This is a genomic window from Pseudomonas sp. Ag1, assembly GCF_000278565.1.
GTDB lineage: Bacteria > Pseudomonadota > Gammaproteobacteria > Pseudomonadales > Pseudomonadaceae > Aquipseudomonas.
In genome coordinates this window covers 115,343-159,797 of record NZ_AKVH01000100.1, presented here as the reverse complement: position 1 = coordinate 159,797, position 44,455 = coordinate 115,343, and the positions used below count along the sequence as shown (strand labels likewise).

Genomic DNA, 44,455 nt, shown 5'->3' with positions numbered 1-44,455 from the left:
TGATCRATCACCGAACAGGTCGCCGTCTGCCGCCTCGCCCTTGGGCTCGGTGGTGAACTGGTCCATGTACTGGATCGCGTAGCTGGTGCCGCACAGTTGCCCGGCCATGTTGTGCAGGGTGCCGGTCTTGCCCATGCGCCCGGAACGTTTGGTCTCGAATTCACGCTGCGGGATGCCGGCAAATTCAGGCATCGCCCGCACTTTCGCGCCGACGATTTTGGCGGTGCGCTGGGCGCCGTATGGCGTCCAGTGTTGGTCGCCGCGGAAGTAGAAATCGTGGGCCGGCAATTCATCCGGCAGTTGCTCGTTGGTCAGCGGCGACAGGTCCGGTACGACGTAGCCCATCTTGGCGAAGCGCCCGAGCATGGTCTTGTAATTGCCCAGGGCCTTGTCGAAATCGAACCTGGCTTTCTCTTCAGGGTTGAGCTTGTTGCGGTTCACCAAGCCACGGGTCGGCTGGTAGACCACCACCAGTTCCACGCCCTTGCTCTTGAACGCATCGTGCAGCTGCTGCATGCGTTTGTAGCCGGCGGGGCTGGTGTCGAATTCGGTGCGCAGGTCTTCCTGGGTCCGGAACAGCCAGTCGCCCTGGGCTTGCACCAGGGTGGTGAAGTTCTGCTGGTAGCGCGTGGTGTAGTTCTTCGCGTCGTGGGCGGCCGGGCACAGGCTGCAGCACGGTTCGGCGGTGAAGGTTGGCGCCTTGATTTCGTCGGCGCGCACGCCCTGGCTGGCCGCGAGCAGGCCGAGGGTCAAACCCGAAAGGCTGAGCAGTTTGATCATGTGTGGGTGCATAAAGGTCATCCTCAGTCCTGCATTTCGGTCTGGCGTTCGACAGGGTCGATCAGCACGGCTTTCTTCTGGCGTACCAGCAAGTCGAGGATCTCTTCCTGGCGATCGCCAAGAACGCCCGAGAAGCTGATGCCACTGGATTTGGTCGGCGCAAGCATCGATACGCGGTACAGCTCGACGCTCAACGGCGAGTCGATGGACAGCGGCCCGCTGCCGTTGGCGGCCAGTTCACCGCCGACCACGATCAGCGAGACCTTGGTGTCGAACGGGTCGAGGGCGATGTCGCGGTCGGTGTCGGTCAAATCCTTGATGTGGCCGTACACGCCGGTCAGCCCGTTGGCCATGGCAACGTTCTCGTACAGGCGAATGTTCACGCTGTTACGCACGCGGATGCCGTGGCGACGGTTGCTGATCACCTTGTTGCCCCACAGCAGGTTATCGCCGCTCTCATAGAGGGTGATGCCGTCGGTGTGGTTGCGGTAGATCTCGTTGTCGGCGATCAGGTTGTTGACGCTGTTACGGTCGATCACCAGGCCCGAGAGCTTGTTGTCGAAGCTGCGGTTGTTGAAGATGAAGCTGTCGTTCACTTCCCGGGAAATGATGATGCCGTGCTTCTTCTTCGTGCCGTAGACGGTGTTGTCGGTGATGATCAGGCCGTGTGAACGGTCGTGGGGGTCAATGCCGTAGACGATGTTGTCCTTGTAGGTATTGCCCTTGAGCACAAAGCCGGTGGTTTCGTAGCAGTAGAAGCCGTACCACATGTCCGAGAACTCGGAGTCGACGATCCAGCCCGTCGGTTCAGGACGCTTGAGCACCTTGGCCATGTTCGGCGTGTATTGGGAAATACTCACGCCATACGACTTACTGTTGGCGTAGCCGAAACTGGCCATCTTGCTGTTGGCGATGTAGGTCTCGGTGCCGCCCCAGGCCAGCAGGAACGGACGGAATTCCTTGGGCGACTGGAAGGTCGCCGGGCCGTTGGTCTTCTCGCGCCAGCCGGTGATTCTGGTGTCACGCACAAACAGTTGGCCGTCGTTGATCAGGAACGAACCGGCTTCCTGGGACAGGCGCAGCTCTTGAGTCTGCTTGTCGATTTCGAGGATGCCTTTACGGCCCACCACGATCGGCAACTTGGCCAGGAACACCCCCGGCGAGGTTTCGCTGAAGTACTGCTTGGGCACTTTCTTCAGCAGGTCCTTGAGGTTCATGTAGCCGTCGTCGACAAAGATCGCCTGGGGAATGCCGTGCTGGCGCACTACCCATTCGGCCATCTTGTTGTCGCCGCCGATGAAGTCCTTCAGGGCGTCTTCCTGCATCATCCGGCGGATGCTGATTTTGCCTGGCTTGGTACGCACGATCTTTTTCGCGATATTGGCCGCGGTGTAGCCGGACACGTCCGGCAGCGCAGGCTTGGCCATCTCCAGCGGCTCGGTCGGCGGGCTGGAGATGGTGTAGGTCTTGGCCTGTTGCAGCTCTTTGGCGATGGTCGGCGCTTTGTCGGCGAAGGCCGAGGCGCTGGCCAGCAGCATGGCCGCGACGAGCAGGCTTTGAGACTTCATTGCGCAGGCTCCCATCAGAACTTCCAGATCACGTCGACAAAGGCGCGATGCATGTACGAGTCGACCTGGCTGCCATAGGCGTCGCCCGGCTTGAACACGCCTGCACGGAAGCGCACCAGGGCCGACGGCTCGTCGATCGACTGGCTGAGCCCGGCCGGCAGCAGGCCTTTCTTGAAGTACTTGGTGACCACCAGGTCCATCTCCTGGCCGAGATCTTTCTTGCCGTCTTCAAGCGGCAGGGACGTGCTGGACAGGATCGCGCCGGTCACGTCATCGGTGTTGTTCTGCACGGCATCGATGCCGTTGCTGCCCACCGGCTTGTTGCCGTCTACGCGCCAGAACTTGTGGTACACAAGGCTTGCGTCATAGTCCTCGCGCAGCTGCCAGGACCCGAACAGGCTCATGGACTGCATGTTGTTCATCTCGCCGCGAAACGCTTCGCCGAAGCGGTGGACGCGGGACTGGGTACCGGTCCAGTTCGAACGGTTGCTTTGCAGGCCGTTCTGCTCGTATTCGGCACTGGCGCGGGAGTAGGCCGCGCCCACTTGCCACTGCGGGTCGAGGCGCAGGCGCACACCCAGGTCGGTGGCCCAGCCATTCACGTCATCGCTGCGTTTGGCATTGGCGGGGCGGGTGCCGTCGGCGTTCAAGGCGTTGACCGTGTCGCGGTCGCCCTGCATGCCGGTGACGCTCGCCCAGTAGTTGACGGTGTTGGTGTTGCGCCAGTTATAGGCATCGCTGTTGGCTTCGATGCCGAGCCAGGTCAGGTCGCCGTTCTCGCGCTTGTCCAGCGAGTCGGTGGCCACGCCCGGTTCCGGGTAGTCGAGCTTGCCGTCATCATGGGTGTGGTGAGCGCGCAGGCCGATCCACTGGCCTGGCGTCCACTGATAGGCGGCGTCGGCGTACAGGTGCTGACGGTCCTTGTCCTTGGGCGACAGTTCCTTGAGGTCGGTGCGGTATTCGCTGAAGCGCTCGGCGACGCCGACATTGGCCTTGAGCAAGGTGGTGTCGAAGGTCCAGTTCAGCGCTTCGATATTGGTGTCGCGCCATTGGCCGTCGTCATTGCGCAGGCGTTGGCGACCGAGCTTGAGGATCTCGCCGGGGTAGGGCGTGAAGCCGCCATAGGCGACCCAGAACTCGCGCATCGCCAGGTAGTTCTTCTTGCTCTTGCGGTCGTCATTGCTGGTCTGTTGAGTGGCGTCATCCGAGGACTGTTGCAGGGTGTCGGTCTCGATGATGTCGCTGGAGGTCACGGCCTGGCCCATGGCGTAGGCGCTCCAGTTGCCGCTTTCACCGTAGATCCACGGGCGCAGGTCAAGGCCGATGCCGTTGACGTCGCCGCCTTTCTGGGTGCCCAGGTCGCGGTCATCTTCGGACTGGCCGGTGACTTTGACTTCCAGGCCGAAGTTCTTGGCTTCGGTCAGCGCCGCCAGGGTCGGGCACGACCACAGCAGGGCGAAGGTCAGGCCGATACCGGCCTTGACGAATGGGTTGAGCTTCATAGGGATTCCTCGCCGTCTTCTTCTTGCAGGGCGTGCAATTGCAGCGTGCTTTGGGCCAGGGTGCCGCGCACGGCCAGCTCCTGTTGCACCAGGCGTTGGCCTTCGGCGCGTTGTTCCGGGGTCAGCGGCGCTTCGAGCTGGGTCGCCAGGTCGTTGGCTTCCGGCGTGTCCTGGGCCTTGGCCAACTGGCTGAAGACATAGGCGTTAAGCGGGTCGGGCTTGGTGCCCTTGCCTTGGGAAAACAGCTGGGCAATCGCGAAGTCGGCGCTGTTCTGGCCGTTGCGCGCAGCGGTCAACAGATGGTCCAGGGCCTTTTGCGAATAGACCTTGCCCAGGTAGCCACGGCGGTAGATCTGGCCGAGGTAGTAGTCGGCGGCGACTTCGCGGCCGACGGCTTTCTGGAAGTGTTCTTCGGCGGCCTTGGCGTCAGCCGGGACCCACTTGCCTTCGTAGTAGAGCTTGCCCAGCAACAGTTCGGCGCGGGGCTGGTCGGCGGCGCGGCCGTTGTCGAGGTACTTCATCATCTGGTCGACGTCGCCCAGTTCCGGGAAGTCGTAGAGCAGTTGCGCCAGGCTGACCCAGGAGGCCGGGTAGCCGGGGGCGATTTTTTCCAGCAGGGCCTGGGCGGTTTTTTCGTCGGTCTTGCCCAGGCTTGCATCACCCAGTACACGAGCCACGCTGTCGACCCGTTGGGCGGTGACGGTGCCGCGGCTGTAGCCGGCTTCCATCTGCTTGAGCAGGTCGGCCTGTTTTTCCGGCTCGGCTTTTTTCTGGTAGACCGTGGCCAGCTCGACGTAGCAGATATCGGTGGTGTTCAGCGCCGCCTTGCAGATGCTTTCCACTTCATCCAGGTGCTGGTCGTAGGTGTCCTGGGTGCGATACAGCAGCACCTGGGCGAGACCGGCTTCCGGGTAACCCGAGGCGCGCCATTTGCTGATCTGCTGCTGGGCGTTGATGTTCGGGAAACTGTGCGGGTATTGCAGGTAGAGCATTGCCAGCGGGATCAGGGTGTTGCCTTCGCCATTGGCAAAGGCTCTTTTCAGCAGGCCTTCGGCTTCATGGTGTTCGGCTTCGGTCGCGCCGGGCTTGGCCACCAGCAGGCGGCCCAGGCGTGCCTGGGCACGAGGCGAGGTATCGGCGGCCGCGCGGTACGTCGCTTCGGCCTGCTTGATTTGCTCGGGGTCGCGGGTGCCGACCTGGATATCCGCCAGGCCCACTTGGGCCTCGCTGTAGCCCAAATCCGCGAGCTGCTGGTAGTTCTGCTGGGCAGTGACGGTGTCGCCACGTTTCAGCGCTTCATTGGCCAGGCGTTGGTCGGGCAGGCCGGCGCAACCGGCGAGGCTGACCGCAACAGCCAGCAACGCCGCAGTTCCCATGTGGGAGCGGGCTTGCTCGCGAAGGGGCCCTGTCAGTTGATGCATGTGTTGGCTGACACACTGCTTTCGCGAGCAAGCCCGCTCCCACAGGGATTGCGGTGTTTTTGAGAGAGTCATCACAGGCATGTCCTCTGCTTACAGACCGTTGGCCATGGCTTTGTCGATCAGCCAGTTCAGGGACGGGCCGCGATCGCTGGTCACTTCAACCGGGCGACCGGCGTAGGTGCTGTCCAGCGGGGCGTCGGGTTTGATCTGCACGCGGATGTCGGAGGACATTTCGCTGCTGTTCAGGCTGGTGCTGCTGACGATGGTGCCGGTGCGTACCTGCTCTTCATCCGCTACCTGGAAGTTCACGCGGGTGCCCGGGCGAACGTCGGCAAACTGGCGATAGGAGAAGCGCGCATCAACGTTGGCCTGGCTGCCGCGTGGCACCAGTTGGAAGATCACGTCGCCCTTGCTGGCGTACTGACCGTCTGCGACCAGTTGCTGGGCCACGACGCAGTCGCAAGGGGAGGTGAGGGTGCCGGTCATTTGCTTGCCGAACAGCTCTTCGACCTTGGCCGGTTGCAGCTGGTCTTCGTCCAGATGGCCCTTGAGTACGTCGAGCATGCTGGTGCTGAAGGTTGCCAATGGCGCGCCTTTGGCGGCGACCGCATCGCCTTTGATCAGGCTTTGCACGGTGCCATCGCGGGGCATGGTCACGTTCATCCCGGGCACGCTCACCAGGCCGGAGGTGGCGTGGCTGACGAAGTACATGCCGTACACCGATTTGACCACGAAGCCGAATGCCGCCAGGCCCACCACGAAGATCCCGAGGCTGAAAGTCACCGCCCGCAGGCGGCCACCGACGCTCATGTTGCTGCCGCCGTCCTTGACCTTGCGCGCCTTGGTGAAGTTGTCGCGTTGCAGGGTTGCCAGCACGTCACCCATGGTCACGATGTCACCGGCCAGGTGCGAGGTGATCAGGTGGCGCAGGGTGGAGATGTCTTGTGCATCGAGGTTCTGGAACTGGCAACCGGTGCGGCCGGTCTGGCGGTCGTAGGAGCGAATCTGCAGCTCGACGTCCATCGCCAGGCCCAGGTTGTCGATCACGAACTGCAAGCGACCCTTGTGCACATCGCCGACTTTCAGCGGCTGCTGCGGGGCGTTGAAGGCCAGGCCGCCGGCTGACAGGTCGATCACCCGCACTTCCATCGGTGTTTGATCGGCGCCGAAGAAGCGCAGCTTGGCCGGGATTTTGACCCGGGCGTGTTGGCGCTGGGCTTCGGATTCGTGGACAACGTTGGCGTTTACTGGGCTATTCATGGTGTTTAGTTCCTAGTTAATTCAGGCTTGGCAGGGTCAAACCATCATCAGCAACACGGCGACGAAAATGCTGCCGGCGGAGAAGGTCATGGTCCGAGACGACCAGGTGTTGAACCAACGTTGAAAGCTGGCCAAATCGCGGGTCAGTTTGGTGTCCTGGCGGGTCCAGGACTGTTGATCAAGGCGGAAGAACACGTAGATCTTCACCAGCGCGCCCATGATCTGGTTGTAATAGAGAATCACCGGGTAAGCCGGGCCGATCTTGTGGCCGGAGCACGACAGCAGCAGGGTCAGAATCAGGCGGGTGATGCCGATCCACAGCAGGTAGGCGAGGATGAACGCGCCGCCGTATTTGAAGGTGGCGATGATCGCCACGGTCAGCCCCAGCAGAGAGGTCCACATCGACACGCGTTGATCAAACAGCACGATGCTGGTGAACAGGCCCAGGCGACGCATACCCAGGCCCAGGGCACGTGAGTTCTGGCGCAGGTTGTTGCCGTACCAGCGGAACATCAGTTTGCGGCTGGCCTTGATAAAGCTCTTTTCCGGCGGGTGTTCCACGGTGTGGATCGCGGCGTCCGGTACGTAGAAAGTGTCGTAGCCCAGGCGCATCAGGCTGAACCAGCTGGACTTGTCGTCACCGGTCAAAAACTTGAAGCGGCCCAGGCGCCAGTGTTGCAGCGAGTCGCTTTCCACATCGGCAATGAAGCCCGGGTCGGTGACCACGTTGGCGCGGAATACCGACATGCGGCCGGTCATGGTCAGCACGCGTTTGGACAGGGCCATGGAGCACATGTTGATGTGGCGCTGGGCGAAGCGCAGCTTGTGCCACTCGCTCATGATGTAGCCGCCGCGCACTTCGCAGAACTCGTTGGTGGTCAGGCCGCCGACATTGCCGAACAGCTGGAACCACGGCACGGTCTTGCGCACTACGCCCTCGGCGAGCACGGTGTCGCCATCGATCACGGCCACTACGGCACGGTCGTCCGGCAGGTGGCGGGAGATGGCGCGAAAACCGAAGGCCAGGCCGTCACGCTTGCCGGTACCGGCGATGCGCACGAAGTCCAGTTTGACGTGGTCGGGCGGGTTCATCCTGGCCCACAGGCTCTTGACCAGCAGCTCATCGGACATTTCCACCAGGGAGCAGACCACGGTGGTAGGGAAGCCACATTCGATGGCCTCGCGGATCACCGAGCTGTAGACCTGGGCCGTGGTCAGCGCGTCGATCCGAAAGCTGGTAACCATCAGGAATACGTGGGACGGGTCTGCCGCCTTGCCCAGCTTGCGCACTTTGCGCCGCAGGTGCGGGTAGACCACGTACAGGAACAGCATGCCGCGAAAGAAATGCGTAGCACCCATCGAGTAGCGCCAGATACCGACGGCGCCAATCAGGAAAATAAAATTCTTCGACTCTGAGTCGAACGTACTCGCCGGCAACAGCAGGGCGAGTCCCATCAGCAGGCTCAGGAAAAACAGCCAGCCGGCAGATTGGAGGAGTACGTGTTTTAACTTGGACATAGGCGTCATTCCGCAGGTGAAGGAGGTTTCAAGCAGCAAGCGCCGGGGATCAGGACGCTTGCCGCTTGAAACTTGCCGTTGCTGTTACCAGCAAATGCCTTCGGTACGGCCGCTCACGCTGGTGGCCTTGGACATGAAGCCCACCAGGTCGACCACTTGCTTGCCGTGGGGGGCGTTGTGCGCCAGGGCACGGAACTTCTCGTCGCGGTTGCCCAGGATGATCACGTCGGAGTTGTTGATCACTTCGTCGAAGTCCGAGTTGAGCAGGGACGACACGTGAGGGATCTTGCCTTCGATGTAGTCCTTGTTGGCGCCGTGCACGCGAGCGTATTCGACGTTGCTGTCGTAGATGCTCAGGTCGAAACCCTTGCCGATCAGCATTTCTGCCAGTTCCACCAGCGGGCTTTCGCGCAGGTCATCGGTGCCGGCCTTGAAGCTCAGGCCCAGCAGGGCGACTTTGCGTTTGTCATGGCTGGAGACGATGTCGAAAGCGTTTTGCACCTGGGACTCGTTGCTGCGCATCAGCGAGTTGAGCAGCGGCGCATCCACGTCCAGGGAACCTGCGCGGTATGTCAGGGCGCGCACGTCCTTGGGCAGGCAGGAACCGCCGAAGGCAAAGCCCGGGCGCATGTAGTACTGGGACAGGTTGAGGGTCTTGTCCTGGCAGACCACTTCCATCACTTCGCGACCGTCGACACCCACCGCCTTGGCGATGTTGCCGATCTCGTTGGCGAAGGTCACTTTGGTCGCATGCCAGACGTTGCAGGTGTACTTGATCATCTCGGCGACGGCGATGTCCTTGCGGATGATCGGCGCGTCGAGTTCTTCGTACAGCGACTGCAGAACATCGCCGGAAGCGGTGTCGAATTCACCGATGACGGTCATCGGCGGCAGGTCGTAGTCGGCGATGGCGGTGCTTTCACGCAGGAACTCAGGGTTTACGGCGACGCCGAAGTCGACGCCGGCTTTCTTGCCCGAGCAGTCTTCGAGAATCGGAATCACCACATTGGCCACGGTACCTGGCAGCACGGTGCTGCGGACCACGATGGTGTGACGGGAGGTCTTGTCACGCAGGACAAAACCGATCTCGCGGCACACCGATTCGATGTAGTTGAGTTCCAGGTCGCCGTTCTTCTTGCTCGGCGTGCCGACGCAAATCATCGACAGGTCGGTATCACGGATTGCCTCGGCGAAATTGGTGGTGCCGCGCAGTCGGCCGGTTTGAACGCCCTGGCTTAACAGCTCGCCCAGACCCGGTTCAACGATGGGGGATTTACCCGCGTTGATCAGGTCAATCTTTTCCTTGGAGATGTCTACGCCAACGACCTCATGGCCCCGTGCAGACAGGCAACCGGCACATACCGCGCCGACGTAACCCAAACCAAATATGCTGATGCGCATCGCATTTACCTCATTGTTAATCGTGCCACTAGATGGCCGGAGTTCATGTTTTGAAGCGTCACCCAGGCACTGGGAAGTGCGACGAATAAACGTCGGTATATCCAGTGCAGGCATACTAAAAGTCGAGTGACTAACTAATGCACTCAAGTTGTGCGCAACTTGGCCTTATTGTTGGGGCTTGCCCTGAAATGCAGCCAGCCTTCCTGGGGAAGGGCCTGGCGCCAGTGCCGCAAGGCGTTGACAGGGGCTTTGAGCCCTTATATATCAACGGCTTGGGTTGTCTCACTGACCCATACAGGTGAGCTCAGCCTTGGCCTTGTCGGAGAAAGTAGTGAAACCTTTGCGTCCGCCTTCAACTAATCAGTTGATGATTTGACCATTGAGTCAAAGTTATATGACAACTTTGCTACTTTCCTTGGTCGCCACGTAAGTCATCTCTTACATCTTCAGAGATAATCGTTACCGGTGGTATGAGCGGTGCTTTAGGACATAGTTCCTGTCCACTCATCCTGTTTCCGGAAATTTCTTGAAATATTAGGAAAGATGGCACTAGTACTATTCTGATAGCACTTGCTATTTAGGCCAGTAGTTGCGGGGAGTTGCGAGGGGTAAATAGTTTTGTGCCACTACTGTTTTAAAAAAGTGGTGCCACTACGAAAAAAATTGACGAATGTCGAGTGAAATAAATGTTAGGGAATCTGAAGAATTATTTTTGACGCCAAATAAATGGCGAATTCGGAATTGGAATGCAAACAAAATGTGGGAGCGGGCTTGCTCGCGAAAGCGGCGTGTCAGGCAATAAAGGCATCGACTGAACCACCGCTTTCGCGAGCAAGCCCGCTCCCACATTTGGATCTTCGTTGTCAGGTTATTCCGGTGCGTGATCCCGCAGGAACACCAGGTTATCCGGCTTCGACTGCTCCGCATTGAAGCGATAACCCTGCACGTCAAACTCCTTGAGTCGGGCCGGGTCGTTGATGCGTTCTTCAATCACAAAGCGGCTCATCATGCCCCGGGCCTTCTTGGCGTAGAAGCTGATGATCTTGTACTGGCCGTTTTTCAGGTCCTTGAACTCGGTGTTGATGATTCGCGCATTCAATGCCGGGCGTTTGACTGCCGAGAAGTACTCGTTGGACGCGAGGTTGAGCAGCACGTCATCGCCTTGTTCGGCCAGGGCTTCGTTGAGCCACTCGCTGATGCGGGTGCCCCAGAAAGCGTACAGGTCCTTGCCACGGGCGTTGGGCAGTTTGGTGCCCATTTCGAGGCGGTACGGCATCATCAGGTCCAGCGGCCGCAGCAGGCCGTACAGGCCGGAGAGCATGCGCAGGTGGTCCTGGGCGTAGGTGAAATCGGCGTCCTTGAGGGTTTCGGCGTTGAGGCCGGTGTAGACGTCGCCCTTGAATGCCAGCAGGGCTTGTTTGGCGTTGGCGGGGGTGAAGGCGGGGGTCCAGCTGCCGAAGCGTGCGGCGTTGAGGCCGCCGATTTTGTCGGAGACGTGCATCAGTTCGCTGATTTGCGCCGGGCTGAGTTCGCGCAGTTGTTCGATCAGCTCCTGGGAGTGGTCGAGGTATTGCGGCTGGGTGAAGCGCGGGGTGACCGGCTTTGACTCGAAATCGAGGGTTTTGGCGGGGGAAATCACCGTCAGCATGAAGTCGTCTCCTTTAATCGTGGGGGGATTCTAGGGGGTAGGGCGGTTTGACTCCACCTATGATGGTGATAGATAGCTGTGCGGTCGTTGGGGGGCATATCCGTTTCTGCGGTTACGGCGGCTTATGGTTTCGCTCTTACAGCGAGTCACTTTGCAAAAGCGTTCAAAAGTGAGCCGCTGTAAGAGCGGAACCAATACAAGCCATCACTCAAATAACGCATATACACACCAACCCAATAGCGCCCCCACACGATCGGCTATAGTGCCCGACGACTCTGGAAAGGGAGACCCTTCGTGCAAATTGCGCTTTTACTGTCAGCCTGGCTCATCTGCCTGGGCGCCCAAGCCGCCCCCGTGGATGTCGCGACCCTGGACCGCGGCACCTGGCCCGAACGCCTCAGCAGCCCCGCCCTGTTCGACGTCGCCTCACGCGCAGAAATCCTGATGTTCGCCCATACCCTGCTGGCCAGCGAAGCCCTCGACGAGCCCGCCCTCAAGCAGCGCCTGGGCCTGAAGATCATCAACCAGGCCTCGATCGACGACCTGCGCCGTCAACTCTGGCAACGGCTACTGGAAAACTACACCTTCGCCCAACAAAGCTGCGAACAGGACGCCTCCTTCTGCTACCTGGTGGAAAACATGGACGACCTGCGCGAACAAGCCGCCAAATTCGAAGTCAGCGACAACTCCTTCTATATAGGCTGGGCCGGCCCCAGCCGCGCATTCCACGAGCGCTACCTGGATGAACAGTTGCGCAAGGCCGCCCTGTTCCCCCAGATCAGCAGCGAAATCGCGCGCTTCGGCGATCACGAGCGCAACGGCGACGAACTCAACGACCGGATGTTCCTGCTGACCTTCGACAGCGGACCGTCCCCGGTCAGCGGCAATACCGACTGGCTCGCCGACTACCTGCGCAAACAGAAAATGCACAGCCTCTTCTTCGTGCTGGGCAACAGCCTGCAAACCCGCGTCGAGAAAAGCTCGGCCACCGATGTGCAGGCGCTGTACCAGGGCCAGTGCGTCGGCATCCAGGGCTGGCAGTACCGCTCCCATAGCCATTGGGTCGACTGGCAGTCGTCCATCACTCGCAGCGCCTCCCTGGCGCAAAACCTGATGCCGGAAAACTACCTGCCGCTGTTCCGCCCGCCGTACGGTCAGCGCCGGTCCGACAGCCAGGGATTTTTCCAGTCACAAGGGCTGCAAGTGGCCTTGTGGGACATCGACTCGGAAGACGAACCCGGCAAGCTCAAGGCTGATGAGTCGGCGAACCGCGTGCTCACACTGATGCTGTTGTGGCGGCGCGGGGTGATCGTCTTCCACGACACCCAGGACAAGGCGCGCATCGCTTTACCCTGGCTTTTACACGCCACCGCAGAAAGTGGACTCGGCTGGCAGGATTGCCGCGAAGCGTTTCGCTGAAAAAGCACGAAAAGCCCGGCCCTGTTGGGGCTGAGGTTTTTCAGGGGGGAATTTGGGAGGTATTTCGACACAGGCGAACTTCCGACTTTAACGGTGCAATGCCGGCGCGCCTAGTGCTATTCGTCATCCTGAAAAATAAACTTCAAAAAAGCGTCAAAGTGCTTTTTCCTGTCATGTGTTTTGCGGTATTACGAAGACAGACAGCCGAAACCTGCAACACAGGTGGCGTCTTCCAAGACACCTCTTGTGTGCACCGCACTTGACGCCCCTCAAGTGCGTTCGACGGTCGAATCGAGGCGCAGCACTGTCGCGGTATTGCGTCGACTGGCTCCCACAAAGGTGACCGAGTATGGATGATCATGGACGTAACCCTTCTTCCGACCAGCCAATCCTTTATGTGCTTGATACCAATGTACTGATTCACGATCCAAACGCACTGCTCAACTTCGAAGAACACCACGTCGCCATCCCGATGATCGTGCTTGAGGAGCTCGACAAACTCAAAAGCGGGCACCACAGCGTTGCAGCCGAATGCCGCCAGGCCATCCGCCTGATCGACAAGACCCTCGGCGAAGCCTCCCCCGACGATGTCGAGGTGGGCGTACCGATCCAGCGTGGCAAAGGCGGGCCTAAGGGCTTGCTGTCGATTCTGATGAACAAGCGCAGCGAGCCCAACAGCTTGCTGCCGGAGAATCTGAACGACAACAAAATCATCAACCAATTGATCGACCTGCACGCACGCGACAAGGACCTGCGCCTGGTGCTGGTGACCAAAGACATCAATATGCGCCTCAAGGCACGAGCGTGTGGGATCGCTGCCGAGGACTACAGTACCGACCAACTGGTTGACGACGTGTCAATGCTGTCTCGTGGTTATCACACCATGACCGGCTCGTTCTGGGATCGCGTCAGCAAGGTCGAAACCCGTCAGGACCATGGCCGCACCTGGCACCAGGTACAGCTGATCGACAACCTGCCGGCTGTGCACATCAACGAATTCATCATCGACGAACAGGGTTTTGTGGGCTGGATCAAAGAGATCCAGGTCGACAAGCTGCTGATCCTCGACCTGCATCAGGAACCCCTGTTGCACCAGGAAGCCTGGGGCCTGAAACCGCGTGATATCTACCAGAGCCTGGCGCTGTATGCCTTGCTTGATCCGGACATCCACCTGGTCAACCTGACCGGCGCCGCAGGTTCGGGGAAAACCATCCTCGCCCTGGCTGCCGCCATCGAACAGACCATGGTTACCAAACGCTATCGCCGCATCATCGCCACCCGCAGCGTGCAGGGCCTGGACCAGGAAATCGGTTTCCTGCCCGGCACCGAAGCGGAAAAAATGGAGCCGTGGCTGGGGGCGATCACCGACAACCTCGAAGCCTTGCACATGGATGACGAAAACACCCATGGCAGCGTCGATTACATCCTCAGCAAAGTGCCGTTGCAGTTCAAATCCCTCAACTACATTCGAGGTCGCAGCTTCCAGCAGAGCCTGATTTTGATCGATGAATGCCAGAACCTCACGCCGCACCAGATGAAAACCATCATCACCCGTGCCGGCGCCGGTTCCAAAGTGGTGTGCCTGGGCAACCTGGCACAGATCGACACCCCTTACCTGTCCGCGACCAGCTCCGGGCTGACTTACTTGACGGAACGCTTCAAGGACTTCCCGAACGGCGTGCACATCGCCTTGCAAGGTGTCCCTCGTTCGATTCTGGCCGAATACGCCGAATCTCACCTGTAACCACGGTCAATGTGGGAGCTGGCTTGCCTGCGATAGCATCACCTCGGTGTAACTGACATACCGAGGTGCCTGCATCGCGGGCAAGCCCGACTCCCACAAAAGCCAGCTCCCACATTTGATCGGCGTTGGGTTTACAATCGGAGCTCCTGATCAGGAGTATCCCTGTGCTGACTCATCTCGATTCCCAAGGTCGCGCCCACATGGTCGACGTCACTGAAAAAGCCGTGACGTTCCGTGAAGCCGTGGCCGAAGCGCGGGTGCGCATGTTGCCCGAGACCCTGAAAATGATTGTCGACGGCGCCCACCCCAAGGGCGACGTGTTTGCCGTGGCCCGTATCGCCGGGATCCAGGCCGCAAAAAAAACCAGTGATCTGATTCCCCTGTGCCACCCGTTGATGCTCACCGGGGTCAAGGTCGAGCTCAGTGCCGATGGCCTGGACGCGGTGCGCATCGTCGCCCGCTGCAAACTCTCCGGGCAGACCGGCGTGGAGATGGAAGCGTTGACCGCGGCCAGTGTTGCCGCCCTGACGATCTACGACATGTGCAAGGCCGTGGACCGTGGCATGACCATCGAAACCATTCGGCTGCTGGAGAAACTCGGCGGCAAGAGCGGGCATTTCAAGGCGGACCAGGCATGAGCATCAACGTACTGTTTTTTGCGCGCTACAGCGAAGCGATTGGCCTGGACTCCCTGGAGATGGAAGGTGACTTCGCGACGGTCGACGCTGTACGCCAGGCATTGGCCGGTGACCCGGAATTCGCAGTGCTCAATGAGGCCAGCCTGATGTGCGCTCGTAACCAGGAACTGTGCGACCTTGAAGAGCCGCTGCAAGCTGGCGACGAAGTGGCATTCTTCCCGCCCGTGACCGGAGGCTGACCATGGCGATTCGGGTGCAGGCCGAGGCGTTTGATCCCGGCGCCGAGGTCAATGCGATGCATGCGGCCAATGTGGGCGTAGGCGCGGTGGTGAGTTTTGTCGGCTATGTGCGCGACTTCAATGATGGCCTGGATGTGGCGGGGATGTTCCTCGAACACTACCCGGGCATGACTGAAAAGGCTCTCGGCAAAATCGTCGTGGAGGCCGAGCAACGCTGGCCGCTGCTCAAGCTGGAAGTGTTGCATCGCATTGGCGCCCTGGAGCCGGGTGAGCCGATCGTGTTTGTTGCGGCGGCCAGCGCCCATCGTCAGGCCGCGTTCGATGCCTGCGCCTTTGTGATGGACTACCTGAAGACGCGGGCTCCGTTCTGGAAGAAGGAAAACACCAGCGAAGGGCCACGCTGGGTGGAAGGGCGCGACAGCGATCACGCAGCCGCTGACCGCTGGAAATAACGTGTGGCGAGGGAGCTTGCTGTGGGAGGGAGCTCCCTCCCCACAGCAAGCTCCCCCGCCACACAGGTCAGGTCGAGGCGTGCAGCCGGTGTGGAGAAAGCATCGCTTCGGTCAACCCGAACGCCGCCAATGCATCCGGCAACGGCTTGCCGCGCACCAGCGCCGCACTGGCCTGGCCCATCGCCGGAGACGTCTGGATCCCGTAGCCGCCCTGAGCCGCAATCCAGAATAATCCCTCCACCTGTGGATCGAACCCGCAGACCAGATCACCATCGCTGACGAAACTGCGCAGCCCGGCCCAGGTCCGCGCAGGCCGGCGGATGCTCAGGGTGGTGGCTTCCTCGATGTGATAGATGCCCGTGGCGATGTCCAGCTCTTCCGGTTGCACGTCGTGGGGCTCCACCGGGTCGGCATTGGCCGGTGAGCCGAGGAACATGCCGGCGTCGGGTTTCATATAGAACGAACCGTCGAGGGCCGCCAGCTCCGGCCATGCGTGGATGTTCAGCTCGGCGGGTGGAGAGAAGACGAACGCGCTGCGACGTTTGGGTTGCAGGCCGATTTTCTGTGCACCGGCCAACTCGCCGATATGGTCGGCCCAGGCGCCGGCGGCGTTGATGATCACCGGGGCGCTGAAGTGTTGTTGGGCCGTGCGCACTTGCCACAGTCCCTGACCGTCGCGGGTCAGTTTCTGCACGTCACTGTCGGTGTGGATTTCTCCGCCATTGCGCCGAATGCCGCGCAGGTAACCTTGATAGAGCGCATCGGTATCGATGTCACACACGGTCGGGTCGTAGATCCCGCCATGGACTTTTTCCCGGCGCAGGATCGGCATCATGGCCATCGACTCCTCGACGTCGAGCAGTCGCGTTTCTGGCACAAGGGCTTTGGCACTTAGGTACTGGCGCTGCAACTCACCGGGGTCGCCAATCAAGTCCACCAGCAATTCGCCCCGTGGGGTGAGCAATGGGTGTTCGGCAAAGCCTGCGGGCGGCTGATCGAAGAAGGCGCGGCTGCCCAGCGTCAGTGCGCGGACCTGGGGCGTGCCATAGGCGGCGATGTACAGGGCGGCGGAACGGCCGGTGGAGTGGTAACCCGGCATCGACTCGCGTTCCAGCACGATGACGCGGGCATGGTGTGACAGCCAGTAGCCGGCGGATGCGCCGGCGATGCCACCGCCGATGATGAGGTAGTCGGCCTGGTTCATGTGTTCCTCCTGGATTTGAAAATGCTGAAACCAAATGTGCAGGCTTGCTTGCTCCCCCACAAGCCCACTTTCACATTTATATTCAGCCTGGCGATAAAGCAGGAAATCGCTATTTCCTTTTGACCTGAAAACTCCGGAAAAACTGTTATTTCTAACAGTAGGCGGTCCCTTCTATAAAGCGCTTACTTGCATCAGGCCGGTACAAGATGTGGCGTTGATGATAACTGTTCTCTATGTTGGATAAGGAGAAGGAAATGAAAGCGGAAGATCCCAATGTTCGTTTAAAAACGTTTGATATTGAATTCCCTCGCGATGGTGGCAATGTAGTTAATAATGAGGTGTATCTGGGTGGCAAACAGCAATGTCAAGTCAATATAATTGTCCAAAAGGAGAGGAGAAACGCTGAAGGTATATGGGAGCTGGCAGCCTTTGAGGCGACGGAGCTTGAAAGTGCCACGGTGGTTGAGTATTCCACAAACCCAGAAGCGACAATTCCGGCCGGATGGTATTGTGATACAAAAAGGAACGAATTTAACATGGGTCGGTGGTCGGGGGTGCTTGAGGAACCCAGCATGGCTACAGCCCCTTCTAACCCTATTATTCAGCCGATGCCCGGTATTGGTCCGCTCGAAAATGAGAAGCGATACCTGAGGTGTGATCTGAGATCAACTGGTAATCAGCAGTTTATGGCAAAAATTACGGTGGGACGTAAAACATATACAACCAATATGGAGAGAGATAATGTTAATTATCAATCATCTGTCACTGTTAAGTGTCAAGAGCCCTATACATTGTCTGCTGAGCGGCTCGATCATTGGGCTGATACCGACGCCTTTTCAGTGCAGGGTGTGGATGTGGATATTTATTATTGGACGCCACCCCTTGGGTTGAGATTTGTCGAGAATATACCTCCGACTGATCCCGTAAAATTAAAAGATCCATCTGTTCAGGGGGATCACTTTGATATTTACTACACTCGGGACATTGGGCACGGTATTAGACAGATCGGCGGTGTCATACGGGGTAATACTGTTGGAAACATCACAATGAATAGCCTACTGAAAAAATCTTCAGGGGGAAATGAACTAATTCCTGCGAACAAGCGCAATACCATCATGCGTGCTGCGCGAGTCAAGGCCTGGTTGAATAACCCCAACACCGATCAACAAGGGGCCAGTATTTGGACAATGGTCGATAGTTATGGCTGCTCGCATCACTATTACCTGACCGAGACCGACAATTACAATGTGATGGTGCTGCGCGCCACTTCAAAACCCTGACGTTCCAGGCATTTCATCCCCTCTCCAAGTGCGAAGCGGTGGACCTATGGACATCTATTCGAACGCGTTTAATTTCAGCGCCCACCTCGGCGGTTCGGTTGACCTGCGTACCGGGCAGTATGGGTGTCTGGTTCGTTTGGCAGTCTTGAGCCCAAAAGGGCCGTTAGAGATCAGCCGAGAGATTGCCTTGGCGTTCTCGATGATGGATACCCGCAACAGTGGCTACGGTAAAGGCTGGAGCTTGTCGAATACCGAATTTGACCCGAACAGCTTCAAGCTTACGCTACTCAACGGTGAACAATATCTAACCCAAGGGCTGCCCTCCGTAGGGGACAATGCTGTTATTACCGACCATAAGTTGAAGGACCTCACCATAAAACGGGTTGCGCAAAATACGCTGCACGTAATTTACAAGGATGGCACTGTCGAAATCCTGCGTCCCCTCAGCATTCCCGGTCCCTATAAGATCAGTGCCATCCAGTTCGAAAATGGCGAGCGGCTGACCTTCCGGTATGGCGGTAATAACTTATTGCAGAGCATTGTTGACGATAAAGAAACCGACCTGTTGATGTTGAAGTATTCCGCCGGATCGCTGGTAACCGCCGATACACTAATTGATGGTAATCGTTATGCCCGTACGCGATTTGAATATAATCATATCGACAATCAACTGACCAAGGTCACGGTTCCTTATGACTTGGCCGGGCCAGTCGCAAGTGAGGCCTATTCGTTTCAGTACCTCAGGTTGCCTGATGCAATGGTAGCTATTTCGCAGGTTATGACACCCATGGGGGGGCAGGAGATAATTCGGTATAACTCAAATGGGCATCAATACGATGCCCGTTTGTATATTCCGGTCGTCACCTACTGGGAGCAAAACCCCGGACGCGGGCAGCCCTCTGTCGTCCGCTCTTATAACTACAGTCCCAACCGTAACTTCACGGGATATCCTCTGAATGGCGGATTTCGCCAGGGCCAGGATAATTTGTATCGGGTGGATAGCGAGTACGCTTATTGGGCGGAAGAAACTTACGTTGATAATAATGGCAAGCCCCTGCGGTCTACCCGCGCCACTTATAATCGTTTTCACCTGTTGACTGAGGAATTAATGCTAGCCAATGGCAGCCAGGTCAAAACCGAGACTGTCTACAATGAAGTTCGGGGCATCCAGTTTCCAAATCAGCCCGCCAATCTCCAACTTCCGAGCCGCATCACCAAGACCTTTGAGCTGTATCCCCAGGGTGGCAAACCCCCAAGGGCGGAAGTGGTCAGTATCACCACCGATGACTTCGGCAACGAACTAAGCCGCACCGAGGCCTCCGGCGTACGCACCGAATACACTTATTACCCGGTGACCGGCGAGCCCCGAAGATGCCCTGCCGACCCCCATGGACTCTTTCAACGTTACCTGAAGCTGGAAAAGCTTTTCCCGGCCAGATCGACCACTGCGGCTCGGACCACTGAACATTCCCACACCGACGTCTCGATAACGGGGGGCGGCTACTTCGTCATGCCGCTTGCCATCAACCTTGAAGGGGGCACCCATACGTCTTATACCTATCATTCTGTGGCCGCCAACACCGCCCTGCATGGTCGCTTGAAAAGCTCCACGACGACGATCGACAAACTCTCTCTGGTCTCCGATTTCACCTGCACCTTCAATGGCGACTCGATCACCGAAGTCCGGAGCTTGAAGGGGCGTGAGCCTGGTCAATGGCTCGAGTCCGCGCGCACGTGGTCACTGACCAATCAGCGTCTGCTCGACATGACACGTGATGCCGTCGGCAGCCTGGCGATGACGTACGATGTCAGTGGGCGGCTGACATCGGAAACCGCCGCGCCAGGCACGCTCCAGATGGCCCGACGTCGTTATGCCTATCACTTTTCGGCCGGGGCCAAGATGGCCCATTTGGTCACCACGGATGCACAAGGCACCGTGCTCTTCACGTATTTCGATGGCATGGGACGCCAGCTCTCTGCTGCGCAATCGCTTGATGGCATCGCGGACAATGACAGGCTTCTGGGTTCCTGGGCGTACGACGCACTCGGGCGGCTCGTGAAGCAAACCCGTCTGGATTATCTGGGTGATGGGCCGCGTACATTGAAAACCAGCCACGCCTATAACATTTGGGGCAACCCGTGGACGGTAACTCAACCCGATGGTCGGGTATTGATCGATGAATATGACCCGCTCCTCAACCGCCGGGTGACGGGGGTGCAAGGTGACGCGCAACTGGAAACCTGGTTCAACGAACACAATCAACCGGCACGGGTTGAGCGGGTGAGCGTTGGCGGTGCGCGCATTGTGGTGGAAACCCGTACTTATGACGGGCTGGGCCGCTGCACGGAGCGCATCGATGCCAGGAAGACCAAGACTGAATACGCCTATGACATTTTTGATCGTGTGGTGCGCAGCCTGGAAACCCCCTCCGACGGAACGCCGCCCCGTGAGCGGTTGACGACGTATGCGCTTGGCACCAGCGAGCCAATGGTGCGCACCCTCACCGTAGACAGCAAGCTGCTTGGCACGCGTGAATACGACAGCCTGGGCCGCGTCATTTCCCAAGCGCGTGGCAACGCAACAGCCACGACCTGGGAGTACAAGCCCAACCAGGTTGCGCCAGTGGCGGTGACTTCGCCGCGCGGTGACCGCCAGGAGTACCGGTATGACCTCGAGCTGGAAACATTGACGGGCGTCCAGATGGCAGGGCATGCGCCGATAGACCTTGAGTACGACCCCATCAGTGGCGCGATGCGACAATCCCTTACAGCCGGGCTCAAGCATGAGATGAGTTACGACGAGAACGGCTATCTCGCCAAGGAAGTTCAGACGCTGGGCAGTCAGGCATTGACTAGCCTGACCAGCTACTCACCGGGTGGGCGGCTGTTGCGGCATACCTCGGCGGATGGGCAGCGCAGTGACCTGAAATATGACCTGTTCGGACGCCTCCAACAGACAACCACCGGTTTTATCGGCACGATCCAGGCTTACGACAGCCTGGGGCGCCCATCGGCGCGAACCCTCAGTTACCAATTCATGCGTCTTACCGACTCGGTGGTCTATGACGCATGGGGGCGTGAGTCAGAACGTAAGCTGGATCAGTTCGGTGCGCTACTGCAGAACATCGTCAGCACCTATTACGACGATGGCCTGCTGGCCACTCGCACGTTGAAAGATGCGAATGACGTCGTGGTCACGGGCGAGACGTTCACTTACGATGGTTATTCGCGGCTCAAATCCTATGTGTGCGACGGCACGCAATTCCCCATGGATCGATTGGGTCGGGCGATCAAGCAGCAGCATTTCAGTTACGACGGTCTCGATAATATGACCGAAGTGCAGACGACATTTACCGATGGCGATAGCGACCGTAGCGAGCGTTTTTTCCAGGGTCAAGATCCTGCTTGCCTGACGCGCGTAACCCACACTAACCCGGTGCAAAACCTGACCCTGAGCTATGACGCCTCCGGTAATTTGCAGCAGGGCACCTCCAGCCGCAGCTTTGCGTACAACGGTTTTGACCAGCTCACTGGTGTGCAGGTCGACGCCCTCAGGTACAGCTATCAATACGACGGCGAAGCACGCCAGGTGCTTGCTGCGCGAGGCAACGAAGCCCCCGTGATGCTGGCCTATGCCGGGGATCGGCTCGACACGCTGGTGGAGGGCAGTAAACGGGTGCATTACGTGCGCGACGGCGACCAGGTGCTGGCCTACCGTGATCACGGTAATCGCGAGCAACTACTGGTCAATGACGGCGCTGGCAGTGTCCGCGGTGTGGTGGCGCCGGGCATGGAGCAGGTGCGCCGGCAGTACGCGCCCTACGGTGACGCCAGGATCGCCTTGGCAGATGGCACGCCTCCTTCGATGGTCCATCTGCAACTGCCCGCATACAACGGCGAACGGCTGGACGTACCGGTCAACCTCTATCACCTGGGTAATGGGCGCCGTGCCTATGATCCCGAACTCATGGTGTTTCTCTCTCCTGATCCCCTCAGTCCTTTTGACGAGGGCGGGATCAACAGCTACGCCTACTGTGGCGGTGACCCGGTGAATTGGTCGGACCCCAGCGGCCTCTTCAGTTTTCCAACATGGGCCCGGTGGGCACTGACCGGTGTTGCACTGGGCATGTCGGTGGTCACCGCTGGGCTTGCAACTGCGGGCTTGCTCGCTGCCATCGGCGCTCAAGCCGCTGCACTGACCATTGCCGGCAAGAGCGCGCTGTTGGTAGCCTCAGGCGCGGCCTCGGTAGGTGGGACGTTGGGGATTGCCGCACTGAGCGTTGAGGCGGTCGACAATCAGATGGGCTGGGATCGCTCCAGTCAAATCAACGTCCTGAACTGGGCATCGCTGACCTTTGCAGCGGTGGGTGTCGCGGCCAGTTTAGGGGGCGCAGGCATAGCGGCGACGGGCGCTTCCCGGGCGGTTGAAGTCGCCGCAAGCCCGGCGGTCCGAAGCTTCAGTCTATTGAGTTCCCAAGCAAGGGCCGGATTGCAGGCCGCTGGCAAGTTGCTGACCGGTGCTTCTTACAAGTTCTTCAATGACATTACGCTGCCAAGCCAAGCCTGGGGGGTGACGCGTTTTGGCTTGCGCGTGGTCAATCTGTACCGCTCGGTCGACGGTCGGATCAGAAAGCGCCAGCCGGCAGCGCCTATCGGGGGCGATGCCGAGAACTTGCAGCAGCCACTGGGGCAGCCGCAACCCCAGCCTCAGGCCCATCGTCTTGTCGATATGTCGGGCAGCAGCTTCACTTTCCATGAGGCCTTTTCGCAGGAGGCCTCGCGTGTTCGCCAACCCATCCTGGCCGAATGGAATTCGGCCTGAGGTCTTCCAGCTTAAGGGCGTTTGCGCTCCACCGGACGCAACAAATGCGTCGGCGGCGTTTCGCAGCTGATCTTGCGGCCCAGCAAGGTTTCGATCGACGGCAACTGATACGAGTCGTCTTCACCGGCAAAGCTGATGGACACGCCCGCCGCGCCCGCGCGGCCGGTACGGCCAATCCGGTGCACGTAGTCGTCCGGCACTTCCGGCAGGGTGAAGTTGATCACGTGGCTGATGCCATCGATGTGAATCCCGCGTCCGGCCACGTCGGTGGCCACCAGCACGCGAATCTTGCCTTCGCGGAAACCTTCCAGGGTCTTGATGCGCTTGTGCTGCGGCACGTCGCCGGACAGTTGCGCGGCATTCACGCCATCACGCACCAGGCGTTCTTCGATGCGGCGCACTTCGTCCTTGCGGTTGGCAAACACCATGACCCGCTCCCAACCGTTGTCGTTGACCAGGTTGTAGAGCAGCTTGTATTTGTCGGCACCGGCCACGGCATAGATATGCTGTTCGACGTTCTCGCTGGCGACGTTGAGTGCCTCGATCTCGACGATGGACGGGTCGGTGGTCCACTGCTTGGCGAGGTTCATCACGTCTTCGGTGAAGGTCGCGGAGAACAGCAGGGTCTGGCGCTCGTTTTTCGGCGGGGTCTGGCGAATGATCTGACGCACTTGCGGGATGAAGCCCATGTCGAGCATGCGGTCGGCTTCGTCCAGCACCATCACTTCGACCATGTCCAGGTGCACGTCGCCGCGCTGGTTGAAGTCCAGCAAGCGCCCCGGCGTGGCCACCAGGATGTCGCAGTGGCGCGCTTCCAGGTGCTTGAGCTGCTTGTCGAAGTCCATCCCGCCAACAAACGTCATCACGTTGAGGCCGGTGTACTTGGTCAGGTCGGCGGCGTCCTTGGCGATCTGTACCACCAGCTCCCGGGTCGGGGCGATGATCAGTGCGCGGGGTTCACCCATGTAGCGCTCTTTTGGCGGTGGGGTCTGCAACAACTGCGTAATGATCGAGATCAGGAAAGCAGCGGTCTTGCCGGTACCGGTCTGGGCGCGACCGATGGCGTCTTTGCCGGCGAGGGTGAAGCCCAGCACTTGCGCCTGGATCGGCGTGCAGTACGGGAAACCCAGGTCCTGGATGGCGTGCATCAGTTCCGGGGCGAGCTTGAAATCATGAAAGCGGGTTTTGCCTTCCTGGGGTTCGACGGCGAAGTCTTCCAGTTTCCAGGGAATAACCACAGGTTTGGGCGCGCGTTCACGGCGCGGCTTCTCCTGGCGTGGCTCCTGGCGTGGTTGGTCGGCGGCTGGCTCTTCAGCGACGTTAACCGTGGCGGGTGTGGTCACCGGCTCTTTTTTTGGCGAGGCTACAGGTGCGGTCCGGCCAGGCTGCTGGCCGTCATTGCGGCTGCCTTGAACGTGGGCGGGGGCACTGGAACCTGGCGCGAGCTGCTCAGCCTCGCTTTTACCGAACATCTTCTTGAGTGCTTTGAGCACGGTCATCTCATCAATTGGTTAAGGAATGTACGCCGGCCAGTGTAATGCAAGAATCGGGCGCGGCGTAGTGCGTTGGTCATGCGGCTACACAATGGGCGGTTTTCAGCCCAGGCGGGCGGCCAACCAGTCACCGATATCGTGTATCTCCTGGGGTAACACTTCGTGGCCCATTGGGTATTCCTGCCATGCAACGGTGACACCACGCGACTTCAAATGCTCATAGGCGCTGCGACCCATGGCGTTCTGCACCACGTCGTCGTATTGGCCGTGCAGGCACAGCGCCGGAATCCGTTGCTGGCTCGCCGACAATTCGAGTTCGTCACCGAAAGTGGGAGCGTAGGTGGAAAGGGCGATCACGCCACCCAAGGCGCCCTGCCATTTCAGGAACGCGGTGTGGAACACCACGGCGCCACCCTGGGAAAAACCGGCGAGGAAAATCCGCGAGGCGTCTATCCCGCTGCTTTTTTGTTCCTTGATCAGGTCGGTAACCATTTTTGCCGAGGCTTCCAGCTCTTCAACACTGATGGAACGCGCCGGGCTCATGGCCTTGATGTCGTACCAACTGGGCATCTCATAGCCGCCGTTGATGGTCACCGGGCGTGTCGGCGCCTGGGGCAGGACAAAGCGCGTCGACAGGAGTTTTTCCTGCAGGGCTTCGGCCACGGGCAGGAAGTCGTAGCGATCGGCACCCAGGCCATGCAACCAGATTACGCAGGCGTCTGCGGGCTTGGCGGGCTGAAGAATCAAGGGTTCGGTCATGTCTGCTCCATAAATGTGCGTGCGCTCCGATTGGGTGCGTCGGAACGGTGCGCGACAGGTTGATCTGTTAAGAGAATGTCGCAAGGTTGAATCTTTTGCTCTTGACCATGGGCTGAAACGACTCAGCCATCAGTCTGGTACGGGGCTTGCTATGTGAAACCCGATGTCAAGGCTCACCCCAGGCGGTAACACTATCAGTGACTGCCGCCTGTGGGATAGCAACTGGACTTAAAGCAAAAACCTCATGCTGTTTGACCCCAAAAAAAGCCAACACGGGTCGATGTCGCCTCATAAGGGTGCGGTGGGGTTCGAGCTCCGACACAACAAGAGCAAAACTGGAGGTTTGAATGAAGGTATTGAAATCCACCCTGGCCATCGTGACCGCGGCTACCGTACTGGGTGTCAGTGGTTTCGCCCAGGCTGGCGCCACTCTGGATGCCGTGCAGAAGAAAGGCTTTGTGCAGTGTGGCGTGAGCGACGGTCTGCCGGGCTTCTCGGTGCCGGACGCCAGCGGCAAGATCCTCGGGATCGACGCTGACGTGTGCCGTGCTGTTGCCGCTGCCGTATTCGGCGACGCAACCAAGGTCAAATTCAGCCAGTTGAATGCCAAGGAGCGTTTCACCGCGCTTCAGTCTGGCGAAGTCGACATCCTGTCGCGCAACACCACCATGACCAGCTCCCGCGATGCCGGCATGGGCCTGAAATTCCCGGGCTTCATCACCTACTACGACGGTGTTGGTTTCCTGGTGAACAACAAGCTGGGCGTTAAAAGCGCCAAGGAACTGGACGGTGCAACCATCTGCATCCAGGCCGGTACCACCACTGAGCTGAACGTTTCCGACTACTTCCGCGCCAACAACCTGAAGTACACCCCGATCACGTTCGACACCTCCGATGAAAGCGCCAAGTCGCTGGAATCCGGTCGTTGCGACGTACTGACCTCCGACAAGTCCCAGCTCTACGCACAGCGCAGCAAGCTGGCTTCGCCGAAAGACTACGTGGTACTGCCGGAAACCATTTCCAAAGAACCACTGGGCCCTGTCGTGCGTAACGGCGACGACGAGTGGCTGGCCATCGTGCGCTGGGTTGGCTACGCCATGCTCAACGCTGAAGAAGCCGGTATCACCTCCAAAAACGTCGAAGCTGAAGCCAAGTCCACCAAGAACCCGGACGTTGCCCGTCTGCTGGGTGCTGACGGCGAATACGGCAAAGACCTGAAAGTGAAGAAGGACTGGGTCGTACAGATCGTCAAGCAGGTCGGTAACTACGGCGAAGTGTTCGAGAAAAACCTCGGCAAGAGCACGCCTCTGGAAATCGATCGTGGCCTGAACGCTCTGTGGACCAACGGTGGCATTCAATACGCACCACCTGTGCGCTGATCGCTGATGGTTCTATCACCCGGTGGGCCAACCGCCGGGTGATGTTCTGTTCCATTATTTCTGGGGCACTTAATGCAAAATCAAATCGGCGCACCAAAACAGAAGCTCAGCTTCAGTGATCCAAAAGTGCGTGCGTGGCTATTCCAGATCATCACGATTGTGGCGGTGGTCTCGTTGGGCTGGTACCTGTTCAACAACACGCAAACCAACCTTCAACACCGGGGCATTACCTCGGGTTTCGACTTTCTTGAGCGCAGTGCCGGCTTCGGCATCGCTCAGCACCTGATCGACTACACCGAATCGGACAGCTATGCCCGGGTCTTTGTGATCGGTCTGCTCAACACCCTGCTGGTGACGGTGATCGGTGTGGTCCTGGCGACCATCCTCGGGTTCATCATCGGTGTGGCGCGCTTGTCGCCCAACTGGATGATTAACAAGCTGGCCACGGTGTATGTGGAAGTGTTCCGCAACATTCCGCCGCTGCTGCAAATCCTGTTCTGGTACTTCGCGGTATTCCTGACGATGCCGGGGCCGCGCAACAGCCACAACTTCGGCGACACGTTCTTTGTCAGCAGCCGTGGCCTGAACATGCCCGCCGCGTTGATGGCGGAGGGTTTCTGGCCGTTTGTGATCAGCGTCGTGGTGGCAATCATCGCCATTGTGCTGATGGCCCGTTGGGCAAATAAACGCTTTGAAGCCACCGGTGTTCCGTTCCACAAGTTCTGGGCCGGCCTGGCGCTGTTGGTGGTGATCCCTGCGCTGTGCGCTTTGGTGTTCGGCGCGCCGCTGCACTGGGAAATGCCCAAGCTGCAAGGCTTCAACTTCGTCGGCGGCTGGGTACTGATTCCCGAGTTGCTGGCGCTGACCCTGGCCCTGACCGTGTATACCGCGGCGTTTATCGCCGAGATCGTGCGTTCAGGCATCAAGTCCGTCAGCCACGGCCAGACCGAAGCGGCGCGTTCCCTCGGGCTGCGCAACGGCCCGACCCTGCGCAAGGTGATCATCCCGCAAGCCCTGCGCGTGATCATTCCGCCGCTGACCAGCCAATACCTGAACCTGGCGAAAAACTCGTCACTGGCGGCCGGTATCGGTTACCCGGAAATGGTTTCGCTGTTTGCCGGCACGGTGCTCAACCAGACCGGCCAGGCCATCGAGGTTATTGCCATCACCATGAGCGTGTACCTGGCGATCAGCATCAGCATTTCCCTGCTGATGAACTGGTACAACAAGCGCATTGCGCTGATCGAGCGGTGAGGAAACCTGCATGAGTACGCATACTTTCAAACCTGATATGCCGCCACCGAACAAAGTGTTCGGGCCGATGGCATGGATGCGCGCCAACCTGTTTTCCAGCTGGCTCAACACCCTGCTGACATTGCTGGCGTTCTACCTGATCTACCTGGTCGTGCCGCCGATCCTGCACTGGGCGATCCTCGATGCAAACTGGGTCGGTACCACCCGCGCCGACTGCACCAAGGAGGGCGCCTGCTGGGTGTTTATCCAACAGCGCTTCGGGCAGTTCATGTACGGCTACTACCCCGGCGACCTGCGCTGGCGTGTCGACCTGACCGTGTGGCTGGCCATCGTGGGTGTGGCGCCGTTGTTCATCTCGCGCTTCACGCGCAAGGCGGTCTACGGCCTGAGCTTTTTGGTGGTGTACCCGATCGTTGCCTACTTCCTGCTGCACGGCGGGATCTTCGGCATGACCAACGTGGCCACCAGCCAGTGGGGCGGCTTGATGCTGACCCTGGTGATCGCCACCGTCGGCATTGCCGGGGCCTTGCCGCTGGGCATCGTGCTGGCGTTGGGTCGGCGTTCGAACATGCCGGCGATTCGTGTGGTCTGCGTGACCTTCATCGAGTTCTGGCGCGGCGTGCCGTTGATCACGGTGCTGTTCATGTCGTCGGTAATGTTGCCGCTGTTCCTGCCGGAAGGCATGGGCATCGACAAATTGCTGCGGGCCTTGATCGGCGTGATCCTGTTCCAGTCGGCCTATGTGGCCGAAGTGGTACGCGGTGGCTTGCAGGCGATTCCCAAGGGCCAATACGAGGCTGCGGCCGCGATGGGCCTGGGTTACTGGCGCAGCATGGGCCTGGTGATTTTGCCCCAGGCACTGAAGATGGTGATCCCGGGCATCGTCAACACGTTTATCGCGTTGTTCAAGGACACCAGCCTGGTGATCATTATCGGCCTGTTCGACCTGCTCAACAGCGTCAAGCAAGCCGCCGCCGACCCGAAATGGTTGGGCATGGCCACTGAAGGCTACGTGTTCGCCGCCCTGGTGTTCTGGATTTTCTGTTTTGGTATGTCCCGCTATTCCATTCATTTGGAACACAAGCTGGACACAGGCCACAAGCGTTAGGAGTTTTGTGATGAGTGAAGCGATCAAACAGCCTGTGAGCCCTGAAGGCATTATTCAGATGCAGGGCGTCAACAAGTGGTACGGCCAGTTCCACGTGTTGAAAGACATCAACCTGAACGTCAAGCAGGGCGAACGTATCGTGCTGTGCGGCCCGTCGGGTTCCGGCAAGTCCACCACCATCCGCTGCCTCAACCGCCTGGAAGAGCACCAGCAGGGCCGCATCGTGGTCGATGGCGTGGAACTGACCAACGACCTCAAGCAGATCGAAGCGATCCGCCGCGAAGTCGGCATGGTGTTCCAGCACTTCAACCTGTTCCCGCACCTGACCATCCTGCAGAACTGCACGCTGGCCCCGATGTGGGTACGCAAGATGCCCAAGCGCAAGGCTGAAGAAATTGCCATGCACTACCTTGAGCGCGTGCGTATTCCGGAGCAGGCCCACAAGTTTCCGGGGCAGTTGTCCGGCGGCCAGCAACAGCGCGTGGCGATTGCCCGTGCGCTGTGCATGAAGCCGAAAATCATGCTGTTCGATGAGCCGACCTCGGCGCTCGATCCGGAAATGGTGAAAGAGGTACTGGACACCATGATCGGCCTGGCGGAAGACGGCATGACCATGCTCTGCGTGACCCACGAAATGGGCTTTGCGCGCACCGTGGCCAACCGCGTGATCTTCATGGACAAGGGCGAGATCGTTGAGCAGGCGGCGCCGAATGACTTCTTCGACAACCCGCAGAATGATCGGACCAAGTTGTTCTTGAGCCAGATTTTGCATTGATCGATGAGTGATGCTTGAAACAATAAACCCGGCCTGGTGCCGGGTTTATTTTTGCCTGTCTAGGAGGCGTTTAGGGCTTCTTGCGTCTTGTCGTTGATGGTGTAGGTGAAGGCGTTGCGCAGGTCTGCGCCTTCGGCCAGTTCTTTGGCATCGATGAGCAAGTGGGGGTAACGATCCAGCAGTCGCATCAGTACCATCAATGGTTTGGGTGGCGTTATTTCACCGCGTTCGTAACGTGAGAATGCGTTGTGGCCGCCACCGGAGAGCAAGCCCACGGTTTCTTTTTGCGTGAGGTGCAGCTTGCGACGGATTCGCTTCAGTTCGGCGCCCATTATCCCTCGGGCGGCGTGGAGCAGATCATCACCGGCATTGGCATGACGCTCGCAGCTATCGGGGTCATACATGCCGTCCTCGCACACCTGACATTCCCAGCCCGAAAGATCATCAATGCGCCGCTCCATGCCTTTTATACGCATGGTTTCGCTGCGGCCTTCAAAACGCGTCATGGCGTCGGGGGCTCCGCAGATGAAGCAATGTTGGGTGTTCATAGGTTCATCCCTTTGAAGGAGATCACCGGAGGGTTGCTGCCGGAGCAGTAAGTCACCTTGATGTAAATCTCCAGACCGTGTGAATGGATGTGATAGACGTCATGCCAGATCCGATGATCCACATAGGTGGTCATCGACTTGTACAACATCCTGTTTTGCAGTTCGAAAATAACGGCCTGCATTTCCGAGAGATCAAGGTCGAGCGCCTCTGCGGTTTTCTTTGCCGCACGTGTGAAAGCCTTGGCGCCAAGCCGCCTGACATCCGCCTTTATCACCGCCAGATCGTAATGAGGTGTGTACTTTTCCATAAGACACCTGAGTCCAATAATTACCCTCTGAGGGTAATTTTACCAATCGAAAATACTGCTCCTTTGCCTGCCCAAGAACCCTAGTGCGTTGCCTTTGTAGGCAACTCCGAATAGGCTGTGGGAAAATTCATCCTATGATTGGATGAAAGGACGAAACCCATGACAGACATCGCCCCCCTGATCAAACGCTCCCTCGTCGATCAAGCCCTCGAACAGTTGCGCCAGCGCATCACCCAAGGCGTATGGGCCATCGGCGAACGCCTGCCCACCGAGCCCGAGTTGTCTGCCGAGTTGGGGATCAGCCGCAACACCGTGCGTGAAGCCATGCGCGTATTGGCATTCTCCGGGTTGATCGAGATCCGCCAGGGCGACGGCAGCTATTTGCGCTCCATGACCGACCCGCTGGGCGCGATGAAAGCCTTGTCCCACTGCACCCTGGCTCAGGCGCAGGAGACGCGGCAGATTCTTGAAGTCGAGGCAGTCGGCTTGGCCGCGTTGCGCCGCACCGATGAAGACCTGGTCGCTTTGCGCGCGGCCCTCAACGCCAGCGGCGACCATTACCACGGTGATCTTGAGCACTACATCAGCTGCGACCTGGTGTTCCACAAACGCCTGGTGGACGCGGCCCACAACCCGGCCTTGAGCGAGCTGTATCAGTACTTCTCGAGCATTGTCGGCGCGCAACTGCGCCAGACCCTGAACATCCAGCCGCGTCGGCAAGCGGTATTCGACCTGCACGGCGCCTTGCTCGATGCCGTGGAGCAACAGGACCCGGAACGCGCCAAGGCCCTGTCCCGGCAGTTGATCAATGAACCTTGAACCCGAGACCACTATGCCCCGTTCAGAAAGTGCCCTTGATGAACTGCTGATCGACGCCGAAGCCGATGACGAGGAGGTCCAGCACAGCCCGCCGGTGGTAAGCCGTCCGTGGTTGTTGCTGTTGGGCCTGATCCTGGTGGCGCTGAACCTGCGCCCGGCGTTGTCGAGCATGGCGCCTCTGCTCGCTGAGGTCTCCCACAGCCTGGGTCTCTCGGCGGCCAAGGCCGGGTTGCTGACGACGCTGCCCGTCTTGTGCCTGGGCCTGTTCGCGCCACTGGCTCCGATCCTGGCCCGACGTTTTGGCGCCGAGCGGGTGGTGCTGGGCATTCTGCTGACCCTGGCCGGCGGCATCATCCTGCGCAGTTCATTCGGTGAGGCCGGGCTGTTCGCCGGCAGCCTGCTGGCGGGTGCGAGTATCGGCATCATCGGGGTGCTGTTGCCCGGTATCGTCAAGCGCGATTTCGCCAAACAGGCCGGCACCATGACCGGCGTGTACACCATGGCCCTGTGCCTGGGTGCAGCGCTGGCGGCGGGATCCACGGTGCCCCTGAGTCATTACTTCGGCGACAGCTGGAACATCGGCCTGGGGTTCTGGATTCTCCCGGCGTTGGTCGCGGCGTTGTTCTGGTTGCCACAGGTCGGCCAGAAACACGGCGCGCACCAGGTGGCCTATCGCGTGAAGGGCTTGTTGCGTGATCCGCTGGCCTGGCAGGTGACCCTGTACATGGGCCTGCAATCCTCCCTGGCGTACATTGTGTTTGGCTGGCTGCCGTCGATCCTGATCGGCCGTGGCCTGAGCGCCACCCAGGCGGGCCTGGTGCTTTCCGGTTCGGTGATTGTGCAACTGGCCAGTTCCCTGGCTGCGCCCTGGCTGGCCACCCGCGGCAAGGACCAGCGCCTGGCCATCGTGGTGGTGATGGTGCTGACCCTGGGCGGCCTGTTCGGTTGCCTGTATGCACCGTTGGACGGCTTGTGGGGCTGGGCGATTCTGCTGGGCCTGGGCCAGGGTGGCACTTTCAGCCTGGCGCTGACCTTGATCGTGCTGCGTTCACGGGACGCCCATGTAGCCGCCAACCTGTCGAGCATGGCCCAGGGCATCGGCTACACCCTGGCGTCCATGGGGCCGTTCGCGGTCGGGCTGGTGCATGACTGGACCGGTGGCTGGAACGCCACCGGCTGGATTTTCGCGGTGATCGGCCTGGGCGCGATCATCGCGGGGTTGGGCGCCGGGCGTGCGCGGTATGTCGGCGTGACCAGCGAAAAGGTCTAGAGGTACAGCACTTCCATAGTGCTGGAACCATCGATATGCACGTCGCTGCTGAGGTCGAGATTGTTCTTGGCAGCGATCACCGTATCGACCCTGACCAGGCTGCTCAGCGTCTGAAAGGCCGTCGGCCCGCTGGTGCTGCCGACGGTGTCGGTAAAGCCGAGAAAGCTGCGCGAACCGATGTCGATCGGGTTGCTGTTGGCGGTGCGCCAGGCGATCCCGCCGCTGGTGGACTCGGTGCCGTAAACCTCCGGCAGGCTGTCGATCACCGTCTGTTTGGGGTCGAAGGTCAGGGAGTACAGCCCGATCTTGTTGCCACTCGGGTCCAGGCCCAGCCCGTAGTAGATTTCGCTGTTGACGTTGGCGGTGCCGTCGCGGTTGTCGCTCATGCGCAGGGCGTAGCGAGTCGCTGCCTCGCAGTTGATGGTCACGCTCAGGTAGCGCACCGGCAGGCGTTTGCCGCGATCAATGTTCAACTCCTGTTGGGAAATCTTGCCGTAGTCGATCAGCCCGTTGCTCGACAGCGCCGGTGTACAGGCGCTGGGAGTGAGCAAGCCGGTGATGCCGAGTTCAACACTGGAGGCTGCCGTGGCACCGCTGCTGAGGGTCAGCAGGGCAAGTGTTGCGAGAGAACGCTGGCGTAGGTGCATGACCATACTCCTTGATCAGAGGTAGATGATTTCAATCGTGCCGGAACCGTCGAGCAGTACTTCCGTACGCAGGTCCAGGCTGTTCATGGGGGACAGGACGGCGCGCACGCTGATCTGCCCACTCAGGTTCTGGATCGCGGTGGGGCCGGCATTGCTGCCGGGTAGAGCGGTAAAGCCGAGCAAACTGCTGCTGCCGATGGGAATGGGGTAGGCGCTGGAGCTGCTCCAGGCCACGCCACCGGTGGTGGAGTCGGTGCGATATACCTGGGGCAGGGCATCGGCGCGCAGGTCGAAGGGGTCGAAATAGAGGAAGTACCGGCCGATTTTATTACGGCTGTCGTCCACTCCCAGGCCGTAGGCGGTTTCGTCGATGCCGCCGGTGGCCGAGCCTTTGCGGTTGTCATGCATGTGCAAGGCGAAATGAGTCGGACCGTCGCAGCCGATACTCAGCAGCAGGCTGCGGGAGACCAGCCCGGTTTCCTTGTCGGTGTTAAGGCTCCTGGACCACATGCGGCCAAAGTCGATGATGCCGCCGTTGGACAGCGTGGTCTCGCAGGCCGCCGGAGCGAAGCCGGCTTGCAGCGACAACTCCCGTGCGCGGCCGGTGGCGACGGCGTCGATCAAGCCGGTGGCTTCCCAGGTCACCGCGTCGCGCACTTGCAGGGCGTCGGCCTGCGCCCAGGCATTGACCAGCAATTGCGCCGAGAAGCTGCTGCCGGTGGTCGGCGCACCGTCGCGCAACGGTACGATGGCCTGGTCGGGCCGCCAATCGAGTGTCCTGCCCCTGGCACTGGGCGCCTGGCCTTGCCCGCTGGTCAACCCCAGTTCAACAGCCTGGCCGTCGAGTACCGCATCGCTGATGTGCACGCGGTAACTGCCACGCTCGGTAAAGCGGTAGCGCTCGGCGGTCGCGGCCAGGGCCCGGTAGAACACGTGCATATCGGTGGGCGTCGGGCAGTTCAGGTTGAGGCTCAGGCGGCGTTCTCCCAGCAGGATTTCTGCGCCGGGGTTGCGCTGCACGGCGCGGTTCATCACGCCGAAATCCAGGCGCGACTGGCTTAGGGTCAGTTGGCATTCGTCGGCGTGCGCCCGGCTCTGGACGATGGCGCCCAGGGCCAATCCCAGCAGTAACAATCGCTTCATCACAGTCTTCCTCATGGCGTCACACAGCGGGCCGGGGCGGTTTCGAAATACACCTGCGGGTCGGCTTTTTCCGCGAGTTCAACCTGCAGTTCACAGCGGCTCATGCCCGGTGCCTTGACCCACAGGGGGCGTGGGTCCAGCACGTTCGGCAGGAACACCTGGCTGCCTTCCTGCACCAGGGTCACGAACTCGCCATCGACGGTACTCACCGTGGCGCCACGGGGCAGCGGCGTGCCGTGGTCGGTGGTCACTGTGAGCAAGGCACGACGGGTCAGGGCCACGCCGAATTCCACGCGATCCACCGCGCCGCGCCCGGCGCTGATGACGGCCAGGCCGTTGCTGATATCGGCGTTGCGCGGCAGCGACTGGGTTTGCACTTCCACGGGGCTGCGCCCGTAGGCGGACACCTGCGGTACCACGGCCTGGCCCTGGAAGTCGGTCCACACCGGGCCGCTGGGCGTGGTGAGCTTGACCCCGGCCATATCGCCGACAGACACCAGCGCAAAGGTGTCGCGCACCGGATAAGGCGAGAAGGTCACGCCACCGCTGTGGGCCACCACCGCACCGCGCACACCGCCCTGGTAGCTGGAGCGCTCGGCGTCAGAGCGGCTGTAGTTCATGTCCAGTTGTGCATAGCGCGGCAGATAGGACACGCCGAGGGTGGATTCCACTTGTTGGTCGCGGCTGTCGTGCTCGGCACTGACCCGGTAACTGAGTTGATCGTTGACCTGCTCGTTCACCCCCAGGCCGATGCGATGCTCGCCACCGGAGTTGCGCACCCAGGAGCGCCCACGCCGGTTCTCACCCAGTGGCACGCTCAGGTTCAGGTACACCGCGTTCTCGTTATTCTGCCGGCCGCTGACCTGCCACTCGGCACTGGCCGACAGCGACACACCGCGCACGCTGGTGCCCCACGAGGCCAGGGCGCGGCTGCTGTTTTCGCCGTTGAACGTGGTGGTGCGCGACAGGCCGGCATTGAAGGCGCCCAGCCATGGATGGGCCCAGCCCAGGGCCAGGCTCTGCTGGTCGCGATAGCGGGTGAGGCGACCTTCGTCGTCCCGTGAGTCGTAGTAGGCGGCGTCTTCCAGCTCCCGGTAGCCCATGGTGCGGTGGGAGGCGCCGGCGGTGATCGACCATTGCCGGCCCAGGCGCTGGGACAGGCTCAGGTCGGTCTGTACGCCGCGTTCACCCAGGCGTTGGGCATCGGCAATCTGGGTCGACAGTTGTACCTGGCCGTCTGGCCACGGCAACAGGCCGAGGCTGGCACCCGTGGCACGGTAGTCTTCGGCGGCAAGCGCGCCGGCCCCCAGGCTCAGGCGCGGGTTCAACGCACCGCTCCAGCCGCCGCTGATTACCCATGGATCGTCGCCCCGTGTAGCGCCGATATTGCGCACCCGGCCCGCCCCCAACGAGTAACCCGGGGCTGGCAAGCCGATGCCGAGCATCGCCGCCGGCACGGTGAAGCGTCGCTCTTCGCCGGTGCTTTCCTTGACCGTCACTTCAACGTCGGAGCGTGTGTTCAGGCGCCTCACGTCGGTCAGCGAGAACGGCCCGGCCGGCACCACCGTGGAGTGAATCAGCGCGCCGTTCTGGCGCACCTCGACCTGGGCCGGGCTGTTGGCGATGCCGCTGATGGTCGAGCCCTGTTCCTGGTCCTGCAGGGCCTGTTCGGTAAACAGTTGCATGCCGGTGATCTGCGCCGATGACACTACCGGGTTGTAGAGGTTGATCTGCCCGGCCTGCAACACTGCCTGCTGCTCGGCGAAGGTGCGCTGGGCATAGGCTTCCAGGTGAGTGCTGCGAGACCTGGAATCCTGCCAGGTCTGCACCTGGCGGCTGCGCACGATCCAGTCGCCCGCGTTGAAGCCCAGCTCGGTATTGGCCGAGCCGAAGCGGCTGGCGTCGTCGCCATAACGGTTGTACAAACCGGTGAGGTCGTAGTTGAGCAAGCCGGCGAACCCTCCGGTTTCATAACCGGACAGCTCACGTTGGCGCGGGCGCAGGGCATCGGTGGGCACCATCAGGCTCACGCTCAGGCTGGCGGGGTCTTGCTCCACCACGGTTTGCGGGTATTCGCCGAGGAAGTCATGGCAGTGGCTGTCGGCCAGCGGGGCCGGTATCACCAGGTCGGCGGCGTCCAGCAGCGGGCGGTCGAAGCACAGCGCGCCCTGGCTGTCGAACTGCACATCGAGGCGGCCACGGCGCTGGCCGTTCACCGTCAGGCTCACGGCATGGCGGCCGCTGGTGTAGCGCGGTGCGTCGAGTAGCAGGTAGGCCAGCTCCGGGTCGATACCGCGCTGGTGCAGGGTTTGCGCGTCGAAGGCATCGGCCCAGGCATCGGCCGACAGCAACGCCATGGTCAGTGGCAGCGCGGCCCGCATCCGGGCGGGGCGTAAAGGACAGTCGGGCACGGCTTCGCCAGCCGGGTCAGTGGTTACTGTGTTCACGTAAAGGCACTCAGGTTATGGAAGCCGGCAACGGTTGGCGGGCTTCCCGGTGACAGTCACAGGGCTGTCACTTCGTTATTCAGCGTTTGCGGCGGTTATCGGTGCCTCATAGGCGGCGACGGCAAAGCCGTACACGGTGGCCGGTTGCAGGCGTACGGCCGTGGCGGTGTGGGGCGTGCTGAGCCGCAGGGTTTCGCCGGGCAACACATAAGTGCGCGGCAGCACCAGGCTCTGCTTGCCGGGCAGCAATTGCAGCTCCTGGGCCAGGCGCACCACGTAAGGCGTGGGGTTGGCGACGTTCAGGTGACCGGCGTTCAACGACCAGGTCAGCCCGGTCCAGGGTGTGCGGTTCGGCGCCAGGCCCTTGGGATGAATGATCACCGGCAGGTTCTGGCGCACGGTCACGCCCACCCGCGCATGGCCAGCCTGGGCGGCGTCACGGTCCTTGGGCATGCCTTCGAAGATCACCCGCTTCAGGCGTTGGGTTTTCAGGGGCGTGGGGTTGCGCAGGATAAAGCGCACCAGCTGGCTTTTGTCGGCCTCGACCCGGGACAGGGGCGGGGTGACGAACAGCAGCGATTCGGTGTCTTCCGGAATGTCTTCCAGGGTGACGTGCAGCAGGGCCAGTTTGCCGTCGGTGTTGGTCACCGACACCGAAGCTTCGCCGTCGGCCTCGTTGACGATCACCACCGAGGTGTCGGGCACCATGCCGTCGGCAAACGCCTGGGTGCTCAGCAGCCAGCCCAGGGCCAGCAAGGTTGGATAGGTCTTCATGACGCAGTTCCTAAAATGATCACAGGGCTTAGAGGTAACGCAAATCCAGGACCAGTGAGCCATCGAGGGGAACGTCTTGCCTGAGGGTCAGACGGTTCGCCGGGTGGATGGTGGTCTGTGCGCGGATCCGGGTGGTCAGGGTGACGATGGGTTCCGGAAACGGTCGGCCGGGACGGGCAAAGCCCATCAGAGTCTTGGGGTGGATGGCCGGTTGGGGAGCCCAGAGGCCGCCTTCGGGGTTTGACACAAGTGACTGCATGGCCTGGCCGTCTCCTTGCGCCGCTTCGAACGCCAGGTCGACGTAACCCAACTGCTCCGCGGGCGCGATGGGGTTTCTCCCCAGGCCGTAGGTAGTGTCCGGTGCGGCGGACGAATCTTCGCGGCTGTCCAGGCCAATCAGGCCAAACAACAAGGGGCCGCTGCAGTGGATCTCTACCTCCAGCCATTGGGTGGGCAACGGGGTGGGAGCCGCCTGGTTGAGGAGATGGGCAGGGATGGTGCCGTGGTCGATGATGCCGCTGCCGGAGAGCGCGATGGTGCAGGAACTGGGGGTGACCAGGCCCGACAGGGTCATCTCGGTGGCGGTGCTGGCAAACACGCTAGAGCCGGTGTTGAGCAATAACAGCGCCGTGCACAGGCGTAGGGTTCTGTTCATCATTCGGTCTTCAATGTGTTCGGTGCAAGTAAGGCGCCTCGCTGCGAACGGCGAGGCCGCGGGTTTACAGGTACTTCACTTCCAGCGTGGCCGAGCCGTCGATCGGGTGTTCATCGCTCAGGTCCAGGCTGTCGGCCCGGGCGATCTGCGCGTACACCACCAGGTCGCTGACGACTTGCTGGATCGGCACCGGCAGCCAGGTGCCCGAGGTTCTATCGCCGAAAGCCGCCAATGCGCTGGGTGGCAGGATCGCGTCCGCCGACTCTGCCCAGGTCGTGCCGTTATCCCCGGATTCCAGCACCGTGACGGCGACAGAGTCTGCGACTGCGTTATTCAGCATCAGGTCGTAGGCCCCCAGCTTCTGCGTACCGTTGATCAACCCCAGGCCGTAGGTGCCGCCGCTGGAGTTGGACCCGGCGCGGTTGTCGGTGCCCTTGACGGCAAAGAGGGTGCCGCCGTCGCAGGTGATGGTCAGTTGCAAGGTGGTGCGTGGCAGTTGTTTGGGGGTCGTGAGGTTCAGGTCTTTGGCGGAGATCTTGCCGTAGTCCACCATCCCTCCGCCGGACAGGCCAGGTGTGCAGGCGTTGGGGGTAATCACCCCTTTGACAGTCAGGTCGACGGTGGACGCCGCCAGGGCAGAGGCGCTGGTGCTGAGCAGCAGCGCGGTGGCCAGGGCATTGAGCGTAAGTTTCATGGGGCACACGTTTCCTTTCGAGTGGGGCCGGTTGAATAAAGGGTTACAGGTACTTCAGTTGCACGGTGGCATGGCCGTCCAGCGGCACTTCGTCGAGCACGGTCAGGCGGTCGGTGCCGTCGACCATCGTGTACACGCGCAGGTCGGCACTGAATTGCCGTATCGCAATCGGGGTGTTCGCACCGCCGTTGGTGGCGACCGAGGTCTGGGTGTAGTGGCCCAGGTAAATCGACGGGAGCCAGGTCACCCCGCCATCGGTCGAGTTGATCGTCTTGACCGTGACGCCGTCCGCGACCGGGTTGAGCAGGCCGAATGCGGTGGCGCCAAGTTTTTCGCCACTGTCCGTCAGCCCCAGGCCATGCCAGTAGTCGTTAATTGCCGAAGTGCCGGCGCGGTTATCGATCGTGCTCAGCGCGATGAACGTTGGCGCTTCACACAGGACTTCCATTTGCATGGTCTCTGGCAGCAGTGAGGTAGGGCTGTCGGTGTTGAGTTCCTTGGCCGGCATTTTTCCGTAATCCACCACGCCTCCGCCGGAGAGCATGGGTTCACAGGCATTGGGTGTGATGGTGCCCGTGACGGCGAAGTCGGTACTGCTGGCGGCCAGTACGGTGGGGGCCAGCAGCAACGTGGCGAGGAAGACAGCGGGTGAGGAATTCATCATCGAGCAGCACCTTTTTGGTTGCAGGTCAGGGGCGAAGGTGGGTTACAGGTAGAGCACTTCAATGGTGGCCGAGCCGTCGATATTGACTTCGTTGCTCAGGTCCAGGCCGTCGGTGCGGTTGATGTAGCCGCTGTAGGCCACGGGGGTGACCAGTTGCTGGGTGGCACGCGGGGTGCTGGCGTCTGCCAGGGTGGCGACCGAGAGATAGGTGCCGGTTTCAAAGCTGTTCCAACGCTCCCAGGTGACGCCATTGTCGAAAGACCCGATGGCTTGCACGGTTTCGCCGTCGGCCTGGGGCGGGCTACCGGTGGCGCCAAGGGTCAAGCTGTAGGAACCCAGCTTTTGCGTGCCGTTGATAAAGCCCAGCCCGAAGCCGCTGCCGCTGCCGGAGCCAATACGGTTGTCGGTCGCCTTGAGGGCGAAGATCACCGGCGCATCGCAGGTCACGGTCATTTGCAGCGTGACTTTCGGCAACAGGGTGATCTGGGTGGCGTTCAAGTCCTTGGCCGACATCTTGCCGTGGTCGATGACCCCGCCACTGGACAGGCTCGGCGTGCAGGCATTCGGGGTGATGATGCCCTTGACTGTCAGGTCCACGGTGCTGGCGGCGAAGGCGGGGGCGGTGCCAGTGATCAGCAGGGCGCTGGCGACGGCGATCAGATGCTTGTTCATGGTTGTATTGTCTCGGTGTTGGATCAACTGACGGGTGCAGCTCACCGCAGCGCAGAAAGAGGCGCGGTTGGGCGTCGGGTCAGTTCGGATAGTTGGCCGCCAGGTGAGTTGGCGGGTTGCCCTCTTGGGGTGGGGCGCAATTTAGCGCCGGGGGGGAGGAGGGGAAATACAAGAATTACGACAATCCGCTATCCCTCTAGCTCGCCTGCGTCAAGTCGGAATAGGTGGGCGGAGCTGTAGGAAAAACTGTCTTTTCGTAGTTCTTGTATCGCAAGAGTGGTATTCATGTGGATAGCTTGATTCGGTAATGGGTGCCAGGCGGATGGGTTAAGGATCACCGTCAAGCGCACCCTCACTAGACGATATGCCAGGGCCGTCTGATGGCCCTGGCAGGTCGGCGCCGATATCGAGGTGGCCATGATGCCAAGCGTGTTTGCTGACGACGCCCCCAGGCAGCAAACGGTGCCATGGCGCAGTCCTCCTGTTCACTGGAAGCACCTGAGCGTGCTGATCGTCGAGGACCATCAGGCCTATCGCGCCTTGATGGGCTGGTTCCTGCAAAAATTCGAAGTCGATCACGAACTGGTGTGCAACGGGCAGGCCGCGTTGACCGCCATCGCCCTGCGGCATTTCGACCTGGTGATCAGCGATTGCCGCATGCCGGTGCTGGATGGCTATAGCATGGCTCGTGAGATCAGGCGGCGAGAGGCCGTACACAGCCGCCCGCGTGTGCCGATCATTGCCTTGACCGCCAAACTCTCTGCGGACGATGCGCGCCGCTGCCTTGAGGCCGGCATGGATGCCTGGCTGCTCAAGCCGCTGACCCTGGAACAATTGCGCGGGGTGCTGGAGCAGTGGCTGCCACAGCCGCCGGGCGCCAGTACGAACCCGCCTGCCACAGCCTGCGCCGCGGCGCACTGGCCGACTCGTGCCGAACTGATCAGGACATTTGGTGATGAACAGGTGGTGAACCAAATGTTGCGCACCCTGGTGCGCGAGGCCGAGGCTGATTACGCCGGCCTGGTACAGGCTTGCCGCATCGTCGACCCGCATGCATTGGTCGACTGCCTGCATCGCCTGGCGGGAAGCCTGGCGTTTTTTGGCGAGACGGAGCTGGATCGCTGTGCGGGGGAGTTGATCGAACAGGTGCGCAAGCACGGGATCCGGTGCAACAGGCGGGCATTGCAGCGGTTCGACCAGGACCTGCTGGTGTATCTGCGCTATTTGACAGATTTATGACATTTTCAGCGATTCTGTAGGGGGTATTACCTCTGTCTGTGGGCTTAGTTTGTAGGTGGTTTCCTTTTTTGTTGTAAGTAAAAAATCACCCGCTTAAGAACACGGGACGCCATTGAAAACCGCTCCCAGGTGGGCGGTTGTTGCCCGGGACGGACAGGGTTATTTTGCGCAAATCAATTTGCCATCACTCATGGATTTCTATGCTTCGCGTAATTATTGCTGACGATCATCCCATTGTTCGGATCGGGCAGAAGGTGGTGATCGAGGCCAACGGCAAGTGCAAGGTGGTCGGTGAGGCCAACGGCCCGGATGAGTTGCTGCGGGTACTGGGCAGCACCCCTTGCGATGTGCTGGTGACGGACTTCGCCATGCCGGGCGGGCAGCAGGCTGACGGCTATGTGTTGTTGGGCTTGTTGCAACGCCAATACCCCGGGGTGCCGGTGATCCTGGTGACGATGTTCGCCAATATCGCCACCCTGCGTGCCTCGTTCGCCGAGGGCGCCCGAGGCATTGTCGCCAAGAGTGCATCGGCCAAGGAGTTGCCCACGGCCATCAAGGAAGTCTGCGAGGGCAAGACCTTCGTCAGCGAGTCCCTGCGGACCCAGTTGGTGCAGGCCGGCACGGGCGATCAATCACAACCGCCGCAACTGTCGGGCAAGGAACGCGAAGTGGTGCGCATGCTGGCCAGCGGCATGACCGTCAGCCAGATTGCCGCGCGGGTCAATCGCAGCATCTCCACCATCAGCAAACAGAAAAGTACCGCGATGAACCGGCTGTGTATCTCCACCGATGTGGATTTGTTCCACTATGCTCGCAGCAGCGGAATGGTGCCCTGAAGGGACGGGATGAGGTATTCCTGGCGTTGATGCCAGTAGTGTTCCCCGGCCTTGGGGATTATCGTACCGGCCATCCCAACTTCTTTTGTGGAACCTGCCCATGAGCGACGCCCATAACGCCTTGATCACCGAGTTCTACAGTGCCTTCCAGCGCCTGGATGCCGAGGCCATGAGCGCCTGCTACAGCGACGACGTGGTGTTCAGCGACCCGGCATTCGGTGAACTGCGTGGCCGTGATGCCGGCGACATGTGGCGCATGCTGACCACCCGGGCCAAGGACTTTTCCCTGACCTTCGACAGTGTGCGCAGCGATGAAATCACCGGCAGCGCCCACTGGGTGGCGACCTACCTGTTCAGTGCGACGGGCAACACCGTAGTCAACGATATCCGGGCGCGCTTTGTGTTTCGTGACGGCAAGATCTGCGAGCACCACGACCACTTTGACCTGTGGCGCTGGTCGCGGCAGGCGTTGGGCACCAAAGGCCTGTTGCTGGGCTGGACGCCGCTGGTGAAAAACGCCGTGCGGGCCCAGGCGCTGAAAGGGTTGAAGGCGTTCCAGGCCAGTCGTTGATAAGATTGGCGTTCCTTTGGTTTGCCGAATTGATCCGTGACGACTCCTTCTGAAGCCAAACCGTGGTTTGTCTACCTGGTGCGCGCCGCCAATGGCTCGCTCTATTGCGGTATCAGCAATGACCCGGTGCGCCGCTTTGCCATGCACCAGAGTGGCAAGGGCGCACGGTTTTTTCTCTCAAGCCCCGCCGTGGCGCTGGTGTACACCGAGGCATGCATCAGCAAGGCCGAGGCGCTGCGCCAGGAACGGCTGATCAAGAAACTCAAGAAAAGCGCCAAGGAGTGCCTGGCGGCGATCGGCCCATCAGTTTGACTGATAGGTTCCCATGCGCGCCTTTGCCGGGTTTGCAGGCTAAGCTGGACGCTCACTCATTGAGCGGAGCCTGGCATGACTGAGTTGATCCTGCACCACTACCCGCAATCCCCATTTGCCGAAAAGGCCCGCCTGTTGCTGGGCTTCAAGGGCTTGTCCTGGCGTTCGGTGCACATCTCGCCGGTGATGCCCAAGCCTGACTTGACGGCCCTCACCGGTGGTTATCGCAAGACCCCGGTGTTGCAGGTGGGCGCCGATATCTACTGCGACACCGCACTGATCGCCCGCCGCCTGGAGCAGGAAAAGTCCGCGCCGGCGCTGTTTCCCCAAGGCCTGGAGCTGGTCAGCCAAAGCTTCGCCGCCTGGGCTGATTCGACGGTGTTCTCCCATGCCGTGAGCCTGGTGTTCCAGCCGGAATCCCTGGCGGTCAAGTTCGCCAAAGTGCCGCCGGAAATGCTCCAGGTGCTGGTGGCCGACCGCAGCAAATTGTTCAGTGGCGGCACGGCCACCCGTGTGCAACTGGATCAGGCCAAGCATCAATGGCCGGTGATCATCGGTCGTATCAATCAGCAGTTGCAGCACCAGCAGGGCGACTTCCTGTTCGGCGAGCCGTCGATTGCCGACTTCGCCCTGGCGCACCCGCTGTGGTTCCTCATGGGATCGTCGGTGACCTCGCCGCTGGTGGAAACCTATCCTGCGGTGGCCGCCTGGCTCGCCCGGGTGTTGGGTTTCGGGCATGGCACGTCGAGCCAGATGAGTGCCGAGCAAGCCCTGGAAGTCGCGCGCAATGCCACGCCGGCCAACCTGCCGGAAGAAATCTTCGAAGACCCGAACGGCTTCAAGCCCGGCCAGCAAGTGACCATCAGCGCCACCGACTACGGCACCGATCCGGTGGCCGGGGAGTTGCTGTTTGCCGGCCGCGAAGAGCTGATTCTGCGGCGCACCGATGACCGCGCCGGCACCGTGCATGTGCACGTTCCGCGCTTCGGATTTCGGATCCAACCGGCGTGACTGAAATTATTTTCAAATCGGTGTGAGGTAAACCTGTCGGCCATCCGTGTAGTGCTTGAAACTGCGATTAATTCGCATTAACAGCGTTTTTTACACACGGGTTCTCAAGCATGAAGTCCAGGGCAACGTCGGCGGGTTCGGTTAAACATTGGCTGGGAGCCTCGGTATTGGCAGTTTCGGG

Annotated in this window: 40 protein-coding genes (1 of these 40 only partly in view); 19 read left to right on the top strand and 21 right to left on the bottom strand. The window is 60.4% G+C overall.

The features are described from left to right. The 8 genes from A462_RS14840 to yaaA all read right to left on the bottom strand — a co-directional run. Positions 1-792, bottom strand: a 792-nt coding sequence (locus tag A462_RS14840) for an alginate O-acetyltransferase AlgX-related protein (RefSeq protein ID WP_008435670.1), incomplete at its 3' end; no start/stop codon positions are given. Between the two features lie 11 nt (positions 793-803). After that, positions 804-2,363, bottom strand: a complete 1,560-nt coding sequence (algG, locus tag A462_RS14845) for a mannuronan 5-epimerase AlgG (RefSeq protein WP_032899433.1) — start codon at positions 2,361-2,363, stop codon at positions 804-806. Continuing rightward, positions 2,363-3,850, bottom strand: a complete 1,488-nt coding sequence (locus tag A462_RS14850; RefSeq protein WP_003216288.1) for an alginate export family protein — start codon at positions 3,848-3,850, stop codon at positions 2,363-2,365. The genes algG and A462_RS14850 overlap by 1 nt, the downstream gene beginning before the upstream one ends. After that, the gene (gene algK / locus A462_RS14855) at positions 3,847-5,271 is read right to left on the bottom strand and encodes an alginate biosynthesis TPR repeat lipoprotein AlgK (protein ID WP_419202040.1); all 1,425 of its coding nucleotides are present in this window, start codon (positions 5,269-5,271) and stop codon (positions 3,847-3,849) included. The genes A462_RS14850 and algK overlap by 4 nt, the downstream gene beginning before the upstream one ends. 90 nt (positions 5,272-5,361) lie before the next feature. Then, entirely contained in the window at positions 5,362-6,531 is a 1,170-nt protein-coding gene (locus A462_RS14860; protein ID WP_003216292.1) for an alginate biosynthesis protein Alg44, read from the bottom strand. Positions 6,532-6,567: 36 nt separating this feature from the next. Next, a complete protein-coding gene (gene alg8, locus A462_RS14865) occupies positions 6,568-8,049 on the bottom strand; it encodes a mannuronan synthase (protein ID WP_017477650.1) in 1,482 nt (493 codons plus the stop codon). 84 nt (positions 8,050-8,133) lie between these two features. Beyond that, positions 8,134-9,450 (bottom strand): nucleotide sugar dehydrogenase, encoded by a 1,317-nt coding sequence (locus A462_RS14870; RefSeq protein WP_003216295.1) that lies wholly within the window; start codon positions 9,448-9,450, stop codon positions 8,134-8,136. Positions 9,451-10,318: 868 nt separating this feature from the next. Next, the gene (gene yaaA / locus A462_RS14875; protein ID WP_008435666.1) at positions 10,319-11,098 is read right to left on the bottom strand and encodes a peroxide stress protein YaaA; all 780 of its coding nucleotides are present in this window, start codon (positions 11,096-11,098) and stop codon (positions 10,319-10,321) included. Positions 11,099-11,392: 294 nt separating this feature from the next. Between yaaA and A462_RS14880 the strand changes: the two genes are divergently transcribed. The 5 genes from A462_RS14880 (at position 11,393) to moaE (ending at position 15,590) form a co-directional block, all read left to right on the top strand. Next, positions 11,393-12,517, top strand: a complete 1,125-nt coding sequence (locus A462_RS14880; protein ID WP_008435665.1) for a polysaccharide deacetylase family protein — start codon at positions 11,393-11,395, stop codon at positions 12,515-12,517. Between the two features lie 349 nt (positions 12,518-12,866). Continuing rightward, positions 12,867-14,261 carry a PhoH family protein gene (locus A462_RS14885; RefSeq protein WP_008435664.1) on the top strand — a complete coding sequence of 465 codons (1,395 nt, stop codon included), beginning with the start codon at positions 12,867-12,869 and terminating at the stop codon, positions 14,259-14,261. 164 nt (positions 14,262-14,425) lie between these two features. Then, positions 14,426-14,899: a cyclic pyranopterin monophosphate synthase MoaC gene (gene moaC / locus A462_RS14890; protein ID WP_008435663.1), complete on the top strand. Its 474-nt coding sequence runs from the start codon at positions 14,426-14,428 to the stop codon at positions 14,897-14,899. Continuing rightward, entirely contained in the window at positions 14,896-15,138 is a 243-nt protein-coding gene (gene moaD, locus A462_RS14895) for a molybdopterin converting factor subunit 1 (RefSeq protein ID WP_003216306.1), read from the top strand. Before moaC ends, moaD begins: the two co-directional genes overlap by 4 nt. Before the next feature lie 2 nt (positions 15,139-15,140). Then, positions 15,141-15,590, top strand: coding sequence for a molybdopterin synthase catalytic subunit MoaE (moaE, locus tag A462_RS14900; RefSeq protein WP_003216307.1), 450 nt, complete (start codon positions 15,141-15,143; stop codon positions 15,588-15,590). Between the two features lie 67 nt (positions 15,591-15,657). Here the strand turns inward: moaE and A462_RS14905 are convergent, their stop codons facing one another. Beyond that, positions 15,658-16,794 (bottom strand): NAD(P)/FAD-dependent oxidoreductase, encoded by a 1,137-nt coding sequence (locus tag A462_RS14905; RefSeq protein WP_008435662.1) that lies wholly within the window; start codon positions 16,792-16,794, stop codon positions 15,658-15,660. A gap of 254 nt (positions 16,795-17,048) precedes the next feature. Here A462_RS14905 and A462_RS14910 point away from each other — a divergent pair, with 254 nt between their 5' ends. Together A462_RS14910 and A462_RS14915 are read left to right on the top strand one after the other, a co-directional pair. Next, on the top strand, positions 17,049-18,074 hold the full coding sequence (locus A462_RS14910; protein ID WP_032899432.1) for a hypothetical protein: 1,026 nt from the start codon (positions 17,049-17,051) through the stop codon (positions 18,072-18,074). A 46-nt stretch (positions 18,075-18,120) separates the two neighbouring features. Continuing rightward, on the top strand, positions 18,121-22,896 hold the full coding sequence (locus A462_RS14915) for an RHS repeat domain-containing protein (protein WP_008435659.1): 4,776 nt from the start codon (positions 18,121-18,123) through the stop codon (positions 22,894-22,896). 11 nt (positions 22,897-22,907) lie between these two features. On the opposite strand, the gene rhlB is transcribed toward A462_RS14915, so the two are convergent. Both rhlB and A462_RS14925 read right to left on the bottom strand, forming a co-directional pair. Then, a complete protein-coding gene (gene rhlB / locus A462_RS14920) occupies positions 22,908-24,395 on the bottom strand; it encodes an ATP-dependent RNA helicase RhlB (RefSeq protein ID WP_032899430.1) in 1,488 nt (495 codons plus the stop codon). Between the two features lie 96 nt (positions 24,396-24,491). Beyond that, complete coding sequence (locus A462_RS14925; protein ID WP_003216319.1) at positions 24,492-25,148, bottom strand: alpha/beta hydrolase; 657 nt, start codon at positions 25,146-25,148, stop codon at positions 24,492-24,494. A 347-nt stretch (positions 25,149-25,495) separates the two neighbouring features. On the opposite strand from A462_RS14925, the gene A462_RS14930 reads away from it, so the two are divergent. The 4 genes from A462_RS14930 to A462_RS14945 all read left to right on the top strand — a co-directional run bounded on the left by A462_RS14930 (position 25,496) and on the right by A462_RS14945 (position 29,664). Further along, complete coding sequence (locus tag A462_RS14930) at positions 25,496-26,527, top strand: amino acid ABC transporter substrate-binding protein (RefSeq protein WP_003216321.1); 1,032 nt, start codon at positions 25,496-25,498, stop codon at positions 26,525-26,527. Positions 26,528-26,599: 72 nt separating this feature from the next. Next, the gene (locus A462_RS14935) at positions 26,600-27,781 is read left to right on the top strand and encodes an amino acid ABC transporter permease (RefSeq protein WP_003216323.1); all 1,182 of its coding nucleotides are present in this window, start codon (positions 26,600-26,602) and stop codon (positions 27,779-27,781) included. A gap of 10 nt (positions 27,782-27,791) precedes the next feature. Next, positions 27,792-28,889 (top strand): amino acid ABC transporter permease, encoded by a 1,098-nt coding sequence (locus tag A462_RS14940; RefSeq protein WP_003216325.1) that lies wholly within the window; start codon positions 27,792-27,794, stop codon positions 28,887-28,889. A 10-nt stretch (positions 28,890-28,899) separates the two neighbouring features. Continuing rightward, positions 28,900-29,664, top strand: coding sequence for an amino acid ABC transporter ATP-binding protein (locus A462_RS14945; protein ID WP_003171943.1), 765 nt, complete (start codon positions 28,900-28,902; stop codon positions 29,662-29,664). 59 nt (positions 29,665-29,723) lie between these two features. Here the strand turns inward: A462_RS14945 and A462_RS14950 are convergent, their stop codons facing one another. Next, positions 29,724-30,212 (bottom strand): type II toxin-antitoxin system MqsA family antitoxin, encoded by a 489-nt coding sequence (locus tag A462_RS14950; RefSeq protein ID WP_008435650.1) that lies wholly within the window; start codon positions 30,210-30,212, stop codon positions 29,724-29,726. Continuing rightward, a complete protein-coding gene (locus tag A462_RS14955; RefSeq protein ID WP_008435648.1) occupies positions 30,209-30,520 on the bottom strand; it encodes a type II toxin-antitoxin system MqsR family toxin in 312 nt (103 codons plus the stop codon). Before A462_RS14955 ends, A462_RS14950 begins: the two co-directional genes overlap by 4 nt. 159 nt (positions 30,521-30,679) lie before the next feature. On the opposite strand from A462_RS14955, the gene A462_RS14960 reads away from it, so the two are divergent. Then, entirely contained in the window at positions 30,680-31,339 is a 660-nt protein-coding gene (locus A462_RS14960; protein ID WP_003216331.1) for a FadR/GntR family transcriptional regulator, read from the top strand. Then, entirely contained in the window at positions 31,329-32,609 is a 1,281-nt protein-coding gene (locus tag A462_RS14965) for a CynX/NimT family MFS transporter (protein ID WP_032899428.1), read from the top strand. The genes A462_RS14960 and A462_RS14965 overlap by 11 nt, the downstream gene beginning before the upstream one ends. On the opposite strand, the gene A462_RS14970 is transcribed toward A462_RS14965, so the two are convergent. The 8 genes from A462_RS14970 to A462_RS15005 all read right to left on the bottom strand — a co-directional run bounded on the left by A462_RS14970 (position 32,606) and on the right by A462_RS15005 (position 40,305). After that, complete coding sequence (locus A462_RS14970; RefSeq protein ID WP_008435643.1) at positions 32,606-33,256, bottom strand: DUF1120 domain-containing protein; 651 nt, start codon at positions 33,254-33,256, stop codon at positions 32,606-32,608. The two genes, A462_RS14965 and A462_RS14970, sit on opposite strands and share 4 nt — an antisense overlap. 15 nt (positions 33,257-33,271) lie before the next feature. After that, the gene (locus tag A462_RS14975; protein WP_008435641.1) at positions 33,272-34,399 is read right to left on the bottom strand and encodes a DUF1120 domain-containing protein; all 1,128 of its coding nucleotides are present in this window, start codon (positions 34,397-34,399) and stop codon (positions 33,272-33,274) included. Positions 34,400-34,410: 11 nt separating this feature from the next. After that, positions 34,411-36,780 (bottom strand): fimbria/pilus outer membrane usher protein, encoded by a 2,370-nt coding sequence (locus A462_RS14980; protein ID WP_008435639.1) that lies wholly within the window; start codon positions 36,778-36,780, stop codon positions 34,411-34,413. Between the two features lie 141 nt (positions 36,781-36,921). After that, positions 36,922-37,620, bottom strand: a complete 699-nt coding sequence (locus A462_RS14985; protein ID WP_008435638.1) for a fimbria/pilus chaperone family protein — start codon at positions 37,618-37,620, stop codon at positions 36,922-36,924. Between the two features lie 28 nt (positions 37,621-37,648). Further along, positions 37,649-38,275, bottom strand: a complete 627-nt coding sequence (locus A462_RS14990) for a DUF1120 domain-containing protein (protein ID WP_238544240.1) — start codon at positions 38,273-38,275, stop codon at positions 37,649-37,651. Positions 38,276-38,339: 64 nt separating this feature from the next. After that, positions 38,340-38,969 carry a DUF1120 domain-containing protein gene (locus A462_RS14995; protein ID WP_008435636.1) on the bottom strand — a complete coding sequence of 210 codons (630 nt, stop codon included), beginning with the start codon at positions 38,967-38,969 and terminating at the stop codon, positions 38,340-38,342. 43 nt (positions 38,970-39,012) lie between these two features. Then, positions 39,013-39,630: a DUF1120 domain-containing protein gene (locus A462_RS15000; RefSeq protein ID WP_032899438.1), complete on the bottom strand. Its 618-nt coding sequence runs from the start codon at positions 39,628-39,630 to the stop codon at positions 39,013-39,015. Positions 39,631-39,675: 45 nt separating this feature from the next. Beyond that, positions 39,676-40,305 (bottom strand): DUF1120 domain-containing protein, encoded by a 630-nt coding sequence (locus tag A462_RS15005; protein WP_008435634.1) that lies wholly within the window; start codon positions 40,303-40,305, stop codon positions 39,676-39,678. A gap of 504 nt (positions 40,306-40,809) precedes the next feature. Here A462_RS15005 and A462_RS15010 point away from each other — a divergent pair. From A462_RS15010 to A462_RS15035, 6 genes are all read left to right on the top strand, one after another. Further along, positions 40,810-41,544, top strand: a complete 735-nt coding sequence (locus A462_RS15010) for a response regulator (RefSeq protein WP_008435633.1) — start codon at positions 40,810-40,812, stop codon at positions 41,542-41,544. A gap of 200 nt (positions 41,545-41,744) precedes the next feature. After that, positions 41,745-42,380, top strand: a complete 636-nt coding sequence (locus A462_RS15015) for a response regulator transcription factor (RefSeq protein WP_003216351.1) — start codon at positions 41,745-41,747, stop codon at positions 42,378-42,380. A 100-nt stretch (positions 42,381-42,480) separates the two neighbouring features. Then, a complete protein-coding gene (locus A462_RS15020) occupies positions 42,481-42,951 on the top strand; it encodes a nuclear transport factor 2 family protein (RefSeq protein ID WP_008435632.1) in 471 nt (156 codons plus the stop codon). A gap of 36 nt (positions 42,952-42,987) precedes the next feature. Beyond that, positions 42,988-43,263 (top strand): GIY-YIG nuclease family protein, encoded by a 276-nt coding sequence (locus A462_RS15025; protein WP_003216354.1) that lies wholly within the window; start codon positions 42,988-42,990, stop codon positions 43,261-43,263. Positions 43,264-43,338: 75 nt separating this feature from the next. Beyond that, positions 43,339-44,274, top strand: coding sequence for a glutathione S-transferase family protein (locus tag A462_RS15030; RefSeq protein WP_008435631.1), 936 nt, complete (start codon positions 43,339-43,341; stop codon positions 44,272-44,274). Positions 44,275-44,384: 110 nt separating this feature from the next. Continuing rightward, positions 44,385-44,455, top strand: partial view of a TonB-dependent siderophore receptor gene (locus A462_RS15035; RefSeq protein ID WP_050550311.1) — the beginning only. 2,356 nt of this gene lie beyond the right edge of the window; only the first 71 of its 2,427 coding nucleotides appear in the window; it begins with the start codon at positions 44,385-44,387; its stop codon lies off the right edge, out of view.

What these genes read in the sequence shown, in the direction of transcription:
- algG (WP_032899433.1), bottom strand. Translation starts at nt 2,363, where the DNA reads ATGGGAGCCTGCGCAATGAAGTCTCAAAGCCTGCTCGTCGCGGCCATG.
- A462_RS14850 (WP_003216288.1), bottom strand. Translation starts at nt 3,850, where the DNA reads ATGAAGCTCAACCCATTCGTCAAGGCCGGTATCGGCCTGACCTTCGCC.
- algK (WP_419202040.1), bottom strand. Translation starts at nt 5,271, where the DNA reads ATGCATCAACTGACAGGGCCCCTTCGCGAGCAAGCCCGCTCCCACATG.
- A462_RS14860 (WP_003216292.1), bottom strand. Translation starts at nt 6,531, where the DNA reads ATGAATAGCCCAGTAAACGCCAACGTTGTCCACGAATCCGAAGCCCAG.
- alg8 (WP_017477650.1), bottom strand. Translation starts at nt 8,049, where the DNA reads ATGTCCAAGTTAAAACACGTACTCCTCCAATCTGCCGGCTGGCTGTTT.
- A462_RS14870 (WP_003216295.1), bottom strand. Translation starts at nt 9,450, where the DNA reads ATGCGCATCAGCATATTTGGTTTGGGTTACGTCGGCGCGGTATGTGCC.
- yaaA (WP_008435666.1), bottom strand. Translation starts at nt 11,098, where the DNA reads ATGCTGACGGTGATTTCCCCCGCCAAAACCCTCGATTTCGAGTCAAAG.
- A462_RS14885 (WP_008435664.1), top strand. Translation starts at nt 12,867, where the DNA reads ATGGATGATCATGGACGTAACCCTTCTTCCGACCAGCCAATCCTTTAT.
- moaD (WP_003216306.1), top strand. Translation starts at nt 14,896, where the DNA reads ATGAGCATCAACGTACTGTTTTTTGCGCGCTACAGCGAAGCGATTGGC.
- moaE (WP_003216307.1), top strand. Translation starts at nt 15,141, where the DNA reads ATGGCGATTCGGGTGCAGGCCGAGGCGTTTGATCCCGGCGCCGAGGTC.
- A462_RS14905 (WP_008435662.1), bottom strand. Translation starts at nt 16,794, where the DNA reads ATGAACCAGGCCGACTACCTCATCATCGGCGGTGGCATCGCCGGCGCA.
- A462_RS14910 (WP_032899432.1), top strand. Translation starts at nt 17,049, where the DNA reads ATGAAAGCGGAAGATCCCAATGTTCGTTTAAAAACGTTTGATATTGAA.
- A462_RS14915 (WP_008435659.1), top strand. Translation starts at nt 18,121, where the DNA reads ATGGACATCTATTCGAACGCGTTTAATTTCAGCGCCCACCTCGGCGGT.
- rhlB (WP_032899430.1), bottom strand. Translation starts at nt 24,395, where the DNA reads ATGACCGTGCTCAAAGCACTCAAGAAGATGTTCGGTAAAAGCGAGGCT.
- A462_RS14925 (WP_003216319.1), bottom strand. Translation starts at nt 25,148, where the DNA reads ATGACCGAACCCTTGATTCTTCAGCCCGCCAAGCCCGCAGACGCCTGC.
- A462_RS14930 (WP_003216321.1), top strand. Translation starts at nt 25,496, where the DNA reads ATGAAGGTATTGAAATCCACCCTGGCCATCGTGACCGCGGCTACCGTA.
- A462_RS14935 (WP_003216323.1), top strand. Translation starts at nt 26,600, where the DNA reads ATGCAAAATCAAATCGGCGCACCAAAACAGAAGCTCAGCTTCAGTGAT.
- A462_RS14940 (WP_003216325.1), top strand. Translation starts at nt 27,792, where the DNA reads ATGAGTACGCATACTTTCAAACCTGATATGCCGCCACCGAACAAAGTG.
- A462_RS14945 (WP_003171943.1), top strand. Translation starts at nt 28,900, where the DNA reads ATGAGTGAAGCGATCAAACAGCCTGTGAGCCCTGAAGGCATTATTCAG.
- A462_RS14950 (WP_008435650.1), bottom strand. Translation starts at nt 30,212, where the DNA reads ATGAACACCCAACATTGCTTCATCTGCGGAGCCCCCGACGCCATGACG.
- A462_RS14955 (WP_008435648.1), bottom strand. Translation starts at nt 30,520, where the DNA reads ATGGAAAAGTACACACCTCATTACGATCTGGCGGTGATAAAGGCGGAT.
- A462_RS14960 (WP_003216331.1), top strand. Translation starts at nt 30,680, where the DNA reads ATGACAGACATCGCCCCCCTGATCAAACGCTCCCTCGTCGATCAAGCC.
- A462_RS14965 (WP_032899428.1), top strand. Translation starts at nt 31,329, where the DNA reads ATGAACCTTGAACCCGAGACCACTATGCCCCGTTCAGAAAGTGCCCTT.
- A462_RS14970 (WP_008435643.1), bottom strand. Translation starts at nt 33,256, where the DNA reads ATGCACCTACGCCAGCGTTCTCTCGCAACACTTGCCCTGCTGACCCTC.
- A462_RS14975 (WP_008435641.1), bottom strand. Translation starts at nt 34,399, where the DNA reads ATGAAGCGATTGTTACTGCTGGGATTGGCCCTGGGCGCCATCGTCCAG.
- A462_RS14980 (WP_008435639.1), bottom strand. Translation starts at nt 36,780, where the DNA reads ATGCGGGCCGCGCTGCCACTGACCATGGCGTTGCTGTCGGCCGATGCC.
- A462_RS14985 (WP_008435638.1), bottom strand. Translation starts at nt 37,620, where the DNA reads ATGAAGACCTATCCAACCTTGCTGGCCCTGGGCTGGCTGCTGAGCACC.
- A462_RS14990 (WP_238544240.1), bottom strand. Translation starts at nt 38,275, where the DNA reads ATGAACAGAACCCTACGCCTGTGCACGGCGCTGTTATTGCTCAACACC.
- A462_RS14995 (WP_008435636.1), bottom strand. Translation starts at nt 38,969, where the DNA reads ATGAAACTTACGCTCAATGCCCTGGCCACCGCGCTGCTGCTCAGCACC.
- A462_RS15000 (WP_032899438.1), bottom strand. Translation starts at nt 39,630, where the DNA reads ATGAATTCCTCACCCGCTGTCTTCCTCGCCACGTTGCTGCTGGCCCCC.
- A462_RS15005 (WP_008435634.1), bottom strand. Translation starts at nt 40,305, where the DNA reads ATGAACAAGCATCTGATCGCCGTCGCCAGCGCCCTGCTGATCACTGGC.
- A462_RS15015 (WP_003216351.1), top strand. Translation starts at nt 41,745, where the DNA reads ATGCTTCGCGTAATTATTGCTGACGATCATCCCATTGTTCGGATCGGG.
- A462_RS15020 (WP_008435632.1), top strand. Translation starts at nt 42,481, where the DNA reads ATGAGCGACGCCCATAACGCCTTGATCACCGAGTTCTACAGTGCCTTC.
- A462_RS15030 (WP_008435631.1), top strand. Translation starts at nt 43,339, where the DNA reads ATGACTGAGTTGATCCTGCACCACTACCCGCAATCCCCATTTGCCGAA.